The 57,671-nt window shown below is 41.4% G+C and carries 53 protein-coding genes and 1 pseudogene (1 of these 54 running past the window's edge); 29 read left to right on the plus strand and 25 right to left on the minus strand.

Annotated elements, in window-relative coordinates; genetic code table 11:
• Positions 1-298 precede the first annotated feature (298 nt).
• The 3 genes from V7K67_RS03325 (at position 299) to V7K67_RS03335 (ending at position 1,687) form a co-directional block, all read left to right on the plus strand.
• Positions 299-898 carry a hypothetical protein gene (locus V7K67_RS03325; RefSeq protein WP_335165237.1) on the plus strand — a complete coding sequence of 200 codons (600 nt, stop codon included), beginning with the start codon at positions 299-301 and terminating at the stop codon, positions 896-898.
• A 109-nt stretch (positions 899-1,007) separates the two neighbouring features.
• The gene (locus V7K67_RS03330) at positions 1,008-1,325 is read left to right on the plus strand and encodes a hypothetical protein (protein WP_109012791.1); all 318 of its coding nucleotides are present in this window, start codon (positions 1,008-1,010) and stop codon (positions 1,323-1,325) included.
• Complete coding sequence (locus V7K67_RS03335) at positions 1,322-1,687, plus strand: retroviral-like aspartic protease family protein (RefSeq protein WP_109012790.1); 366 nt, start codon at positions 1,322-1,324, stop codon at positions 1,685-1,687. The genes V7K67_RS03330 and V7K67_RS03335 overlap by 4 nt, the downstream gene beginning before the upstream one ends.
• A gap of 421 nt (positions 1,688-2,108) precedes the next feature.
• On the opposite strand, the gene V7K67_RS03340 is transcribed toward V7K67_RS03335, so the two are convergent.
• The 4 genes from V7K67_RS03340 to V7K67_RS34285 all read right to left on the minus strand — a co-directional run bounded on the left by V7K67_RS03340 (position 2,109) and on the right by V7K67_RS34285 (position 5,445).
• A complete protein-coding gene (locus V7K67_RS03340; RefSeq protein WP_335165241.1) occupies positions 2,109-3,725 on the minus strand; it encodes a hybrid sensor histidine kinase/response regulator in 1,617 nt (538 codons plus the stop codon).
• Between the two features lie 42 nt (positions 3,726-3,767).
• Positions 3,768-4,373: a chemotaxis protein CheX gene (locus tag V7K67_RS03345; RefSeq protein ID WP_335165243.1), complete on the minus strand. Its 606-nt coding sequence runs from the start codon at positions 4,371-4,373 to the stop codon at positions 3,768-3,770.
• Positions 4,374-4,379: 6 nt separating this feature from the next.
• A complete protein-coding gene (locus V7K67_RS03350; protein ID WP_335055229.1) occupies positions 4,380-4,745 on the minus strand; it encodes a response regulator in 366 nt (121 codons plus the stop codon).
• Positions 4,746-5,307: 562 nt separating this feature from the next.
• Positions 5,308-5,445 carry an IS1/IS1595 family N-terminal zinc-binding domain-containing protein gene (locus tag V7K67_RS34285; RefSeq protein ID WP_442943741.1) on the minus strand — a complete coding sequence of 46 codons (138 nt, stop codon included), beginning with the start codon at positions 5,443-5,445 and terminating at the stop codon, positions 5,308-5,310.
• A gap of 134 nt (positions 5,446-5,579) precedes the next feature.
• Here V7K67_RS34285 and V7K67_RS03355 point away from each other — a divergent pair, with 134 nt between their 5' ends.
• From V7K67_RS03355 to V7K67_RS03395, 9 genes are all read left to right on the plus strand, one after another.
• A complete protein-coding gene (locus V7K67_RS03355; RefSeq protein WP_335165245.1) occupies positions 5,580-7,766 on the plus strand; it encodes a chemotaxis protein CheA in 2,187 nt (728 codons plus the stop codon).
• Complete coding sequence (locus tag V7K67_RS03360; protein WP_335165247.1) at positions 7,759-8,211, plus strand: chemotaxis protein CheW; 453 nt, start codon at positions 7,759-7,761, stop codon at positions 8,209-8,211. The genes V7K67_RS03355 and V7K67_RS03360 overlap by 8 nt, the downstream gene beginning before the upstream one ends.
• Before the next feature lie 34 nt (positions 8,212-8,245).
• Entirely contained in the window at positions 8,246-9,547 is a 1,302-nt protein-coding gene (locus V7K67_RS03365) for a methyl-accepting chemotaxis protein (RefSeq protein WP_335165249.1), read from the plus strand.
• 31 nt (positions 9,548-9,578) lie between these two features.
• Complete coding sequence (locus V7K67_RS03370) at positions 9,579-10,652, plus strand: protein-glutamate methylesterase/protein-glutamine glutaminase (RefSeq protein ID WP_335165251.1); 1,074 nt, start codon at positions 9,579-9,581, stop codon at positions 10,650-10,652.
• Positions 10,652-11,488 carry a CheR family methyltransferase gene (locus V7K67_RS03375; protein ID WP_335165253.1) on the plus strand — a complete coding sequence of 279 codons (837 nt, stop codon included), beginning with the start codon at positions 10,652-10,654 and terminating at the stop codon, positions 11,486-11,488. Before V7K67_RS03370 ends, V7K67_RS03375 begins: the two co-directional genes overlap by 1 nt.
• Before the next feature lie 71 nt (positions 11,489-11,559).
• Positions 11,560-12,108: a transposase gene (locus V7K67_RS03380; protein WP_335165255.1), complete on the plus strand. Its 549-nt coding sequence runs from the start codon at positions 11,560-11,562 to the stop codon at positions 12,106-12,108.
• Between the two features lie 775 nt (positions 12,109-12,883).
• Positions 12,884-13,396 carry a transposase gene (locus tag V7K67_RS03385; protein WP_335165257.1) on the plus strand — a complete coding sequence of 171 codons (513 nt, stop codon included), beginning with the start codon at positions 12,884-12,886 and terminating at the stop codon, positions 13,394-13,396.
• Positions 13,371-13,991: a hypothetical protein gene (locus V7K67_RS03390; RefSeq protein WP_335165259.1), complete on the plus strand. Its 621-nt coding sequence runs from the start codon at positions 13,371-13,373 to the stop codon at positions 13,989-13,991. Before V7K67_RS03385 ends, V7K67_RS03390 begins: the two co-directional genes overlap by 26 nt.
• Before the next feature lie 330 nt (positions 13,992-14,321).
• Positions 14,322-14,615 carry an antibiotic biosynthesis monooxygenase family protein gene (locus V7K67_RS03395; RefSeq protein WP_334730402.1) on the plus strand — a complete coding sequence of 98 codons (294 nt, stop codon included), beginning with the start codon at positions 14,322-14,324 and terminating at the stop codon, positions 14,613-14,615.
• Between the two features lie 49 nt (positions 14,616-14,664).
• Here the strand turns inward: V7K67_RS03395 and pcrA are convergent, their stop codons facing one another.
• From pcrA to V7K67_RS03410, 3 genes are all read right to left on the minus strand, one after another.
• On the minus strand, positions 14,665-16,989 hold the full coding sequence (pcrA, locus tag V7K67_RS03400) for a DNA helicase PcrA (RefSeq protein WP_334730448.1): 2,325 nt from the start codon (positions 16,987-16,989) through the stop codon (positions 14,665-14,667).
• 102 nt (positions 16,990-17,091) lie between these two features.
• Complete coding sequence (locus tag V7K67_RS03405; protein WP_334730403.1) at positions 17,092-17,442, minus strand: acyl carrier protein; 351 nt, start codon at positions 17,440-17,442, stop codon at positions 17,092-17,094.
• Entirely contained in the window at positions 17,432-17,641 is a 210-nt protein-coding gene (locus tag V7K67_RS03410; RefSeq protein ID WP_334730404.1) for a hypothetical protein, read from the minus strand. The genes V7K67_RS03405 and V7K67_RS03410 overlap by 11 nt, the downstream gene beginning before the upstream one ends.
• A gap of 445 nt (positions 17,642-18,086) precedes the next feature.
• Between V7K67_RS03410 and V7K67_RS03415 the strand changes: the two genes are divergently transcribed.
• Genes V7K67_RS03415 through V7K67_RS03425 form a run of 3 tightly spaced genes read left to right on the plus strand, consistent with a single transcriptional unit; the run spans position 18,087 to position 20,101 of the window.
• The gene (locus tag V7K67_RS03415; RefSeq protein WP_334802868.1) at positions 18,087-19,055 is read left to right on the plus strand and encodes a sodium-dependent bicarbonate transport family permease; all 969 of its coding nucleotides are present in this window, start codon (positions 18,087-18,089) and stop codon (positions 19,053-19,055) included.
• Positions 19,056-19,059: 4 nt separating this feature from the next.
• Positions 19,060-19,371: a P-II family nitrogen regulator gene (locus V7K67_RS03420; protein WP_292743274.1), complete on the plus strand. Its 312-nt coding sequence runs from the start codon at positions 19,060-19,062 to the stop codon at positions 19,369-19,371.
• 28 nt (positions 19,372-19,399) lie between these two features.
• The gene (locus tag V7K67_RS03425) at positions 19,400-20,101 is read left to right on the plus strand and encodes a carbonic anhydrase (RefSeq protein ID WP_335165302.1); all 702 of its coding nucleotides are present in this window, start codon (positions 19,400-19,402) and stop codon (positions 20,099-20,101) included.
• 443 nt (positions 20,102-20,544) lie between these two features.
• Here the strand turns inward: V7K67_RS03425 and V7K67_RS03430 are convergent, their stop codons facing one another.
• Positions 20,545-22,269 (minus strand): sensor histidine kinase, encoded by a 1,725-nt coding sequence (locus V7K67_RS03430; RefSeq protein WP_334730411.1) that lies wholly within the window; start codon positions 22,267-22,269, stop codon positions 20,545-20,547.
• Between the two features lie 1,028 nt (positions 22,270-23,297).
• On the opposite strand from V7K67_RS03430, the gene V7K67_RS03435 reads away from it, so the two are divergent.
• Positions 23,298-23,735 (plus strand): CAAD domain-containing protein, encoded by a 438-nt coding sequence (locus V7K67_RS03435; protein ID WP_334730412.1) that lies wholly within the window; start codon positions 23,298-23,300, stop codon positions 23,733-23,735.
• 440 nt (positions 23,736-24,175) lie between these two features.
• On the opposite strand, the gene V7K67_RS03440 is transcribed toward V7K67_RS03435, so the two are convergent.
• Positions 24,176-25,345: an S-layer homology domain-containing protein gene (locus tag V7K67_RS03440; RefSeq protein WP_334730413.1), complete on the minus strand. Its 1,170-nt coding sequence runs from the start codon at positions 25,343-25,345 to the stop codon at positions 24,176-24,178.
• A 264-nt stretch (positions 25,346-25,609) separates the two neighbouring features.
• Positions 25,610-26,380 carry a Uma2 family endonuclease gene (locus V7K67_RS03445; RefSeq protein ID WP_334730414.1) on the minus strand — a complete coding sequence of 257 codons (771 nt, stop codon included), beginning with the start codon at positions 26,378-26,380 and terminating at the stop codon, positions 25,610-25,612.
• Between the two features lie 262 nt (positions 26,381-26,642).
• On the opposite strand from V7K67_RS03445, the gene V7K67_RS03450 reads away from it, so the two are divergent.
• The gene (locus V7K67_RS03450) at positions 26,643-28,001 is read left to right on the plus strand and encodes a sensor histidine kinase (RefSeq protein ID WP_334730415.1); all 1,359 of its coding nucleotides are present in this window, start codon (positions 26,643-26,645) and stop codon (positions 27,999-28,001) included.
• Between the two features lie 184 nt (positions 28,002-28,185).
• Here the strand turns inward: V7K67_RS03450 and V7K67_RS03455 are convergent, their stop codons facing one another.
• The 3 genes from V7K67_RS03455 to V7K67_RS03465 all read right to left on the minus strand — a co-directional run bounded on the left by V7K67_RS03455 (position 28,186) and on the right by V7K67_RS03465 (position 32,099).
• Complete coding sequence (locus tag V7K67_RS03455; protein WP_334705814.1) at positions 28,186-29,265, minus strand: sensor histidine kinase; 1,080 nt, start codon at positions 29,263-29,265, stop codon at positions 28,186-28,188.
• A 7-nt stretch (positions 29,266-29,272) separates the two neighbouring features.
• Positions 29,273-30,430, minus strand: a complete 1,158-nt coding sequence (locus V7K67_RS03460) for an FIST signal transduction protein (protein WP_334730416.1) — start codon at positions 30,428-30,430, stop codon at positions 29,273-29,275.
• Between the two features lie 172 nt (positions 30,431-30,602).
• On the minus strand, positions 30,603-32,099 hold the full coding sequence (locus V7K67_RS03465; protein ID WP_334730417.1) for a glycosyl hydrolase family 57: 1,497 nt from the start codon (positions 32,097-32,099) through the stop codon (positions 30,603-30,605).
• 673 nt (positions 32,100-32,772) lie between these two features.
• Between V7K67_RS03465 and V7K67_RS03470 the strand changes: the two genes are divergently transcribed.
• On the plus strand, positions 32,773-34,374 hold the full coding sequence (locus tag V7K67_RS03470) for a S8 family serine peptidase (RefSeq protein WP_334730418.1): 1,602 nt from the start codon (positions 32,773-32,775) through the stop codon (positions 34,372-34,374).
• 194 nt (positions 34,375-34,568) lie between these two features.
• Here the strand turns inward: V7K67_RS03470 and V7K67_RS03475 are convergent, their stop codons facing one another.
• Positions 34,569-35,441, minus strand: a complete 873-nt coding sequence (locus tag V7K67_RS03475) for an SDR family NAD(P)-dependent oxidoreductase (RefSeq protein ID WP_334730419.1) — start codon at positions 35,439-35,441, stop codon at positions 34,569-34,571.
• A 969-nt stretch (positions 35,442-36,410) separates the two neighbouring features.
• Between V7K67_RS03475 and V7K67_RS03480 the strand changes: the two are divergent.
• Together V7K67_RS03480 and V7K67_RS03485 are read left to right on the plus strand one after the other, a co-directional pair.
• Positions 36,411-36,752, plus strand: a pseudogene (locus V7K67_RS03480) (TetR/AcrR family transcriptional regulator); the annotation flags it as partial.
• A 226-nt stretch (positions 36,753-36,978) separates the two neighbouring features.
• On the plus strand, positions 36,979-37,254 hold the full coding sequence (locus V7K67_RS03485; protein ID WP_334730420.1) for a tautomerase family protein: 276 nt from the start codon (positions 36,979-36,981) through the stop codon (positions 37,252-37,254).
• Between the two features lie 8 nt (positions 37,255-37,262).
• On the opposite strand, the gene V7K67_RS03490 is transcribed toward V7K67_RS03485, so the two are convergent.
• Positions 37,263-38,144, minus strand: coding sequence for a 4-hydroxybenzoate solanesyltransferase (locus V7K67_RS03490; protein WP_334730450.1), 882 nt, complete (start codon positions 38,142-38,144; stop codon positions 37,263-37,265).
• 355 nt (positions 38,145-38,499) lie between these two features.
• Between V7K67_RS03490 and V7K67_RS03495 the strand changes: the two genes are divergently transcribed.
• Positions 38,500-40,152, plus strand: a complete 1,653-nt coding sequence (locus tag V7K67_RS03495) for a Ppx/GppA phosphatase family protein (RefSeq protein WP_334730421.1) — start codon at positions 38,500-38,502, stop codon at positions 40,150-40,152.
• Positions 40,153-40,741: 589 nt separating this feature from the next.
• Positions 40,742-41,809, plus strand: a complete 1,068-nt coding sequence (locus tag V7K67_RS03500) for a DMT family transporter (RefSeq protein WP_334705824.1) — start codon at positions 40,742-40,744, stop codon at positions 41,807-41,809.
• A 66-nt stretch (positions 41,810-41,875) separates the two neighbouring features.
• Here V7K67_RS03500 and V7K67_RS03505 read toward each other — a convergent pair whose 3' ends face one another.
• Entirely contained in the window at positions 41,876-42,010 is a 135-nt protein-coding gene (locus V7K67_RS03505; protein ID WP_334730422.1) for a hypothetical protein, read from the minus strand.
• A 66-nt stretch (positions 42,011-42,076) separates the two neighbouring features.
• On the opposite strand from V7K67_RS03505, the gene V7K67_RS03510 reads away from it, so the two are divergent.
• Together V7K67_RS03510 and V7K67_RS03515 are read left to right on the plus strand one after the other, a co-directional pair.
• Complete coding sequence (locus V7K67_RS03510) at positions 42,077-43,225, plus strand: peptidoglycan-binding protein (protein WP_334730423.1); 1,149 nt, start codon at positions 42,077-42,079, stop codon at positions 43,223-43,225.
• A 57-nt stretch (positions 43,226-43,282) separates the two neighbouring features.
• Complete coding sequence (locus V7K67_RS03515; protein ID WP_335165266.1) at positions 43,283-43,969, plus strand: group II intron maturase-specific domain-containing protein; 687 nt, start codon at positions 43,283-43,285, stop codon at positions 43,967-43,969.
• Positions 43,970-44,238: 269 nt separating this feature from the next.
• On the opposite strand, the gene V7K67_RS03520 is transcribed toward V7K67_RS03515, so the two are convergent.
• Complete coding sequence (locus tag V7K67_RS03520) at positions 44,239-45,936, minus strand: alpha/beta hydrolase (protein WP_334730425.1); 1,698 nt, start codon at positions 45,934-45,936, stop codon at positions 44,239-44,241.
• A 460-nt stretch (positions 45,937-46,396) separates the two neighbouring features.
• Between V7K67_RS03520 and V7K67_RS03525 the strand changes: the two genes are divergently transcribed.
• Positions 46,397-46,591, plus strand: a complete 195-nt coding sequence (locus V7K67_RS03525) for a hypothetical protein (RefSeq protein WP_334705833.1) — start codon at positions 46,397-46,399, stop codon at positions 46,589-46,591.
• Between the two features lie 3 nt (positions 46,592-46,594).
• Here the strand turns inward: V7K67_RS03525 and V7K67_RS03530 are convergent, their stop codons facing one another.
• Positions 46,595-47,518 (minus strand): ion channel, encoded by a 924-nt coding sequence (locus tag V7K67_RS03530; protein ID WP_334730426.1) that lies wholly within the window; start codon positions 47,516-47,518, stop codon positions 46,595-46,597.
• Between the two features lie 265 nt (positions 47,519-47,783).
• Positions 47,784-48,674, minus strand: a complete 891-nt coding sequence (locus tag V7K67_RS03535; RefSeq protein WP_334730427.1) for a YsnF/AvaK domain-containing protein — start codon at positions 48,672-48,674, stop codon at positions 47,784-47,786.
• 49 nt (positions 48,675-48,723) lie between these two features.
• Here V7K67_RS03535 and V7K67_RS03540 point away from each other — a divergent pair, with 49 nt between their 5' ends.
• Entirely contained in the window at positions 48,724-48,867 is a 144-nt protein-coding gene (locus V7K67_RS03540; protein ID WP_335165270.1) for a hypothetical protein, read from the plus strand.
• 24 nt (positions 48,868-48,891) lie between these two features.
• On the opposite strand, the gene V7K67_RS03545 is transcribed toward V7K67_RS03540, so the two are convergent.
• Both V7K67_RS03545 and V7K67_RS03550 read right to left on the minus strand, forming a co-directional pair.
• A complete protein-coding gene (locus tag V7K67_RS03545; protein ID WP_335165272.1) occupies positions 48,892-49,803 on the minus strand; it encodes a DUF2382 domain-containing protein in 912 nt (303 codons plus the stop codon).
• 453 nt (positions 49,804-50,256) lie between these two features.
• A complete protein-coding gene (locus V7K67_RS03550) occupies positions 50,257-51,099 on the minus strand; it encodes a DUF2382 domain-containing protein (protein WP_334730430.1) in 843 nt (280 codons plus the stop codon).
• A 373-nt stretch (positions 51,100-51,472) separates the two neighbouring features.
• On the opposite strand from V7K67_RS03550, the gene V7K67_RS03555 reads away from it, so the two are divergent.
• A complete protein-coding gene (locus tag V7K67_RS03555) occupies positions 51,473-52,207 on the plus strand; it encodes a DUF1995 family protein (RefSeq protein WP_334730432.1) in 735 nt (244 codons plus the stop codon).
• Here the strand turns inward: V7K67_RS03555 and V7K67_RS03560 are convergent.
• The 4 genes from V7K67_RS03560 to V7K67_RS03575 all read right to left on the minus strand — a co-directional run bounded on the left by V7K67_RS03560 (position 52,187) and on the right by V7K67_RS03575 (position 56,548).
• Positions 52,187-52,381, minus strand: a complete 195-nt coding sequence (locus tag V7K67_RS03560; protein ID WP_334730433.1) for a hypothetical protein — start codon at positions 52,379-52,381, stop codon at positions 52,187-52,189. The two genes, V7K67_RS03555 and V7K67_RS03560, sit on opposite strands and share 21 nt — an antisense overlap.
• Positions 52,382-52,679: 298 nt before the next feature.
• On the minus strand, positions 52,680-53,015 hold the full coding sequence (locus tag V7K67_RS03565; RefSeq protein ID WP_334711181.1) for a XisI protein: 336 nt from the start codon (positions 53,013-53,015) through the stop codon (positions 52,680-52,682).
• Positions 53,003-53,422: a XisH family protein gene (locus tag V7K67_RS03570; protein WP_334730434.1), complete on the minus strand. Its 420-nt coding sequence runs from the start codon at positions 53,420-53,422 to the stop codon at positions 53,003-53,005. Before V7K67_RS03570 ends, V7K67_RS03565 begins: the two co-directional genes overlap by 13 nt.
• A gap of 108 nt (positions 53,423-53,530) precedes the next feature.
• Entirely contained in the window at positions 53,531-56,548 is a 3,018-nt protein-coding gene (locus tag V7K67_RS03575; RefSeq protein ID WP_334730435.1) for a zinc-dependent metalloprotease, read from the minus strand.
• 522 nt (positions 56,549-57,070) lie between these two features.
• Here V7K67_RS03575 and V7K67_RS03580 point away from each other — a divergent pair.
• Both V7K67_RS03580 and V7K67_RS03585 read left to right on the plus strand, forming a co-directional pair.
• The gene (locus tag V7K67_RS03580; protein WP_334730437.1) at positions 57,071-57,202 is read left to right on the plus strand and encodes a hypothetical protein; all 132 of its coding nucleotides are present in this window, start codon (positions 57,071-57,073) and stop codon (positions 57,200-57,202) included.
• Positions 57,203-57,324: 122 nt separating this feature from the next.
• Positions 57,325-57,671: the start of a pentapeptide repeat-containing protein gene (locus tag V7K67_RS03585; protein WP_335165275.1), read on the plus strand. Its footprint extends 1,423 nt past the window's final position; only the first 347 of its 1,770 coding nucleotides appear in the window; it begins with the start codon at positions 57,325-57,327; the stop codon falls past the right edge of the window.

Genomic DNA, 57,671 nt, shown 5'->3' on the forward strand with positions numbered 1-57,671 from the left:
GCTGTTTAATATTCAAGATTATTCATAGTTTCACTACGTCTCTGATTAACTCAGCCCTGCTGAGTCGTTTTGCATGGCTTAGTCTAAACTCCAGTCATTAATCCGCAGTCGTTATGATTTGGACTTTAATTGTTTTAAAGTGCTGTAAGTCACTTGGTACGAATGCAATTCTCTCGCGCCTTGCTCTGCATTAAAAATGGTCGAGCGAACAATGCTTTCTCGATCCAATTCCTGATATGTTGATAGCATTGCTATCTACTTGATATCGATAGCTGTTGCTATCAATTGCGATATCACTATGTCTGACGAGAACAAACCCAGCGAGATGATCCGCGTACCCACTCCCCTGATTCCAGCAGTTAGGGAGTTATCCCGGCTGCACCGACAAGGACTTACTTTCGAGGTGCTTCACTATGCAGATGATTTGATAGCAGCGTTAGATAATGGCAGGGGTAGTCCCCACAATCACCTCTCCCAAAACATATCGACGATTTGCTCTCGTCTGGATAATCTAGAATTACGTTTGTCGGGTGATATTAGTAGCGATGCATCCAGTAACCAGCATCTCGCCGATTTAGAACAAAAAATCGACTCTATAAATAATCGGCTAGCACAATTTGCCGAGGTAATTATGCAGCTTCAAAGTAATATTAATAATCAACCAAGGCGGGGTAAGTCATACTACGGCAATTCTTATAATCAAGGGCAACCTGTTAAGTTTCAGCCAATTACAGAAGAAAGTTTGGCTTCAAGGTTAGGGGTAACTCCAGAAACTATTCGTAAGGAAAGAGAAAGTCAACCCGCGCCGCTTTTTTTCGCATGGTCTAAGCGCAAGGATACTTCTGGTATTGGCTGGGAATTTAATCAAAAAACGGGATTGTATCATCCAATTACTTGAACCCGACAGCGATGATTATTTTAATAAACGCAGCTGAGGCGGAAATCCAGGTTCACTCTTTGATAGCTTTACCGTTAAAATAAGAGATATTGGTTTATAGGTAAAAAGCATGACAGAAACCAAGTCTACCCGTGTTGTCCGTAGGGGGAGAATATTTCCCGAAATCCAATGGAATGAGGAACAATTTGCACGACGTGAAGCCGAACGCGAGGCTTTTTACCAACGTTGTCAACCTATTTTTGAGCGAGTAAAATCAGAATTAATTGAAACTCACTACAACTGGTTTGTTGCAGTTGAACCGGATAGTGGAGAATATTTTGTTGATAAAGATTTAGAAGTAGTCTCATTACAGTGTCGCCAACAGCATCCAGGCAAAATCCACTATACTTTTCGGATTAATGAGTCTGGGGCTTGCGGCACGATATGACGATTTCCGGTTTTTTTGGTGATGAGGATGCACTACTTTTTGAAATTAATTTAATAACATCAGATGGATTAGAATTACCTGTTGAGGCGATGTTTGATACAGGTTTTTCGTATTGGTTAGCGATTAATGACCAAGATATAGATGCACTTGGTTGGGAGCGTTTACGAGAGCAAACAATGCGAACTGCACGGGGAGATGTAAAATTTGACATCTATGTTGGTCAAGTACTATTTGATGGTCAAGAGTTTGACATCCCTGTACATGTTGGCAAAGATTTAACAGAAGTTTTACTCGGTCGTCAATGGTTAACAAATCGTCGGTTAGTCGTTGATATACAGTCGGGTGAATTGACGTTGGGATAACTACGACCGATAAAAAGAGAGAAAAATCCCTCAAGATTTTTAAAAATTTATCAATTGTCTATTTGTTGGCAGATTTGTTATTAGTGTCTGGTAGACACACAATGGACACGTCACAGACATCTGGTGTCAAAACGTGTCCGCTGTGTGTCTGCTCTAATGTCTGAACGTGTCCATACTGTATAAGGCTTTTAGGGTTTAGTGTCTGTGGTATCTGGTGTCCGATGTCCGCGAAAAAAGGGGGTTTTTGGGAGGAGACACGCTGACACCAAAGCGGCTAAATTTGATTGAGCTTGATGATTCCTTCACCAATCCAATCGGCTAAACCAGCCCCAACAATCTCGTACATCCAGCCCTTGATTAGCTCAACAGAGAATCTTTCACCATTAACTTTAAAGTTGCCCTTAAACTTTTGATTAAGCAGTTAGTCCTCAACAAGTGCTGCAATTGCAGCTACTAATTTTGAGGGGTCGGCTGGTTTAGTGATATGAAGTTGAAATCCAGCGGTTAAAACCTGTTTTTGTGTAGTTTCTGCGGCGTAAGCAGTTAGAGCGATCGCGGGAATCTGTCCACCTTTATTAGCAGGCATTGCCCGTAATTTTTTGATCAAAGCGTAGCCATCAACTTCTGGCATACCCAGATCGCTCAACAACAGGTCTGGTTTTGACTGTGCTATTATAGCGAGTGCAACGCTAGCGGATGCTGCGCTCGTCACGATCGCTCCGTGCTGTTCCAATAGGAAAACAAGAAACTCGCGCGTATCAGCATCATCATCCACAACTAATAACTTTACCCCTTCTAGTGGAGCATGGAGCATAGAGAATAGATAGGAATCGTCAGATATATTCTTATCTTCCCTTTTTAATTCCCGACTCTGTTGAACCACTGGTAAGCAAACTGTAAATGTCGCGCCTTGCCCTTCGCCTGGGCTTTGGGCCCAAACTCTACCACCATGCAACTCGACAAGTTGGCGCACAATCGCTAAACCAAGTCCTAATCCGCCAGAACTTCGGCTTGTGCTACTATCTGCCTGACGAAAATACTCGAATACGTGTGGCAGAAAATCAGGATTAATACCTTTACCCGTATCACAGATTCTTAGTTGTATCTGAGAATCAATCTGTTCTAAGTAGACTTTGACTTTTCCACCGGATGGAGTGAATTTAATGGCGTTAGAGAGTAAATTCCAAACAACTTGTTGAAGACGACTACCATCACCCTTAACTTGTCCAATTTCTATATCGAGATAAAGATTAATTTGAATAGACTTTGCTTCTGCTGCCAAATGCACTGTCTCTAAAGCAGCTTCAATAATAAAAGCAAGATCAACAGTTTCTAAATTAAGTGCTAGCTGGCCTCGAAGAATGCGGGAGATATCTAATAGGTCTTCAATCAACTGAGCCTGTAGTACAGCATTGCGTTCGATTGTCTCAAGGGCACGCACAGTAGTAGCTTCGTTTAATGAGCGGTTTTTCAGTAGCTTTGCCCAACCCAAAATTGGATTAAGAGGGGAACGAAGTTCATGAGAAACAATTGCCAGAAATTCATCTTTGATGCGGTTTGCTGCCTCAGCTGCTTGTTGCGCTTTCTGGCGTTCTTCCGCTACTGCTAGTGCTTGATCTCGTAAGTTTTTATATTCCTGAACTCGAAAAGTTAAATCTGTAAAATCTTCAATTGAGAAAAGGGCATAAAACCTATTTCCATCCGTTGCAGGCACAGCAGTTACAGTTGTCTGCTGAATGCGATATTTATTTTCAGATAACGGTATAGGAATAACATATTTATGCAATTGAGAAGAAAAGATTGCGGGAGGCCCGCCTTGAAAAATTTGATCTAAGCGACTAGTATAACGAGGTTGATTCAAATGAGGGAAATATTCATGAATAGAAGTTCCTAAAATTTTATTTCTAGAAATTTTTGTCCATTCCTCTAAGCAGCAGTTCCAGAATAAAACAATGTAATCTGACTGTAGAACAAAAGCTCCTAAAGGGATTTTATCTAAAAGGCTAAATCTTTCGTTAGCTTGTTCTATAATATTCATTGTTTGTTCAAAAATCTTCAGTGTTTTATCATATTTTATCTATCATATTACTGCAATTTCATCATTAATCGCATTGAGCAGCGCATCAAATGTACCTACGTGAAAGATTAAAATAATATCCCCAATAATTTCTAACTCTTCAATGATGAACCGAGCTTGTGCTAGCAATATTTTGGAGTCACTTTCATAAGTAGATAATAATAAGTTTTCAATTGTATCTTCTAAGTAAATAGGTAATGTATAGTTCACATGCTGCTTTAGCACATTACTAAGGGAACCCATTACCCCGTTGATCACAATGTTACCAATTTCGCTCAGAGTGCCAATTTTCACCGCATCTAGATCGGGCGAACCTGGTTCTTCACCTGTAAGCACTGCAACTAGTGATGATGCACTGTCAGTAGGAAAAATCAAGCCCGCAGCACCAGAAAAAGAACCTGTAAAGCCTAGCCTTACAGATGCCAAGCTGTCATCATGGAATCGTGTTGCTAATTCCTGATAAGTTTCAGTAGCACTTAATACCTTTACATACGGAATTTTGAGGCCAATGTGAGAGTCTACCATCTCATTCAGCAGACTTGCGGCTCGACCAACTCCAATATTAATCAATTCTTGTAGTGCATCTAGTTCTTCTGCTGTTACATTCATCAAAACTCATTCCTTAGTATTAATAACTTGCTGGACTGCCTTTCGCAGCTCATTTTCTTTTGCTGGTTTATTAATAAAGTTAATCGCCCCAAGACTATAACTTTGATTGCGCGCCCCTTCTTGGATATCAGCTGAGATGATAATTGTGGGAATTTTTAATTTTTCATCTTGTAGAGCTTGCAGAAATTCAAACCCATTCATGTCTGGCATGAGTAGATCCGCTAATACGCAATTTGGTTTGCGTTGGTGAACTAATTCTAATCCCTCACGCCCATTAGTTGCTTCTATAATTTCGTAACCATCAACTTGTAGAAACTTACGGATCATTCTGCGAGAAAAGGCTGCATCATCAATAATCAAAACTAATGTCATTATCTCTACCCTTTTAGATTTTCCCTCAATAAGTGTTGATTTATCTCAATTAACTGATATCATTAATTAAATAAAATCTTGAGCATCAAATAAATAATTTAAACCTAGCTTATCCACTTAAAAATAGTTCCTAAATAATTCATCGCCTGATAAATTAATGATATACGGTGTAACTAAGTAACTAAACTTTAGTTAAGTTTTTAAAATTTCATCGGAGCCAAGCCTGGACCATTTGTGAGAGGTTAAGGTCAGATACAATTTGTCAATAAGCAATAGTACTTAAAATATTGCTGAAATCGGGGTTAGAAACAGAATTTTTGATTGGGCGATGCCTAGGTTGGGCTTTGCCTACGCGTCATCTTGATACGCATCATTTATTCTTAACCCATAATTTCAGTACAACAGTTAACTTCATACCTCGGCTCTTTCCAAATTTTAAGCATAATTTCTAATTGACAAAAGTAAGATTATCTTAACCTCTCACCGATGAGCCTGGACTTACAAAGTCAATGCAAAATTTTCGTGTGGTGAATATCAGTTGTCCGCTCGATTTTTCGCCGGCTCATATAGTTGGACTAGCAGCATCAAATTGGTAAGATTCGATAAACTGACGACCACATTGTTTACATTTGTAACATTGTCTACCTTTACGAAAACCATTTTTGAAAGTTTGAGTTGAATAGCAACCAGGACATTGCATATTTATTACTTTACCATTAAGATAACACTATTCAGCATTAAAAATCTAAACATAATCTCAAAGCGGTAGATTGCTGAGATTTAAAATTAAATTAGAATGAATACAAAAGATATAAATTTTTAATTTAGAAGGCAATGGAGTTAACTGAAATTAACGATGATATAGAAGCATTCCTCATTGAGAGCTATGAAAATCTAAATCAAATTGAACAAGATATTATTTCTCTAGAGAAAACATTAGAACAAGGAGAAGCCCTAGCTCGCATTTATCGCTCACTCCACACAATTAAAGGAAACTGCGGGTTTTTACCTTTTCCCAAATTGGAATCACTTGCTCATGCTGGAGAAAATTTGCTCTCATCTTTACGCGATCGCCAGATAGTAATTACCCCCACGATCATCAATACGTTATTGCAAATATTTGACAGCATTCGGCAAATTCTGTCCCAAATTGAAGCAACAAGGCATGAGGGCGATCGCGATTATTCAGCACTCATTACGACTTTAACTCAATTACAGTCAACTGAGCAGGCGACGATCGCATCTGCTGTTAATCCGCAAGAATTACAGGTAGATATTGATACTACGTATCTCAATAATGAATTCCCTGAAGTCTCAACCTTGACAGCATCAGAATCTTCTCAGATCCGAGTCAATGTTAACCTGCTAGATCAGGTGATGAACCTCGTAGGTGAACTCGTTTTAACCCGTAATCAGGTGATCGGATTTAGTACAAAGTTTAAGGATAGTAGCTTTGCTGCTACTTGCCAACACCTGAGTCTTCTGACATCCCAGTTGCAGGAAGAGATCATGAAAACTCGACTGCAATCAATTAGTACCATTTGTCAAAAGTTTCCTCGCGTCACCCGCGATTTAGCGATCGCTTCCGGTAAACAAGTTAAGGTTGACATGGAGGGGATAGATACTGAACTGGATAAAAGCATTATTGAAGCGATTAAAGACCCCTTGACTCACTTAGTACGCAACTGTATAGATCATGGCATTGAGTTCCCATCTGAGCGGACTGCTTCTGGAAAGTCATCTGTGGGACGGCTATTTTTAAGAGCTTTTCATGAAAGCGGCAAAGTCAATATTGAAATTGGCGATGATGGCCGTGGGATCGATGTAGAAAAACTCAAAAGGCGATCGCAGCTACTTGGCTTAGTGAGCGCCGTCGAAGCCGCGTCCATGAGTGAGTCGGAAGCGATAAACTTAATTTTCTTACCCGGCTTCTCTTCTTCAGAACAGGTGACAAACCTTTCTGGGCGTGGAGTTGGGATGGATATTGTCAAAAATAATATTGATAAAATTAACGGGACGATTGAAATTCATAGCCAGAAAGGACAAGGAACGACATTCAAAATTAAGATTCCCCTGACCTTAGCAATTATTCCCGCATTAATTGTCAGCAGTGGTGGCGATCGCTATGTCATTCCCCAAGCAAGTATACAAGAGCTAATACGCCTAGAAACACAGGCAGTTAATCAGATTGAGATGTTTTACGATGTTCCTGTATATCGCTTGCGGGACACTCTTGTGCCATTAGTTTATTTTAATCAAGTATTACAAATCCCCAATAGTGATACCAACTTGGAAATGTTCAGTCTGGTAATTGTGCAAGTTGATAACTATCAATTTGGATTGGTTGTGGACACAATTGAAGACATCCAAGACATTATGTTTAAACCTCTAGGAAAACAGTTAAAGGCGCTATCTTTATTTGCCGGAGCCACTATTCTAGGGGATGGCACAGTGACATTAATTATTGATGTTGTTGGTTTGGCCAACCGATTTGGTGTAACCGCAACACAAAAGCAGCAGTTATTGATTGAAAACGCCAGAAAAGACCAAGACCAAGTTAGCGATCGCCAAACAATATTATTGTTTGAGGGGCCAGAAGGCGCTCGTATGGGCATTCCCCTGGCCATTGCCTTTCGGCTCGAAGAGATTCTTTGTTCTGCGGTAGAGAAAGTGGGTAATCAGTATGTCGTGCAGTCTTACGGTAAAATTTTGCCGCTAATTGACCTGCACAAAGTATTTTCCCATAATTATGAGAATGACCTCCGCGATCGGACTAAGGCAACTGTTGCAGAAACTCTCCAGATAGTGATTGTCTCCCCCTCCGCAGAACTCAGCGTGGCGCTAGTAGTTGAGCGGATTCTTGACATTGTAGAAGAACCACTGACAATTACAGGTGTCTCTAGTAGACCAGGTGTGCTTTTGTACGCTGTATTTCAGGGTAAAATTACAGAAATCCTTGACATTGAGGCTGTAATTCGTATTGCTAACCCTCATTTGTTGCAATTGATTTCTAATGGCTGAACAACAAATTTGTACATTTTTTCTCAAAGGAGTTTATTTTGGTATTAACGTCCTACACGTTCAAGAAGTGATTCGCCCACAAGCAATAACTCGTATACCTTTAGCCCCACCAGATATCTGTGGCTTAATTAATTTACGTGGACAAATTATTACTGTAATAGATTTGCAACGCCGATTAGAGATGAGTGAGCCGCAGACACAATCAAATATAAAACTTGTAGATGAAGCCCAGGGATTTAATATTATTGTAAGTTTTGAGGATGAAGTAGTCAGTTTACTCGTCGATAATGTTGGTGATGTCTTAGAGTTTCCACAGAACACGTTTCAACTCCCACCTACAACCTTAAAAGGTAAAATGCGTTGGATGCTAGCAGGGGCTTACCCTCTCCCAGATGGATTTCTGCTAGTTTTAGATGCCGAAAAAATTCTAAATGTTAATTTATAAATCACGTTAACGAGTAATTGAGGAGCGCTTTGCAATGACTACGAATCGGGCTGCAAAAACAGCCAACTCTAAATCTTCTTCAGAAGATAGTGTGGCTTCGCCGACTGATGACGGTGTAACAAAAGAGCAACTGCAAGCGTTACTATTAGCACTGAAATCTGTAAAAAATGGTGATTTTAGCGTCCGTTTACCTGTTGAGGATAATGAACTAGGTGAAATTGTCTTGGTTTTTAATGAATTGGTAAGTTTCAACCAGAACTTTGCCCAAGAAGTTTCTAGCTTGGCAGCCGAAATTGGTACTGAAGGGAAGCTCGGCTCTCAAGCCGTTGTCAAAGGAGCAGAGGGGAGTTGGCAAGGATTGCTTGATAACTTCAACCAAATGTCTACAAATTTAAAAGAGCAGATCAAAAGTATTAATGAAGTAACCCTTGTCGTTGCCCAAGGAAATTTAGCCAAACAAATTGAAGAACGCAATGCGGGAGATTTTAAGCAACTCACAGATAATGCCAATCAGATGATTAGCAGCTTGAGGTCTTCAATCAGACAGATGGCAGAGGTGGCAACGGCAGTTGCCTCTTCATCAGAAGAATTGACCGCAGTTAGTACAGAAATGACCCAAAACGCCGAACAAACTTCTGAACAGGCAACCTCGGCATCTAGCTCCGCCGAACAGGTGAGCCAGAATAGCAGTACAATTTTGACTGCGGTAGAGCAGATGAATGCCAGCATTCAAGAAATTGCTAAGACCGTCATGGAAGGGGCAAAAGTCACGACTCAAGCAGTTAAAACTGCTGACCGCACCAATGAAACAATTAATAAACTGGGTCAAAGCAGCATCGAAATTGGCAAAGTAATTAAAGTTATTACTGCGATCGCTGGGCAAACAAACTTGCTGGCGCTCAATGCTACAATTGAAGCCGCAAGAGCCGGAGATGCCGGGAGAGGATTTGCTGTAGTGGCAAACGAGGTGAAAGAATTAGCCAAACAAACAGCAAATGCGACAGAAGATATTAGCCAGCGCATTGAAGCGATTCAGACAGATACAAAAGCTGCCGTTCAAGCCATCACTCAGATTACTGATATTATCAATCAAATCAACGACTTTCAAAGCACGATCGCTAGCGCTATTGAAGAACAAACAGCAACTACAAATGAAATTAGCCGCAATATTGCTGAGGCAGCCAAAGGAACATCTGATATTGCCAAAAATATCGCAATTGTGGCATTGAATACTCAAAGTACTACGATTGGCACGAGTAATACATTACAGGCAGCCACAGAATTATCGCGCATGGCAGTAGATTTGCAGAAAGTTGTTAGCCAGTTCATATATTAGTTTTTTCACTGTCCCCAATCCCCAATCCCCAATGCCCAAAATCCGAATACTAGTTGTTGATGACGCGGTAGTAGTTCGGAGTCGAATCAGTAAGATTTTGTCCATCGATCCAGAACTAGAAGTGGTAGGAGTCGCTGCTAACGGTCGCATCGCCCTTGCCAAAATTCCCCAGGTCAATCCTGATATTGTGATCCTGGATATCGAAATGCCAGAAATGGATGGTTTACAAACTCTCTCCGCGATTCGACAAATCTATCCCCACCTACCAGTGATTATGTTCAGTACCTCTACACGGGCTGGAGCGATCGCCACACTCGAAGCTCTCTCTTTAGGGGCATCAGATTATGCCACAAAACCTAGTAACTTAGGAAATGTAGAGGCGATAAATCAACATATTCAAGCGGATTTAATTCCCAAAATCAAAGTATTTGGTGCAAAAAAGACTCCATTGACAACACCAAGCACGGTTGCTCATCCAGTTGTTTTTCCCCTTTACACCAATCCCAAGCGGGTAGAGGTTGTAGCAATTGGGGTTTCTACTGGAGGGCCTAATGCCCTGACTGTATTGCTTAGAGAACTTCCAGCCGATTTATCAGTTCCCATTTTGATTGTGCAACACATGCCCCCCATGTTTACGAAACTATTAGCTGAACGATTATCTTCTAAATGTCAAATCCCAGTCAATGAAGCGGTTCCTGGAGTAGTATTAGAAGCTGGACAAGCTTGGATTGCACCGGGAGATTTTCATTTAGTTGTGCAACGCGACAAAGGTGTGGTTCGACTTGCTACTCATCAAGCACCAAGCGAAAATTCCTGTCGTCCTTCAGTAGATGTACTCTTGCGCTCGGTAGCAGAGGTTTATGGTGCCGGAGCGATCGCAGTCATCCTTACAGGTATGGGGCAAGATGGGTTACATGGCTGTAAGTGTATCCGCGAGGCGGGTGGACAAGTGCTAGCACAAGACAAAGCTAGTAGCGTAGTGTGGGGGATGCCTAGTTTTGTGGTTAATGCTGGACTTGCCGATCAAGTTGTCACCCTTGACCAAATGGCAACTGAAATTATGCGGCGAATTCGTGACCATAAAATTTCTATTTCAGGTCTGTAATGCAACAGACTAAGAGCGTAAGCACCGATGATTTTGAGTATCTTCGTCAATTAGTTCGCGATCATTCAGCAGTTGTGTTGTCTGCTAATAAAATTTACCTAGCGGAGCTACATTTACAGCCAATTGCAGAATCAGCAGGATTCACTTTCATTTCTGAACTGGTGGGATATTTAAAGACTCAACCCTTTAACAATCTTCACATCCAGACAATCGAGGCGTTAGTCACTAACGAAACCTCATTCTTTCGAGATCATCATCCTTTTGAAGCACTGAGACAATACATACTACCAGAGTTAATCAAAAAACGAGCCATTGAGCGATCGCTAAACATTTGGTGTGCTGCTTGCTCTAATGGACAAGAACCCTACAGCATCGCTATGCTAATTCGTGAACATTTTCCCTTACTTACCAATTGGTCTATCAGGCTAATTGCTAGTGATTTTTCTACCAAAGTTTTAACGCGTGCCGAAAAAGGGCATTATAACCAACTTGAAATTAACCGTGGACTATCTAAAAATCTCCGTGACAAGTACTTTCAGAGGCTAGATAGTGACTGGCAAATCAAGTCCGAAATTCGCCAGATGCCAGAGTTTCGTCAGATCAACCTGATGGAATCTTGGTCATCCCTTCCCGAAATCGACGTGATCTTTTTACGCAATGTTTTAATCTACTATGATATGGCGACCAAGAAGGCCTTGCTGAAAAAGGTAAAACAGCAATTAAGAACAGATGGCTACCTGTTTCTCGGCAGCGCTGAGACGATTATCAACCTGGATGACTCATTCAAGCAGGTTTCATTTAACAAAGGTATCTGCTATCAATTACACAATGCTTAACCCGGATTTATCGAAACAGAATTCAGGAGTCAGGAGCCAGAATTCAGCAATATTTTCTATACATTAGGCAGTTGCCAGCAATCGCCATTACTTGGGGTAAATATAGCGAAGACACTGTTGGCGAAATATTGCTTAACAATTTTGGCAACGTAAATATTGAAATTATTGGCCCGGTGCGGTCAGATCCCAGTTGGCAAACCAAGGCTCAACAAGGATTTGATAGCTCTAACTTTCAAATAGACTGGGATAACGAGAAAGTTACCTGTCCCCAAGGACACCAAAATACTAAATGGTTACTAGGGCTAGACGTTAGTGGGAAACCTGTTATTCGTGTGAGGTTTAATGGCGTAATATGCAGAAATTGTCCGGTTCGTTCATCTTGCACTAAGTCAAAAACCGAACCACGGGAGTTGACTCTTCTTCCACAGGTGCAACATATAGCACTCCAAACTCGACGACAAACTCAAAAAACACCTGAATGGAAAGCTACTTACAACCAACGCGCAGGCATTGAATCAACACATTCACTTATGTTTACGGCGCTCGGCACTACGTCAATCTCGCTACATCGGTTTAAAGAAAACTCACTTGATGCAGGTTTTCATTGCTTGTGCGCTTAATTTAGTACGGTTGGATGCTTGGCTAAATGGTATACCTCTTGCTAAAACTCGCTCATCTCGTTTCAAACAATTGCAACCTCAAGGTGATTAAAGAATAAGTCAAAGCAACTCTACCATGTAATACACGGTTGACAACTACTAAAAAGATTTTTAAAATTACCGTGTAATACATGGTAAGCATATCCTATGAAAAAGATGAAAAGGGATATTCAAGGGAAGTTTGCGATTAAAAGCTCGGATTACCGCGAGGTGCGTCTTTACGACTAACAGATGATACCTGGAAGGCGTTAGGTATCGCCTCTGAATGCTTGGGATTAACTAGGGCTGACTATCTAGAGGAAATAGTTAGAAGTAACGTCAACCCATGTATTACACGGAAAAATTCAAATATTTCTACTTCTGATTCACAGGATTTTTTTGAACCATTGCCGAGTATTACACGGTACGACCAGGAAATGGAGAGGCTCATTGCCCAAGTACAGAATCTTCAAAAAGAAAATTTAGAGCTTAAGGAACGGTCGCCATTAACTTTGTGCATGACGTTGTAGATTTTGAGGCGATACGCGTTAGCGGAGCGGCGCGTTAGCGCTTCGCATTTTATTTGAATTGAAGTTGGGACGGCAAGCTTCAGCTTACAAAGCAGCACAGAAAGCACTTAATCGATTTATTCAAGAAATAAAACATCTGGTTGACAGTTTCTGATTGCTGCCAAAACTGCTGCAAGAAGTCACGATTTCTCCAAATTGCCAAATTGATTGGTTTTTATCACTTTTTAATGTTAAGCAATATTTCGCCAACAGTGTCTTCGCTATATTTACCCCAAGATAGCAGACCACAGAGACAGAAATTGATGCAGCTATATATCAAACAGATCCCAGCAGAGGGACGACCATTGTTAGCAGGAGATCATACAAACTGGTCGCGCCCAGATGCAGTAACGTTACAAGAGAGGACTTATGAGCATAGTGGCGCATCCATAGCAGGAAATAAACCGATTACCATTGGTCAAGGATATAGCACAATTGCCTGGATACCTGAAAAATCAGGTAGTTGGGCACTACCTTTGAGACATGAACGGATCACAAGTGGGGAAAGTCCAATCTCAAAAGCGATTTGGCAACTAAAACAGGTGTGTAAATATTTACCTGTTAGACCGATTTCAGTTTGGGATAGTGAATATGGGTGTGCGCCTTTTGTCTTAAAAACTGGCAGTATTCCCGCAGATATTTTGGTACGATTGCGCTCAAATCTTTGTTTATGGGGTGAACAGTCAAGCTTATTCGGGTAAGGGACGTCCCAAGAAACACGGGTCTAAATTCAAACTTAATGAATCCACGACATGGAGTGATGCAGAATCTGTTTTAGAATTGGATGATCCGAAACTACAACGAGTAAGGGTTAGCCTCTGGAAGAATTTACATTTTCGTAAAGCGGCAGCGCGTCCGATGTTACTCCTGCGGGTTGAACGTCTCGACGCACAAGGCAATGAACGAGTGTCCAAACCTTTGTGGTTAGCTTGGGTTGGAGAAGAAATGCCACCACTAGAGGAAGTTTGGTGTCTTTACTTGCGTCGCTTTACTGTTGACCACTGGTATCGTTTTTTGAAACAACGCTTACATTGGACTGCGCCCAAGTTAAGTACTCCTAAGCAGTGTGAGCGCTGGAGTGACCTAATGCCTCTGATGACTTGGGAATTGTGGTTAGCCCGTGATATCGTTACTGATAATCCTTTACCTTGGCAAAAGTCTCAGGGGAATTTGACTCGCTCGTTGAGTTGCTCAAGCTATGGGAGGAGTTTTCGCCGCCATTGGTACTCCAGCCCTTCCACCCAAACCTCGCGGAAAGTCCCCTGGTTGGGAACCCGGAAAAAAGCGTCCCCGTAAAAACCGATGCCCGATTGTTAAAAAAACCGTAACACGACCACGTAAAGAGCCATCAGTTGCGGTTTAATACTAAAGATTATTCATAATTTCGCTAAGTCTCTGATTAACTCAGCCCTGCTGGGTCGTTTTGCATAGCTTAGTCTAAACTCCAGTTGGCAACCAAGTTGGGAGAACTTCAGCAAACCACAAAAAACCGATGTACATAATTCCTTGTTGCAAGAGCAAGGTTTTATTTGCTGTTACTGTGGAAGACGGATTAATACTGCGTAGCCCGTTGTAGACATCACATTATACTAAATAACATTAGCTTAATACTCACTGTAAAACTATATGATTCTTGAGGCAGTTATTCTTCATGTCAAACCCGGTTTAGAATCCGACTTTGAAGCTACTTTCAAAAAAGCTTCTAAAATTATTTCCTCAATGGACGGATATCTATCACATGAATTGCATAAATGTATAGAAGTCAAAGGTAAATATTTATTACTTGTCAGATGGAAAACTTTAGAATCTCATACTGTCGGATTTAGAAGTTCTGCCGAGTTTCAAGAGTGGAAAAAACTTCTACATCATTTTTATGATCCATCTCCCATTGTTGAACACTTTGAAGAAATTGAAATATGAAAAACAAGATCCCCGACTTCGTAAAGGTTGTCGGGGTTCTGCGACCATATCACTCTACCCTTTGTAACTGCGCTACTCTTGGGTCAACAATTTTTTGTCCTAAGCTGGCAAATTTAATTGCTACAGACATCTTACTACCCGTTCCGAAAACATGAGTAATTTCACCCAGACCAAAGGTTTTATGTAATACCCTATCGCCTACTTGCCAATTCTGCTTTGTGTTTTGTTTTCCATTGGGAGTAGAAGCACTTTTGGTATAACTTTGACGACTCGCGCGTTTGGTAGATAATAATTCTTCTGGTAATTCGTCGAGAAATTGCGATCGCATGGCGGGTTCACGAGAACCATACAAACGACGTTCCCGTGCGTGTGATAAAAATAACCTCTCTTGGGCGCGAGTAATCCCCACATAACACAAGCGGCGTTCTTCTTCCAAAGATGCGGGATCACTTAGCGAACGGTAGCCGGGGAATAGCCCTTGTTCCAATCCCACCAAAAACACTACGGGAAATTCCAAACCTTTGGAAGCGTGCAAAGTCATCAAAGAAACGGCTGTCTGTCCTTCTTTTAAGTTATCTAAATCGGAACTGAGGGCAGCACTACTCAGAAAGTCTCGCAGGGAAACCTCTTCGTTCTCTTCTTGAAATTGCAGTGCAGCATTATAAAGTTCCTGGACGTTTTGTACCCGATCTGTGGCTTCATCTGTGCCTTGACTCATCAAGTCTTGAACGTAACCAGAATCTTCTAATATTCCTTGCAAAACCTCAGTTACGGGAAGTGTGCCGATTTGTGCTTGCCAACGGCTAATCATGGCGGCAAAGTTATTTACAGCTTTTGTCGCCCGTCCGGCTAATGTATTAACTGATGTTTCGTCGCTGAGTATTTCCCACAGAGTTGTCCCTAATTGTTGGGAGGCGTTCATCAAAGCATCAATAGTGGTTTTGCCAACTCCTCGGCGGGGAGTATTGATCACTCGTAATAAACTGACTGTATCAGAGGGGTTAGCGATCGCTCTTAAATATGCAATGACATCTTTAATTTCTTTGCGATCGTAAAACCTCATTCCCCCTACAACTGTATAAGGAATTTGATATTTCACCAACAATTCTTCAAAGGGGCGAGATTGGGCATTTGTCCGATAAAGTATGGCAAAACTACCCCAATTTAACTCTGGATTTTGGTTTTCTAAAGTGCTAATTTGATGAATCACAAATGCCGCTTCTGCAAGTTCTTCATCGGCTTTATGACAAGTAATCTGTTCACCCGGCCCCCGCGTCGCTTTCAAGATTTTATCAATTCGTTGGGTGTTATTTTCAATCAGTTCATTAGCCGCTTGCAGAATGTTTTCACAAGAACGATAGTTTTCTTCTAGCTTAACCATCGTTCGGGTATCATCATCTACCAAACCATCGCCAAAGTCTTCCTGAAATCCTAGCAAGATGGTGAAATCTGCCATCCGAAAGCTGTAAATTGATTGGTCTGCATCACCGACAACAAAAACTGAGCGATTTTCCCATTCCCATTCGCTCTTTTTGGTTTCGCCATTAGTAACTAATAAATTAATGAGTTGATACTGAGTGCGGTTAGTATCTTGATATTCATCTACGAGGATATGACGAAACTTGCGATGCCAGTAACCCAATACCTGCTCGTTTTGTTGAAATAACCTAGTTGGTACAAGAATTAGATCGTCAAAGTCGAGAGCGTTATTTTCTGCTAACTTATCTTGATATAAATTGTAAACTTGGGCAATTATCCGTCCGCGATAGTTGGGTTGTTCTTGCTCAAATTCTTGAGGTGATAAACCTTGGTTTTTAGCGTTACTAATAGCGTAGCGAACAGACCGAGCGTCAAATTTCTTATCGTCTAAGTTTAGTTGTTTATTAACGATTTCTTTGATCAGAGTCATCACATCCGACTCATCAAAGATAGAGAAATTGCGATTCCACTTGCGTCCTTTTTCGTCTACATATTTTTCAATATCAAAACGGAGAATGCGAGAGAATAGGCTGTGGAAAGTGCCACACCATAAGTCTTTGATCGTGTTTTTATAAACTTGCGATCGCAGTAGCGTTTGTTGGTATTCTGTCAACAAATCATATCGCTGTTCGTGTTGCTTCATCGCCAGTTGTTCGGCAAACAGCCGTTGAATCCGTTCTTTCATCTCCCGCGCGGCTTTGTTGGTAAAAGTAACCGCTAGGATATTTTCTGGATCAACGCGGTGTTTCAGAATCAGATTTGCAATGCGATAAGTCAGCGCTCGTGTTTTACCGGAACCTGCGCCAGCAACAACTAGCAACGGACCGCAGTAATGTTCGACAGCTTGACGTTGACTAGGGTTAAGGTGACTGAGAAAGTCGAGGGTTGTTGTCATGGATGTGAAAAAGCGATGTCTCCGACGGGCTACGCCTACGCCTGGTGTCACATCAATAAAGAGTTGCTATTGCCCAGGTTACAATATCCTAACGAAACTTGGTCAATAAAGATTGGCAATATTCTTAACCAGAACAGCAGGTATTTTGGCGCTACTAATGCCACGAGGTGATGTAATAGCATCAGCAGGTTCAATTACCTCAGCTAAGGCATCTAGTTGTTCTCCAAGATAATCAGAATTTTGCAAGATTTCTGGATTGACAAAATCATGTCTGAGCAGAGCATAAACACAAACCCTACCATCTGGGGATTGCCGATATCGCAAAGACGGGTTGTAGCCCATATCTTCCAATAACTTCAGGGTTTGTGCAAGAGTCATATTTTGCACAGCAGTCAGTTCTACTGCTAAAAATACTTCTCCAGGTTTCGGAATGACTGGAAGCTCAAGCGTCATAAATCTCTCCCTCAAATTGGCATTCGTAACGTTTTACTTTACCTACTTTCTTGGGTTGACCAATTAACTTCACGAGTGCTTTCCCTTCCACAGTCGCTTCTTGTGCTTTTATTTGACATTTTTGCATAGCTTCTACTTCAGTGTCAGCCCAAACATAATCAGTCCAGATTTCCTTTGGTTTTTCCGGGTCTTCCAGCATTTTATCAGTTTAAACTGTTCTAGCTCCGTTTTGCACTCGGCTGCTCCGGCTCATGTCCCGACAATACGTTAACTTTTCTACGTAGAAAAGTTAGCCGCTAGTTATTCCTGCGCGTTGTGTCGTAAAATCAGCGACGGGGAATCAAACATCAAAACATGGTAGGCAAGCTCTAACTTGTTCTGTTGTCAACAGTAGGGGCAATTAATAAATTGCCCCTAAAGATTTTCGTGGGGATACGGCAATGTTCCCTAGCCCGTCATTTATTTGCTTGCAAAACGCTGTACATACCTAACTGAGAGTATAGTCACCAATCGGACTATTCACTCCTTGAGTACCCAATTGACATTAGGTGGCAATACACGATACATCATCATTGAACCGTTAAATTTTTAAAGATGAAAAATTTCTTTAATTGCAGGTTTTACCAGTATAAAGAGGGGTGGATATGGATTTTAGCTTAATTGTATCCAACATTTTGAATCCGCCAATCTTGTTTTTCTTTTTAGGCATGACTGCTGTTTTTGTCAAGTCTGATTTGGAAATTCCCCCACCAGTACCCAAACTCCTTTCGTTGTATTTGCTGTTTGCTATTGGTTTTAAAGGAGGGGTAGAACTAATCAAAAGCGGACTGAATCAGGAGGTAATTCTAACACTCCTGGCAGCAATGTTGATGGCTTGTTTTGTTCCAATTTACACCTTTTTTATCCTGAAGTGGAAACTGGATACTTACGATGCCGCGGCGATCGCAGCAACCTACGGTTCTATCAGTGCCGTCACTTTCATCACTGCCGGCGCTTTTCTCACTGAGCTTGGTATTCAGTATGATGGTTACATGGTAGCAGCTCTTGCCCTGATGGAATCTCCAGCGATCATTGTTGGTCTGATTTTGGTGAGTATATTCACCGCCGATGAAAAGCGAGAGTTTGCTTGGTCGGAAGTTTTGCAAGAAGCATTTCTTAATAGTTCAGTTTTTCTACTAGTCGGTAGCCTCTTAATCGGCGTCTTGACAGGAGAACGTGGTTGGCACGTATTAGAACCCTTTGCTCAAGGGTTGTTTTATGGCATTCTCACCTTCTTTTTATTGGATATGGGACTGGTGGCTGCCAGAAGAATTAAAGACTTGCAAAAAACCGGAGTTTTCCTGATTTTATTTGCCATACTAATTCCAATACTCAATGCAGGCATTGGGTTAGTGATTGCCAAATTCATCGGTATGCCTCCGGGAAATTCGCTATTATTCGCTGTATTGTGTGCCAGCGCTTCTTACATTGCTGTGCCTGCGGCGATGCGGATGACTGTTCCCGAAGCAAATCCCAGCCTATATGTTTCTACCGCTCTAGCAGTCACATTTCCGTTCAATATTATTGTGGGAATTCCGCTATATCTCTACGGAATTAACCTATTCTGGAGGTAATAATATGCACGTAGTTAAAAAGATAGAAATTATCGCCAACTCCTTTGAACTTGCCAAAATTTTAGATAGTTTAGACAAGTCAGGTGTACATAGCCATGCCGTCATTAGGAATGTTGTTGGTAAAGGATTACGAGGAACGACAGAAGATTTAGACATGACCATGCTTGATAATGTTTACATCCTCGCATTTTGTATGCCAGAAGAACTCAAGCGTGTTGTCGAAAATATCAGACCACTCCTGAATAAATTCGGAGGTACTTGTTACGTTTCCGATGTGATGGAAATTCGCTCTGTCAGATGTATCGCGTCTCTGTAAGAGAGTTATAAATTCAATGAAACATTTCATGGAACGTCGTGACTTTTTGAAGTTGGGAATGACCGGAGCATTTGGAATGATGCTAACTGCCAGCGATTTACTCTGGCGGGTAGAGCAGGCGAAAGCTGCCGAAATCCCCTCAACTTCCCCTGAATCCCTCAGTCCCGATGCAGCCTTACAAAAGCTGATAGAGGGAAATCAGCGATTTGTCGATCATCATCCTCAATACCCCGATCAATCTGCGCTGCGGTTGCAGGAAGTTGCTCAAGCTCAACATCCATTTGCAACCATTCTCAGTTGTGCGGATTCACGAGTACCCGCAGAAATTGTTTTTGATCAAGGCATTGGGGACATCTTTGATGTGCGGATTGCCGGAAATATTGCCACACATGAAGCGATCGGCAGTATTGAATATGCGGTTGTCTTATTAGGCTCTCCGCTGCTGATGGTGATGGGCCATGAGCGTTGTGGGGCTGTTACCGCCGCTGTCCAAAACGAATCATTACTCGGTGATATTAGTACTTTTGTTAAGGCAATTAAGCCAGCCGTGAAAAAGGTCGAAAATCAGCCTGGTGATGCGGTTGAAAACGCTGTGGTGGCAAATGTGCAATATCAAATTGAACGGTTGAAGCACTCAAAGCTTTTAACTGAGCAGGTGCAGTCCGGCAAATTGAAAATTGTCGGGGGTCGTTACGATTTGGATACAGGGAGGGTAAATATTATTACTTAATCAGGCAAACCTCAAATTTCAGACAGTGGCGATCGCTTTTAGTTTACCGTGAGAAATAATGGCGATCGCTGTAGACATGAATGAATCTAGAGGACTTTGAGGCATCGATTCAACGTTTGACTAATTACGTGTATGTTTTCTTATATACTTGAGATTTTGAATACTCAGAATTCCCTCTAATCTCTCACTAAAACAAAAGTACCCTCTGTGACACTATCATAATAAAGAAAGTTGAGTTGCTGGTTTATTGACTATATAAGCGACTGGTCTGTTAATTTTTCTGACCTTCCCTTCACTCACAGCCTTGTTTAACCAATCCTGCATTTGAGATGGTCTGACATCCAGACATTCCGCCAGAGATTTTGCATCTTTCGGTAATACATAAAATTTGGTGTGTTACCGAAACCGTAACACACCCGAGAATTTTTACACTTAGGATAGTGTTAATCCTGCACAGTCATTGGCAGACGAATGGTGAAAGTAGAGCCAATTCCCGGCTGACTTTTGACAATAATCTCACCACCCATCATCTGGCAAAAGTGGCGGCTAATTGCTAAACCCAGTCCCGTACCTCCATACTTTTTCGTAGTCGAGGTATCACCTTGGGTAAAAGGTTGAAATAACTGCTGCTGTTGACGGTGAGACATACCTATACCTGTGTCGGTAACGGTAAAAGTAATGCTACCCAAAGGAGCCTCCGGTCGAAATTCATCCTTTTCTCTGTTGATTGTCAGCGTCACCTTGCCGTTTGTAGTGAATTTACTGGCGTTGCTGAGTAAGTTTAACAATACCTGCCGCATTCTAGTTTGATCGGCGTACATTGTGCCAAGTTGCTCATCAAAATCCACTTCTAAAATATTGGCATTTTTTTCGATAGCTGGTTTGACTGTGAGGACAACGTTATGAATCAGCGTCGCAATCTCGAATGTCTCAGGATAAAGGGTCATTTTCCCCGCTTCAATTTTTGATAAGTCGAGGATTTCGTTAATCAGGTGCAGTAGATGCTTACCAGCAGCGTTAATTGTTTCTAAGTCTGTGATAAAGTCTGCCGATAAACCAAGATCGGTAGCGTCGTCTTCTAGTAGTTGGCTTAAGCCAATGACAGCATTTAATGGTGTGCGTAATTCGTGGCTGACATTAGCTAAAAATACGCTTTTTGCTTTGCTAGCAGCTTCGGCTAGTTCTTTAGCTTGTTGTAGTTCTTTTGTTCGCTCAGATACTCGCTCAATCAGACGATTTAGAGATTTGGCAAGTAGGCCAATTTCATCTTCAGTGGTAACGGGCGCTCGTAAATCGAAATTATGTTTCCTGGCAACTTGTTCAGCTACTTGGGTTACAGTGATGACTGGTTCTGCGATCGCTCGACTGGTACGCCAAGCGACAATAGCTGCGATCGCTACCGAAACCAGCATACTCACGATCACGATGAATCGCTCAACTATTCTCGCTTGCTCAACGGCTTTTTGCCTTTCTTGCTCTTGATCTTCAGCAGTTTGCAGGATGTTAGTTAAGTTCTGCGAAAGCTGCTCTAGCCGCATGGCGGTTTCACCACGCATAATTGACAATAACTGCGATCGGGCAGAGTCAATCTGCTGAGGCTGCACTTTTTTAGAGTCAATTTTCTGTAATACAACTTCTATTTGGTCAACGTAGGCTTTTAAATTATTCTTGTAATCCAGCAATAACGTCTGTAAAGTCGAACTTGTTGCTGCTAGTCTTTTAGGCTTACTATCGATAAATCCGCCAATTTTTGACTCTAGTTGCTTGGCTTTTTCAACATTCTTCAGAAAATCAGCTTTTTTGCTTTGCAGTTGTTGCGAATTTTCTAATACAGCAACTAGGTTAGAACTATTTAACTGTGCCCCGACTACTGCATCTTTATAATTACTCAGTAATTGTCCTTGTTCATAAGCTTGATTGAATTGTCTAACTTCCCTTCCCCGGTAGTAATTAGCAATCACTAACCCAGTCAGTGAGCCAAAAAAGCCAATTCCGATAGCTACAAAGTACCCATAGCCAATTTTTTGATGGATGCGCCAAGAACTAGCTTTGAGTTTCCCTCGTGAGGGAAATTCTATAGTTGGGAGTTCGTCTATCGATGACTCTTCGGCTGACACTTTTTTGCTTTCTGAACTGCTGTCAATAGGGGTTGGCTTTTGAGTTGGCATGTCTCAAACCTCCTTGCCTTCCCGCAAAAATAATCAAATTAGCCTAGCTTGTGCAAACACTTCAATTAGTCATTAACATCTACATTATCTTCTTTTATCGCAATAGAAAATCATTGCTTACTAGATAATTAGCATAACCTTATACTAAAAAGTAATTTTTATATCAAAACTACTAAGTATACTTACTACATCAAACAGAATTTACTTTTTTCAACAGCAACGATGTAGTTTCCTGCACTAAAGACCCACCTGAGAGCATCTTCTCCTTACCACACTACTTTCCTCAATATGCGATTGATAGCAATGAGTTCTTGCCATCACTTACGCCATTACTCTACCTTACTGCTTCCTTATAAAATTAATACAATCAGGAAAAAAACAAAAGGTTTGACACTTGTTGTGTATGGGGCATTGGGCATTGGGCACACAAGACAGAGGGGCGGAGGGGAAAAACTTACTGCAACTTCTCCCTTGCTCCCTCATCCCCCTCATCCCCCTCATCCTCCCAATCCCCAGTCCCAGCCACACATATCATAAAACAGGTCAAATGTCTAGTCTGTGTGAACACATAAAAACTTTTATTACGTATTAATATCAATACAAATGGGTTAATTGACGAACGCGGCTTAAGATAGCTTTAATATCAGATAAAATCGGCTTCTAGGCTTATATAAATGAGAGGTGAACTTATTTTTGCATGATTTGTACTTATATTTAGTACGATTATGAGCAAATGACACGGAATGGGATAATCACAAATTGAGGATTCCAGTTGATTCCAAAAATAGAACTCAGGAAGTTGATTATAATACATCCTTCTGCCTTCTGAGTTCTATCCTCTTACTGACTATCTACCTTGTAGTTGATGCAGTAGATATTAAGGGTTAATTATGGTTATAGGACACTAAAACCCTTTTGTGTCCTTCACCCAATTGTACTGATGCACTTGTGCATTACTTAATCAACAGCCTTTTGGTTGTAATTATCCAGATTAGAAAAACTCAACTGTCAAATTAATAGGAGTGAAAATGCCAGAACAAGAATTTACTGAAACCGCATCCAAAGAGAATACAGTGGCAGAGATCAACACCCAAGCGGGAACCATCACCAAACTTCAGCCTTCTGCACAGTCTCAAGACGAATGGCTAAAATACGGGGAGCAAATTTCTACCTTTTTAGCAACATTACCAGAATATCTGGGAAGCTTCTTTAATCAATATAAGCAACCCCTGGTAACAGTTGGTTTAATTGTGGGATCAATTGTTGGGGTTAAAGTACTCTTGGCAATATTAGATGCTTTGAATGATATCCCTTTGGTAGCACCTACTTTTGAGTTGATTGGTATTGGTTACTCTGCCTGGTTTGTTTACCGCTATTTACTCAAAGCTTCAACCAGGAAAGAGTTAACTAGTGAAATAACCACTCTTAAATCACAAGTTGTCGGTAAACAAATTCCAGAAGCTTAATATCTAATTATCGCTTCTCTATGAGACTCCACGCGTAGCTTGCTTCTGTGTAAGAGTACGCCCTAATTCCAAATTAGCGAAGCCTGAACGCCAGAAGTCGGCGTTCAGGCTTCTCTCAAAATGCCCTACTAAGTTCATTAACAATTCGTATAGAACTCACTCTTTCTGACCGAACAAGGCAAAAGTAAAAAGTTAAAAGGCACTCATAAAGAAAAATCAAAATGGTAACAAGCAACTAAATTTATTTATGGAACGAAATAAAAACATTTATTTCGAGACCCATAGCGCAAGAAATAATACTGACTTAATCATTTCCCCTGAATTTATTTATGGGGATTATCTTTTTACTTTTTACTTCTTAACCTTGCTTTAATTACGAATTATGTAGCTTGCTTCTCGCCGGAGGCGAGTATTACGAATTACGAATTACGAATTACGAATTATTGTTGAGACAAACCTCCAGTGGGCAATTTACCCTTTGGGTTCGCTTTTGGATTCTGGGAAAGTTCTGGAGATATTTTGGGCGATGCCTGCGGCGGGCTAGGCCTACGCACTATATTAGGAGATGTAATTGCCTCCAATTTGCCCCGTTTTACTAAAGCTTGATGAATCATCGCTGCCACTTCCGCCCGACTAGCTACTTTGTTGGGATCGAGGACTTGGGGATTTGGATAGTTAACTACCAGACCATTGGTTGTAGCAGTGGCTATTTTAGCTATAGCATAAGGTGGAATATCTTTAGCATCTTTATAGAGACTAATAATCTGATTTGGGGAAGTGGGGGCTTTCAAATTTAACCCACTAACAAGGGCAACTAAAACTTGTACTCGTGAAATATTTTGTTGTGGTTTGAAGGTTTTTTTCGGATAGCCTTTGAGAAATCCGGCGCTGATGGCTTGGTCAATTGCTGGAGTTGCCCAGAATTTTGTTGGTACATCTTGAAATGCGATCGCAGTCTTAGACGGTTCTTGGTCAAAGGCTTTTTCTAGTATGGCAGCAAATTCAGCGCGGTTTACAGGCTGATTTGGTCTAAAAGAATAATCAGGAAACCCTTTGAGAATTCCACGGGCAGAAAGAACGTCTATAAAACGCCGACTCCAAAAGTTATCGGGCACATCGTTAAATGCAATTGGCGGCGGAATGATTGATTTTGGTTTTGCTGGAGTGACTAAAGGCAACGCCGATAATTTAATTGATGACTCAAGTTCTGTTGAAGGAGATACAGGTGTCTGTGCTTGTGAAGATTGAGTCGGGATTACCTGAACAGATGGTAATGCTGTGCCCCAAGGAGTTGCACTGTTCTTTGGAAATGAAGGTGTGGTGGGTTCAACAACAGCCTCAGGTGGAGAATAGGGAAGGTTGCGGGGGACTACATTAGGTTCTACTTTGGCAGTAGGAGAGGGCAATACTTGATTTGGTTGAACACTAGAAGATGGTGTGGCAGAAGGCAGGAGTAGCCCGTTTAAGTTCCAGCTAGAATCTCTGCGGGACAATGACCAAAAAAGAATCGCTCCAACAGTGCTGAAGGCAATCAGAATGGCTATAAATTCATCAAAGCCAAGGGCAGTTTTTTGAGATGACTCCGGTTCGGAAGGAGGTCTATTTGTCATCGTGATTACCCTGGTAGCAGTAAAATTTGTGTCTAAACAAATTAAGCCACAGATGACTCTTTTACACCAGCCCTTTTTTAATTCGTAATTTGTAATCATGCTCTCTACGAGATGCTAAAAGCGTAGCTTGCTTCTCTGTAAGAGTACGAATACTCGCTCTAAGCGTTGGCGCAGCCTCTCTAAGAGTTGCTATACTGTTCGCGTTAGCATCTCTGAAAGAGAAGGCTTTACGCTACGCTAACGTAATTCGTAGTAGGTAGTATATCAAGTTTCTGGTTCAATGCCGAGCGATCGCAATTGGGCAGCTAGGCGATCGGCTCTTTCGCGTTCCTGTTCTGCTCTTTGGGATTCCTGTTCGGCTTTTTGGGATTCCTGTTCGGCTCTTTCATCGCCACTCAACAACAAATTACCTTCTAAATCCCACCAACGCAGCCAGGGTAATTCCACATTCTGATATTCTCCCTGCCATAAACCTAATTCAACACCCAAAGCAACTATAGGATAATGTCCTCGTTCATTTGCTGGTAATATCTGATACCGTCCTTCAATCAGATGATAAACTTCTAAGTTGGCTTTACTCGCTTCATAAATGCCGTAGAAGGGAGGACGAATGACTTGCTCATAAATCCAAAATTTACCCTTCAAAGGAGTTTGATCCCGTTCTTCACTACCATCCCCAGAGACAAATTCTAAGACAATCAACGGGGCAATAAACTCTCGCCACAATACATAAGAACGTCGCGTTTGCCCATTGAGCAAAAATGGTACATTCGGTACATAAAACCAATCTGGTGCTTCTGCGCCTTTTTCTGGGGGATCGGTTAAGCGCCAGTAAATACCTAAGTCTTGCCCTATACAGTATTCACCTTCAGGATTTAATTGTTTGAGGATGGGTGTAATAGAGTCAGTTAGTAGAATGCTTTGGGGATGCTCTTGCCAATTTTTCACAAAAGTGCCATCGGACTCAGGAAGTTGAGTATGATCCGGGAAGGGGAAAGGAGTGAGAGCGTTGGGTGGATTGGTTACAGAGGTCATAACGCTACCTTTGCACTCTTCGTAAAGATTATTTTTAGTTTAGCTTGCGTAGGCGTAGCCCGTCGTAGACATCGCTTTCTAAATATTCTCCACCCAGATTATTAAATCACACGCCAATGACTTCCAGTTGCCTGAGAACGATTTTCGGCTTGATAGACAACTAGTATTATTAGATACCTAAACTGAAACCGAATTTTGAGGGTGGCAGAATGTAAAATATTAACTTAATGTTTACCTGTCTTTGAAAAAATTAGGGTGTCTAGTGCCAGAAGAATTCAGTTGCCAAATTTCACCGCCATTTTTGTCTCTTGGTAGCGATCGCGATCTTGATTTAGATTCAAGCCTCCAAGAACTACCAATGTACAACTTCTCCGTGGAAATTAACCACACTGCGATGGAAGTGGCTAGTTTTTTGGAAAAATATCCCCTGCTACCAGGAGTAATTTTGGTAGAACAGGGAGAGTTCATTGGGATGATTTCGCGGCGGCGATTGCTCGAATTTTTGATTCGCCCATTCGGACAAGAGTTATTTGTTCAGCAATCATTAGCTGTTCTCTACAGCTATGCGCGGACACCGATTTTGCTAGTTGCTGATACAACATCGATTTTAACAACAATGCAACTTAGCCTAAAGCGATCGCCAGAATTATTAGCAGAACCAATTGTAGTACAGACGGAATCTGGTGCTTATAGATTGTTAGATGTCCAAGAATTGAATATTATTTCTTGGCAAATTCGAGGAATCGACAATCTGATCCGCTATGAACGCAGTCAAGCCCAAATGATTCAAAATGATAAAATGGCAAATCTGGGGCGTTTGGTAGATGGGGTAGCGCACGAGATTTTAGACCCAGTGGGTTTTATTTGGGGTAACATAATTTATGTTTCAAACTACAGCCAAGATTTACTCAAACTGATAGCCGCTTACGATCGAGAGTTACCATTAGTTCCTCAGGCAATTAATCAAATTAAAGAAGAAATTGAATTTGATTTTCTAGAACAAGATTTGTCGCGATCGCTTGCTAGTATTCGCACAGGAGCGGAGAGATTAAAAAAACTTGTTACTAGCTTGCAAAACTTCTGTCATATAGATGAACTTTTTCCAAAGCCAGTAGATTTACACGCCTGTATAGATAGTATCATTTTATTAATTAATAGCCGTCTTCAAGGAGAAATTGAAATCGTTAAATACTATGGTCAATTACCCCCAGTCTATTGTTTTATAGGGCAGTTAAACCAGGTTTTGATGAATATTTTAAGCGAGGTTGTAGATACTTTACTCAATGAAGCAGTGAGACAGCAGTTACATCTAGAGGAGACAAAGACTGTTCAGAAATCCAGAATTGAGATTACCACAGAAGTTATTTCACAAGAAGCAACCAACCCAGATGCACCAGATTCTCGCTGGGTTTTAATTCGCATTGCTGATAATGGCTCTGGAATGTCTGAAGAATTACAACAGCAAATTATGGAGTCTTTTTCTCTGGAAACTAAGAATGGTAAGAATACTAGTTTAGCAGTAAGTTATCGAATTATTACCGCAAGACATGGTGGTAAATTGAATTTTCATTCACAGACTGGTCTAGGTACAAAATTTGAAATTTTGTTGCCTTTAGTTTGATTGAAGCAGGGATTGGGGACTGGGGACTCCTGGGCACGACCTGTTGATTCTAAATTACGGATTACTTTAGCGTAGCGGTAGCGACTCTACATACCCTTACAGGGAAGCAAGCTACGCTTTTCGCATCTCGTAGAGAGCATCATTACGAATTACGAATTATTTGAATATCCATCATAAGGTTGTATTAGATTACTTTCCGAACTTGCTGATGGATAGGAATTTGAACTATAAACTCCGTTCCCTTTCCAGGTGTTGAGAAAAATTCTAACTTGCCACTATGTTTTTCGCTAATAATTTGATAGCTGATAGCCATTCCCATTCCTGTTCCCTTACCGACAGGTTTGGTTGTAAAGAAAGGATTGAAAATCTGTTTTTGAATCGATTCGGGAATTCCAGAGCCGTTATCTGCGATCGCAATTTTTACCCATTGCGAATCAACGACAGAGGTACGAATCGTTATGCAGCTGGGATTATCCTGGATTTCCTGATAAGTCCGTTTGGCATTAAATTCTTCCAGAGCATCGAGCGCATTTACTAAAATGTTCATAAACACTTGGTTAATTTGTCCGGCGTAGCATTCTACATGGGATAAATTGCCGTAGTCTCTGATGATCTGAACTTCTGGGCTTTTATCAGTAGCTTTGAGGCGGTGCTGCAAAATCATCAAAGTATTGTCTATACCTTCATGAATATCTACAGCTTTAAATTCACTTTCATCTAGGCGGGAGAAGTTACGCAGTGAAAGCACAATCTCTCGAATACGTTCTGTACCGATATTCATTGAGTGCAATACCATAATTGCGTCTTTTTCTAGAAATTCTAAATCGATGGTTTCGCGTTCGGTTTGAATTTCAGCCGGTGGGTTAGGGAAGTAACGGTGATAAAGCTGCACTAGTCGCAGTAAGTCATGGGTGTATTGCCTGATGTAGCCGAGATTTCCGTAAATAAAGCTAACGGGATTGTTGATTTCGTGAGCAATCCCAGCCACCATTTGACCAAGGGCAGACATCTTTTCGCCTTGAATCATTTGAGCTTGCATTTTATGCAAACTATCTAACGTATTTTCTAACTCTTGACCTCTCTGCTGCAAATCTATCTGAGAGTCTTCTAACTCACAAATAACTTTCTTTAGTAAAAACTCCTTTGTTGCAATGTCAGTTTCTAGCTGGCGGCGTTCATTTTCGCTGCGTTCTAGCTTTTTGTGCAAAATGCGGTTTGTCTTTTCCAACTCTTGCATCTGTATGGAATTGTCTTGATTATCCATACGCTACTCATTTTGTTCCCATTAACAGTGTTACAAATGTTTTATTATGAAATTGCGTTTGACCTCCACCCACTATAGGAGCAATTTCACCATAAGCATAGAAGCCACAACAAAGTAATGCCTTTGGTAAATGAGTTTTGACAAGCTGATACTCAAGTCTTGCCATAGTGCCAAGAATTCGCCGTCGGGCTGCACAGGAAATAAGTAATGCTGCTGTTGGTTCCACACCAGGATAATCGGCAAGAGCATTCTTTAAAGATGTCTCAGAAGCCGACAGAATATTCTCACGAGTTGTATCGGTGATTTGCACAACTGCCTGTTCAGGAATATCTAAGAAGAACTTCACGCTACCAGACTGTTGATCGTAGCCATTGGGTACCCGCAAATAAAAATGATCTTGATCCTCAAAAACTGCCAGGGCATGGATGGCATAGTTGGACGCAAATTTTTCTTCACCGAGATAATGCTGATAGAAATCTAAGGCACGCTGTCCATCAATTTCATAGACTACGTTGCCATCCACTTTAGTGACACGCCTACGTTGACTGATGGGAGTCCAACCACTAGCAATCCCGTGGGAAAAGAGTAATTGTCCAGAAAACAGCAGCACGGGAACTGAATCACTCAATACTTCACCTTGGAAGAATTGATAGGTTTTTTCAAAGATATAGTCATCGGCAGTCATTCCGCCAATGATGGGAATATGCTCTCCCAGGCTTTGTTTTAAACCTTGTAAAATTAGAACCTCATTGCTTGTGAGACTATCGGGAAAGGTGAGGCACAATTTTGGTAAAGATGCACCCTTTGCCTTGGCTTGGGCGATCGCTTCTTGGGCTGCAAGGGCTGGATTTTTGGATACTCCTCGTCCAATACCTGCCCGAATTTCCATTTCGTCTGTAGCAAACAGCATTAAGGTCAAAGAATCTTGCTGAAACTCCAGAACTGAAGAGATTTCTCCATTTGTAGTTCCACCAATCAACTCAATTCCGGGAAAAGCATCCTGGATGCGTTGCAAAATTAACGCATGGTCAAAATCTATAGCAGTGAATAAAAGTCCAGCTTGAGGAAGCGAGCCGACAAGAGAACGGCTACATTCTTGAAGAACTTCTGCGATCGCATTTTCAGAATCAGGATCGTCGCTATGGCCAACAACAACTCGAAACACAACTACCTCATCGTAAGTTTAAATACTAAGTAGCTCATCCAATTCGGATATCAGCACCCAGCAACCTACAATTAGGCTTCCCACTTCCTTGCACTAAATCTCAATTCACCTGACTTTTAATCTCCCCAATCCCCAGTCCCCAATCCCCAGTCCCCAATCCCCAGTCCCTTCTTCAATTCATCTGCAATAAATTTTCGCCACGTTGATAAATTTCCCGCGCGTAATCAGTCCAAGCGCCTTGTCCCCAATAACGAAAACAACTAGTTTGCAGCAAAAGGTTATGTAGAAGAAGGTTACGGTATTGAGATTGTCTAGCGATCGGTTCTGCTGAGTCAGTTTCTAGTAAGGGATCAATTTTTTGATGAAATAAACTGCTTAATTGATACATGGGAGACAACACATTTTCATATCCTTTTACCCAACTGATATGATTTGTCCAAGAGGCTCCATCCAAATGAAAATTAGAGTTTGTTTGCTTTAATTCTTGAATGGCATTCTCTACAGCTTCCGGTTGATTATTTTCTGGTGAAACTCGCTCCCAAATCTGATATTGTCCCACTGGCTGACAAGTTGGATAATCTTCAGATTTGCATCCTGCTGCTTCGATTAATTCTAAATATTCTGTACCACACATCCCAACAACACCTGATTTTCCTCCCCCATTATTTACCATATCCCACCAAGCTTGTTTAAAAGCGCTAGGAAATTCGTTCATCATCACGCCGCCATTTTCACCATCGCCAATTTGGCTAACTATTGGTGGTATAAATACACTGCCAATTTGTTGTTTGGATAATGTTTTAGCTTCATAATAAGGCTGCATTTGTGCAACTAATTTAGTATCAGAACCTTGGGTTTTAATTAAAGCTGTGATACTAATTGTTTCGCCTTGAGAATTACGGGCAATTAGACGATGTGGTAAATGTTTATGAGTGAGAGATAGACCAGTAAGAGTTTCTACAGAATGTTCTTGAACAAGTAGCCAGCGATATCCACATTCTTTCAGCGCTTTCACAAATTCAAAGAGAGCATCAGGGTGATTTGGTAGATGCATTTCCGGGGGCGAAAATCCTTTGACTCGGGCTAGTGCTTCCCAGCCAAAAATTGCTGCAAAGTGATGTTGCCATGCAACAATCTGCAATTTAATATCTGCTATGGGTGTAGATGGAATAACTGCATGGCTCCACGTTGTACCCAACCACTCTACATAAGGTTGATAGGTGCGATCCCCAGTAATCCGTTTAAGATTATCGAGAACATCACCGCGTCCCATTTGCCGCAGTCCCCACAGAAGATTACCAGAGTAATCCAACATCACACGGGGATTGCAACCTTGATTTACCAGTTCGGGGATCAAGTCTGCCATGCGGCTGTAACAATGGGCAAAAGGATCTGCATTGTGGTTATCCCCTTCATGGGGATGTTCAAACATATATTGCAGATTGCTGATGAGTGTACCGCCACTCCCAGCAGGTATAGTTGGCTGGTGCATGTGTAAAGCGATCGCAAACACAGCGTTTACGTCTTCTAAGCGGATATTTGTTGTTGGTAAAAATACTGGTTGATCGTGGTTAACTACAGACAGAACCTCTGTTTCCCAACCAGAAATATTCGGTAAGCCATCAATGATTTCGGTTAAAGGAGTCAGAGTTGTGGGTAAGGAAAGCATTTTTGGTTGCTCCGAAATAATTTGTATTTATAAGAATTGCACGAGTATCTAATAGTACCTGATACCGTTTATTTGTGAAGCTGCATATATTTACCCCCGCCTCCGGCGTCCCCCCGATGCCTTGCTGCGGTGTACACACATCTTGGTAATGAAGCCCAAACCCTGGATTTACCCCCCTTAATCCCCCCTTGCCAAGGGGAGAAATATCCGGTTCTTCCCCTTGCTAAGGGGGAGTTAGAGGGGGTGAAAAGGACTTGTGTGTAACCGTAGCCCTTATCAAGGGGGGACTACAGGGGGGTCTTATTATGTGCATCTTCATGCAGAATTGGTACGACTCAGTACAGATACAATAAATGCCCTGAGCCATAACATTTCTAATGTGGGGATTTTCAGTAACTACAGACTCAGGTAAGTCTAGTAATTATCGGTGCAGTCTACCCAGATACTCGCATCTTTGGGTTCTATTTATTGATAAAGTTTGTTTACCGTCTGCTAATACGCTAGATTTAATCAGAAATTTATGATTGAGCAGAATCAGCAATTTTGGAAAAATCGCGATTTTACCATTTGTGTATAAAGATACGCTAAATTATTGATCGCCCTATCCTTGTTGATAGTAGTTCTCACTTGCTTATACAGTTCCACGCACAAAACCTTTGAGGAGTACATACAAATGGGCAAAAAGCTGATCTGTTGGGTGATTTTGGGAATGAGTGCTTCCTGTTTAAGTTTGTCAGTACTTGCCTCAGCATTAGAAGAAGGTTCCTTAGGAAAAAACGGGATTGATGCTCTTGTATTGCATCGATCGCCGTACAATTTAATCGGTCGCAAGATTGCCATCGGTCAGGTGGAAATTGGTCGTCCAGGAATGTTTGGCTGGGATAAAGTCGTATCTAAAAACCGGGCTATATCACCAGCCGGAGTCTTTTTACGTGATGGACGAGCTAAATCAAATAAAGATATAGATCCCCATGCCTACAATGTGGCAGCAATAATGGTGAGTACAGATAAAGCCTTGCCAGGAGTAGCCCCAGGAGCGCGACTGTACTCAGATGCCGTAGGTAATACCAAAAGAATGGGGCAGCCAGAAGAGTGCTTATCGGCACAATACATCGCTTTGCAAAACGGCCGTGATGTTCGCGCGATCAATTTCAGCTTTGGTGAACCCCTGGAACGTGACCCCCGACCAGGAGCTATTTTAGATGGTAATGCTTTACTAACATTATGTGTTGACTGGTCTAGTCGCGTTCATGATTCTTTATATGTAATTGCGGGGAACCAAGGCAAAGGAGGCATTTCAATTCCGACCGACAACTATAATGCAGTGAACGTAGCTTTTTCATCCCAAAGGGAAGAGATTTATAACAAAGTAGCTGTTGACAATTTGGCTGGTGATGGCAAAGGTGTAAGCAGTCGCCTAATTGGGAAAGAGTTTGATATTGCAGGGCGACACTCTATCAGTTTAGTAGCGCCAGGCAGTAATATTAATTTAATAAATCCAGATGGCAAGGTAAATGCGTCTTCGGGGACAAGTTTTGCTGCACCTCATGTTACGGGCACTGTTGCTTTGTTACAAGAATTTGGCGATCAACAACTGCGAAAAAAACAACCCCATTGGAGCGTTACTTCTCGGCATCACCAAGTCATGAAAGCTGTATTGATTAATTCAGCAGACAAAATCCAAGATCGGGGTGATGGCTTACGCTTGGGAATGACGAAAACACTAATTGATAAACAGAATCAAAACTGGTTGGCAACTGATGCATATAAAGATCCAAAAATTTCTTTAGATGCTCAGATGGGGGCGGGTCATTTAAACGCATTTCGAGCCTATCAACAATTTAGTCCCGGTCAATGGCAGCCGTCTGATGCTGTGCCTGCTATTGGCTGGGATTATCGCACAGTCAACGCTGGAACATCTGTAGAATATACATTAGCAAAACCATTAAAGCCCAATAGTTTTATTGCGATTACTCTAGCTTGGGATCGCTTAGTAGAGTTAAACGATCTCAATCACAACCAGCAGTATGATATTGGAGAGAATTTTCGCGATCGCGGCTTGAATAATCTCGACCTTTACTTGCTAAAAGCTAATGCTAAGAGTTCCGATATGGGTGTAGTTTGTTCCTCAATTAGCCAAGTTGACAGCGTACAACATATCTTCTGCCCTGTCCCGGCTCAAGGGAATTATAAAATCCGGGTTCACTTTCGCCATCAGGTAAATGAAGCAACTCAACCTTATGCTTTAGCTTGGTGGAGTGTACCGATTAATTGAATAATTTAGGACTTAGGCATCGACAATAAATTAAAATGCTGATTTAGTTGGGTTGGGTAAGGACTGCTGATTGCGGTCAATCTTGTTAATTTGGTCGTATACTCCTGTTTTTAGCCAAAAGGTAAAGGTAATTGACCGCAGAAGAGGAGGCGATCGCCTCTAAAATTTAGGATTTATCTGCTGATGGGTAAAAATCATGTTCTTGACAAGAACAAATCACCGAAACGATGGATTCTCGTGAAAAAATTCAATTTCGGGATCAGCTTCTTCAGTTTTTCACCAGGCTGTTGTTTGCTTGGTGCTGGCGGTGTTGCTATTCGTAAAATTAGCTCTAACAACCAAGGGGCAAGGCGTTGACACAACACGGCTAAATGACTTTGCCATCCGACTAAAATTTCTGCTGAATCATTCTGCATTCCGGTGACGAGTGCTTTAGCAACTTGCTGAGGAGTCATGGGGATCACCCAGCGAAATAATTTTAAGTCGCGCACCATGTCTGTGTCTGTCAAGGAAGGCAGTAATGCAATGACGCGAATATTGTGTTCAGCTAGTTCTTGGCGCAAGGCTTGGGTAAATCCTAAGATGGCAAACTTGGTTGCTGAGTATGTCGCCATCGTTGGTGCAGCCACTTTCCCCATCAGGCTCGATACATTGACAATTGTCCCTTGCCTTTGGCTGGCCATGCGTCGAGCAATCAGACTAGTGAGGTTGTACATTCCTAACAAGTTCACAGACAGTTCTTCTTGAACTTGGGGCATTTTAGATTGCAAAAATGAGCTTTGGTATGCGACACCCGCACAATTAACCAGCAGGTGAATCTGTCCGTAATTGCGCCATAGTTGGGCAACGGCGATATTTACTTCAATTGTTTGAGTCAAATCTAAGGCCACGATCGCAGCTTCCGTACCCATCGCCTCAATTTCCTTGGCTACTTCCACTAGCTTGCGGCGATCGCGTGCTACCAATATCATCCGCTTGATGCCTTGTTGCGCTAGTTCGAGAGCGATCGCTCGTCCAATCCCACGCGAAGCCCCTGTAATTAGGGCAACTTTACCTTGAATCTCCATTGGTTTTATCCTCTAAAATTTAAGTCTTACCAAACTCTTCGTTATTGCCGATACACACAAGCAAGAGCTACTTGCTTGTCAGCACAAAGTAAGACAAATAATCAATCACAATTGAAATCAAACTGAAACTAAGCCTTTCGCAACGAGATATTTCTTGGTTAATCTGCAATCCCTCATAATTGTCTATACGAGGCAGAAATCTCTCGTTTTTAACCCGTCAAAGCCTAACACAATTGGCTGAATGGGTATAGCTCATAGATTTTATTTCTCCTAGATCCGAGCGTTCATCAGCATCGTTGTCATACACACGTTAGCAATTAAATCAAGGTATTGCAATATTCTTTAATAAGGATTTCTTAATACTTCTTAACGACAAGCATATATATACAAAAGATTTTATTAAATAAGTTTTTATAAATCCCTCAGTACAAATATCTCTCTTTCCTGACAAATAGCCCTATTTTGGGAAATTGTGATATCTAATTCTCGCTTAGAAACAAAAAAGACATATAGTGTTTTGGCTTATGGTTGCAATACCTAAGTATTTCAGCTAGCTTGCAGACTTGCAGCAGTATATTTACTGATTTATTTGAACTCAAGGTTTCTGATTTCTATCTTTGCAGATTAAGGTTTTTATGGCTAACACCAAGCATATTGTTTGATTGCAAACTTAAATCATTCGAGAACAATACGATCCCCGACTTATTAGATAAGTCGGGGATCTTAACGTGGATTAAATAAGATGCAAAACTTCATCCTGTCTCTAGTTTCCCTCTCCAATATATCGGAGAGGGATTGAGGGTGGGGTGTTAGGGACTTTTGCAAGAGGTCTATTGACTTAGCGCTGAAAAATGCTTGACTTAAAAGCAAATCTCATGGTATTTAAAACAAACCGTTCGGTCGGTAATGTTTTATTTACAGTAATTGTTAATTCAATAAACCCCAGTCCCCAATCCCCAAATTGTTGTAATGTCCAAAGGCGAAGAAACAAAAAGCAGAATTCTCCAGCAAGCAGCCGAACTGTTTAACCAACAGGGGTATGCAGGGTCATCGATGTCTGACATTATGCGTGTTACTGGATTGCAAAAAGGAGGAATTTACAATCACTTTCAAAGCAAAGATGATCTCGCGCTACAGGCTTTTGACTTTGCGATCGCTCACATCAAACAGCATACTAGATTTGCATTACGAAGCAAACGCCACGCCGTAGAACGTCTGCAAGCAATCATTGGGGTATTTAGTAGCTTCGCAGAAAATCCACCGATCAAGGGAGGGTGTCCATTGCTGAATACTGCTGTAGAGAGTGATGATTGCTGTTAGCGGATAGCTAAGGTTTAGCCCGTGCTGAGTAACTCGGCTTAGTACAGCTTTGCATAAGTTCGTAACTTTTTTAAACGCATAGGTACGCAGAGTTTTGCCAAAGTTAATTCGCTATGAATTAATGAAATGTTGTACTTAGAGTAAAAAAAGTAATAATCGCACTGACTTAACCCCCCGCTACCGCTAACAGTACTCAGTACTCCTGAACTTTAAAGGTATGGCACAAATCAAGGTATATGGTTTAGCAGACAAATTAAATCCTGTGAAAACAGAGCTATCAAATATAATCCATACCTCTGTTATTGAGGTTTTACAGCTTACCCCTGAAAAAAGATTTCACCGATTTTTTCCATTGGATAAATCAGATTTCTACTATCCAAGTGATAGATCATCCAATTATCTGATTATTGAAATTAGTATGTTTGAGGGGCGGTCAGTAGAGACAAAAAAACAGTTGATTTGCCTGCTGATTAAAAATATTAATAAAAATTGATATTTTTTTTAAAAAGATCCAGCAATCATCCCAGCAAGTAAAATAAAACCAATCCACACGTTTTGCCGGAACATCTGACCATAAATAGGGTTAGGTAAGTCTTGCTTTCTTAATCGTAGAGACTGCCAAACCCAGCCGATAGTAGCAACAGCAAGGCTAATCCAGAAAGCTAAGTGCAGATGTATGACTACACCTAACCAAGCCAATAACAAAATTGTGCCGGCAAAGAAAATTCCAATAGCTACAGAGGCATAATTCCCAAAAAATAAGGCGCTAGAATTAACACCAATGCGGCGATCGTCTTCCTTATCGCTCATAGCATAAACAGTATCAAATCCCAATGTCCATAGTACAGTCGCGCCCCAAAGTAACCAAGTTGCTTGGGAGATGCTTTGTGTTACTGCACTCCAGCTAATCAATACTCCAAAACCCCAAGCGATAGAAAGTACCAATTGCGGTACAGGAAATACCCGTTTTGCGCCTGGATAAAGCAGAATTACAGGCACTGCTGCCACACATAACCAGAAACTCAGGGGGTTAAGATAAAAAGCTAGAACTGCTGCACATGCTAGCGATGCGATCGCAACTACAATCCCAACTTTCACAGACAAAGCACGAGAAGCGAGGGGGCGATCGCGTGTTCTCTCCACTTCTGGATCAATATTCCGATCCCACAAATCATTGACAACACACCCGGCCGCACTTGTGGCCAAAGTACCCAATATAATTACACCAACCAGAGGTAAAGGCGGTTTCCCGGAAGCTGCTAAAAACACAGCCCAAAGGGCAGGAATCATTAAAATTAACCGTCCTTCTGGTTTATGCCAGCGCAAAAGCCGGATAATTGTAAGCCAAGTTGGTGATTGGGGGCGTTCTGGCGTCGTTAACATAGGATTGGGGATTGGGGATTGGGGATTGGGAACTCGGAAAAGAGGAACTGTTTTGCCCAATGCCCTATTCCTTAATTCACATATCTTTACATCTATAGAATAACGTTATTTGTTATTTGTAAAAACATAAGCCAAAGTGGCAACTTTAAATACCTTTAAATAGTCACTAGGTTAGAAGCAGTAGGGTGAATATACTTAGCTCAGTCGTCCTTGAGCAAATTGAGTTTCGATTACTAAAGTATTTTTTAATTTACTCAGTAATCAGCTTGAGCAAGTGTGTTGCAATAAATATCAGTGCCAGCTACCCCGACATACCACCGTTTGCCATCATTTCTTAATAAAGAGAGAAAACTAGATGCTGAATTTAGTTTCGGCTAGCTGGGAGAGTGTTCTAACTCAACCACCTAAGCAACATCGGATTATTGCTGCCATTGACTTGGGAACAAATTCTCTACACATGGTAGTAGTCAAGATTGACCCCACACTACCAGCTTTCAGTATTATTGCTAGAGAAAAAGAAACTGTCAGACTTGGCGATCGCGATCTAACTACTGGGGAACTCAAACCAGAGATAATTAAAAAGGCGATCGCTGCTTTAGGACGCTTCCAAGAAGTTGCCAAAACTATCAACGCTGAAACTATCATCGCTGTGGCAACTAGTGCTGTGCGAGAAGCCCCCAATGGTAAAGATTTTTTGCACAAAATAGAAACGGAGTTAGGTTTAAGCGTTGACTTGATTTCTGGTCAAGAAGAAGCGCGACGAATCTATCTTGGCGTACTATCGGGCATGGAATTTCACAACCAGCCCCATACCATTGTTGACATTGGTGGTGGTTCCACAGAATTAATTTTGGGTGATAGTCAACAATCGCGTACTCTCACCAGTACCAAAGTTGGTGCAGTGCGACTCACTGGCGAGTTAATTACCACTGACCCCATCAGTAACACCGAGTTTCAGTATCTCCAAGCTTATGCACGCGGGATGTTGGAACGTTCTGTAGAAGAAGTGTTAGCAAACCTAGAATTTGGAGAATCTCCGCGTTTGGTGGGTACTGCGGGCACAATTGAAACCCTGGCAATAATTCATGCACGAGAAAAGTCGGGTGTTATTCCTTCTACTCTCAATGGCTACCAGTTTAGTCTTAAAGACTTGCGAGAGTTGGTAAATCGCTTACGGAAACTGAGTAATTCCGAAAGGGCTGCCATTCCCGGTATGCCAGATAAGCGGGCTGAAGTTATACTCGCTGGTGCAGTAATATTACAGGAAGCAATGACCCTTTTGGGTAGTGAATCGGTAACAGTTTGTGAGCGTTCTCTGAGAGAAGGCGTCATCGTAGACTGGATGTTAACCCACGGTTTAATTGAAGACAAACTGCGCTACCAAAGTTCAGTTCGGGAACGGAATGTTCTCAAACTCGCTAACAAATACCACATCAATTTAGAATACAGCGATCGCGTGGCAAAATTTGCCGAGAGTTTATTTGACCAAACTCAAGGTACTCTACACCACTGGGGAGCCGATGAGCGACAACTGCTGTGGTCAGCTGCAATATTACATAATTGTGGTCACTATATCAGCCATTCGTCTCACCACAAACACTCTTACTATCTAATTCGCAATGGAGAATTACTCGGTTATACAGAAACCGAGATTGAAATCATTGCCAATTTAGCGCGTTATCATCGCAAATCGCCGCCCAAGAAAAAACATGAAAATTACCAGAGTTTGCTGACTAAACACCAGCGACAAATGGTCAGTCAATTGAGTGCAATTTTAAGATTGGCAGTGGCATTAGATAGACGGCAAATTGGTGCGATCGCTCAAGTGCAATGTGAGTATTATCCACATTTTCGCCAGGTAAACCTGCTAATTTTTCCCTCTAAACCTGATGATGACTGCGCTTTAGAACTCTGGAGCTTAGATTATAAAAAAGGAGTATTTGAGGAAGAATTTGGAGTGAAATTAGTAGCGACTTTAGAAAGGTCTAGCATTGCTAACTTGTCTTAGAAAGTAGGATGTATTAATGTCTAGATACCCGACTTCTTCAAGAAGTCGGGTATCTCAATTTTCACGAATTAAATTTATCTAGTAACAGTTTAAAGTGGTATAGTTAGCAAACAACACCCAATAGAATAAGACTTTTTATGTAAAACATCTATCTAATTTTGACATCCTACTTAAGGATGAATTTATAATTTACCTAAGAAGCATTTAAAAACCAAAAATAGTAATTATAATATAGTTAACAATCTATTTTATATAGGTTATGTTGCTATCGGATATCTAAGCCGGGAAAACTTAGATATCCTTATATAAAATTTCAATAAAGTAGGCTCAATTGCTCAGTTCTATGCAATAGAGAACACTCATAACGTTTCACTTTACTCAATGTATCTATTTCATGACAATCTTCAGCCTCATGTAACCTTAGCTACACCTGAGTATTAATTCCTTGTCTTGCAGACGTTACGCGACTGTGCAAAGCAACTGCCAGAAGCGATGTCTACAACCGGCTATGCCTACGCAAAACTACATAATTCGGTAAGATTGGGTAAAGCAATTTTTGCGCTTGTTAAACAAAGGCATCAGCAAACCCATGCAACTGAAACTCAGTGCATCTCGACTTCCCTTCGCCCCACTCCTGTTAATCGCCCCCTTTTTTCTATGGGGAACGGCAATGGTAGCCATGAAAGGAGTAATACCCCATACCACACCGCTATTCATGGCGGGAGTGCGTTTGATACCAGCAGGGGTGTTAATTCTGATTGCAGCAACATTCATGGGTAAACCCCAGCCGAAGGGTTGGGCTGCATGGTTGTGGATTGCCTTATTTGCCTTAGTCGATGGGATGCTGTTTCAAGGCTTTTTGGCAGAGGGATTAGTTAGAACCAGTGCCGGGTTAGGGTCTGTAATGATTGACTCACAACCCTTAGCTGTTGCTTTATTGTCGTTGTGGTTATTCCAAGAACATATTGGTTTTTGGGGATGGCTGGGGCTAGGCTTGGGAGTCACAGGTATTAGTTTAATTGGTTTACCTGATGAGTGGATTTTACATTTTCTCGACTCAGGCGCAAATATTACAATTGGCAACTGGCAAGACTTGTTTGCTAGTGGTGAATGGTTAATGCTGTTAGCAGCGCTATCAATGGCAGTCGGAACAGTGTTGATTCGATTTGTGTGCCGACATGCTGACCCAGTAAGCGCTACGGGATGGCACATGATTTTGGGTGGATTGCCACTATGGGGAATTTCATCAGTTGTTGAATCCCACCAATGGGAGAATCTGGGAGGATCTGATTTAGCGGCTTTGAGTTATGCTACCGTGTTTGGCAGTGCGATCGCCTACGGTTTATTCTTCTACTTTGCCTCTAGTGGCAGTCTCACTAGTCTTAGTTCCCTCACCTTCCTCACACCCGTTTTTGCGCTACTATTCGGAAATATTTTCCTCTCAGAAGTCCTCAGTCCGTTGCAGTGGGTAGGAGTATCTCTCACTTTAGTTAGCATCTATCTCATTAACCAACGTGATGCTTTAGCAAGACACAACGACACAATTACCGTCGGCGAAATAGCTAACATACAGCAACCAGTTTTAGAAACATCGGCTAAAAAATTGAACCCCATAAGTATAGTAGTCAGAGAATCTGAACCAGAAATTTTACCCTAACTCGTTAATTCGTAATTCGTAATGACGCTCGTTCCTCGCTACCGCTACGCTAACGTAATTCGTAATTCAGTAGGGGGATGAGGGAGATGAGGGAGTAGGGGAGAAGTTGCAGTAAGTTTTTCCCTCCGCACCTCTGCCTTTTATGCCCAATCCCCAGTCCCCAGTCCCCAGTCCCCAATCCCCAAAAATAACAGTTAACATTTAGTCATCAAGAAGGTATTGTGGTATCGAAGACTTCAAAAGCACGTTCAGGCTGAAACTTGCAATATGAGGCTATGCCGTTCCTCAATTCTGATCATTACCTGTTTTTCTTGCGTGGGCTTTTACCCGAATCGCTCAAGTACAGCTACACCTAAACTAGCACCTGAAATTTTAGAACTTGCACAAGCGAGTTCAACAGTTACTACTAGTCCGGCTGTTTTGAGATATGGTAGTCGAAAATCAGATGTGCAGAGACTACAAACCCAATTAAAGCAGTTGGGATACTACAGTGGCTTGGTAGATGGACAGTACAGCGCCAGTACGGAAATCGCTGTAGCTAAATTCCAGAAAGCAAAGGGTTTAACAGTAGATGGTCTTACGGGTCTAGAGACTAGGAGAAAACTGCAAGCCGCTTTAGCTTTAGCTACCAAAACGCCGATTGTCACCTCTCCAATATTTACCTCTCCTATTGCAACTTCTAAACCAACTGCAAAACCCAAGCCAACTGAGAGAGGCTTTGCCTGGTGGTTAATATTTGCCATCGGAGTTATGGGATGTATAGGCACACTTTTTTACCTGCTGAGGTGGTTTCGTCAGGTTAAACAAGTTCAAAAGTCCGAAATATCAAATACTAAAAGTTTGAATGAAGCTAACAAAAAAACGATGACACCATCCTCACCAGAGACTATAACTAATCCACTAACAACTACGCCGCCACTTTCCCCACAATTGCTGCTACCAGAAAAAACTTCCCGTCTTACTAAACTCAATATCGTTGACGAATTAATTCAAGACTTATGTAGTTCTGACCCAACGAAGCGGCGCAAGGCTATTTGGGATTTGGGTCAGCAGGGAGATTCACGGGCAATTCAGCATCTTGTTGACCTGATGATTGATGCTGATTCTCAAGAAAGCAGTTTAATTTTGGCAGCTTTGGCAGAAATTGGTACTCGCATACTCAAACCGATGAATCGTGCTTTAGCAATTTCAATCCAAGACGAAAGTCCACAAGTGCGGCAAAATGCGATCCGTGACTTGACGCGCGTTTATGACATGATGGGTCAAATGAGTCAGATGTTGCGCCATGCACTGGAAGACCCAGATGCCGATGTGCAAGCAACAGCACGATATGCTTTAACTCAAATGAATCGAATGCGTGGCTTACCGGAACAACAAAGTCTACCGGAAGATTCAGACAACGATTCACCAGAATAGAGTCACGTCGCAACTCTTGGAGACGCTGCGCGTAGTAAGATCCCCAGACAGTGGAAAGTGGGTAAATACCACTCAAAACAAGGCTTCAAGACAATCATCACCCCAAGCTCATATAAGCAAAAGATACATTACGACCGAGTAGCAAGTATCATCGACGACCATAAAGCAGCGCCACAAATGGCGTTAATCAGCCGACTAAATCCGGTAATAACAGGATGGTCTAACTACTACTCAGCAACTGTAAGTAAGGTTGTCTTCTCCAACTTAGATAGCCTCATGTATACAAAGCTAAAGGCTTGGGCGCAACACCGCCACCCCCAAAAGTATGGGGGATGGGTATCAAAGAAATATTGGCAAACCATAGGCGATGATAATTGGGTATTCGCAACCAGGCAGGAGGGTAAAAACCCGATGCGATTACAGTCACACGCGGAAACAAAGATTATCCGTCATGTGAAAGTCAAAGGCGATGCCAGTCCCTACGATGGCAACCTAATTTACTGGAGTTCAAGAATGGGAACACACCCCGAAGCAACAATAAGGATGTCTACACTTCTTAAAAAGCAAAAAGGGAAATGTACTCACTGCGAAATGTACTTCCGAGAGGATGATGTACTGGAGATTGACCACATAACCCCCAAAAGTTTGGGAGGCAAAGATGATTACAAAAATCTCCAGATATTACATCGACACTGCCACGACGAAAAGACAACTGAGGATGGTTCAGTTGTGAAGTACACATGACAATGTGCCGATTCATTGAGGAGCCGTGTAATGGGAAACTATTAAGCACGGTTTTGAAGACCAACGGGGTTGGTGACAACCTCGTTGAGTTTACTAGATGTGAAAAAGCAGAGGAGCAGAGGAGCAGAGGAGAAAAACCACGCCACTTGCGGGTGGGGCTTCAACCAAGGAAGCTAGGGAGCAAGGGAGCTATCGCGCCACTTGCGGGCGAAAGCGCGTAGCGGGACGAAGTACGGCTTTGAACCTTATCTTTTTCGTCAACACTATAACTAACGGGGTGTAGGAGTAGGTTGAGGATTTGATGGTTTGCTTTCCTGGGGAGTTGGCCCACTCCAAATTTGATTGAATTGATCTGCTGATAACGACTGTAAAAGACTGAGATTCAGAGTCTCTTTACTGATAAATGTGGCGTAGGCAGGCTGCAAATAGGAGCGGTATTCGGGTCGGTTGAGGAGATGGGTTTCTAAAAAAGCGACGCTGAGGGCGTCGAGATAAGAATAAACAGCAGCACTATCTGGGCCCAGTAAGGCAGATGGCACAGGTAAGACATCATTTCCAGAAGTCGGTTTAGCGATCGCTGAAAAGTGGGTGGCGTTTTCGATCAAAGCCAGGTACTTATTAGAATCAGAAAGCCAGGTGAAGGGGCGAATTTGCTCAAATACAGGTGGGGCGAAAATATCTTGACTACCTGCTACCAACATTACCGGAATTTTAATTTGACTGACTCCTCCCTGACCCAAAACTGAGCTGTCAATGGGATTAATCGCGATGATGGCCTTGATGCGATCGTCTTTGAGTTCATAATTCTTTGGAGGTAACTCAGTTGCTTGACACTGCAAAAACAGCGATAAATTAAAGGATGAATTATCGGGATTACAATCTTGCCTCAGTTGGCTAAAGTTAATATTGGCTCCTGCTAAAGTCAAAACAGTATAACCACCAAAAGACTGACCGATCGCCCCAACTTGCTGAAAATTGAGTTTTCCCTGGAGAGTGGGATCAGATTTATCTAGCCGCTGGAGTTCATTGAGTAGATATTTGATATCCAAAGGTCGGTTGATAAATTCTGCTGCATCTGGCGGCCCTGCCAAACCCGCAAAATATTGCTGAAAGCGTTTGGCATTACTACCAGGGTGTTCCAGTACAGCAACGGCAAAACCATAGGATGCTAGATGTTCAGCTAGGTAGACAAAGGTAGAGCGGTCTGAGGCCAGTCCATGAGAAATTACAATCAGGGGAAAGGGAGGCGAGGAAAGTTCTTTAGTGCTTTGTGAATCTGCTGACGGCAGATAGATATCCACAGGTAGACGGCGTGAGCGAGAAATGTCATTTAACTCGAAGGTTTTTTTCTGCCAACGAAATTTTCCTGGCGATCGCAAATCTGGTTGTTTAGAGAAATCAATTTTGGAAGTGGCTGCTTCTGCGATCGCTTCTTTTTGAAGAGAGGCAAAAACTTCATCCTTTTTTTTGATCAATTGCGACAATTGATCGACTATCCTTAATCCCTCTGTGAAATTCACCCGTATAGTATTGCTGGGAAATTTCCGCAGTAAATTCACAACTGTTAAACCCTCGCGATCGGTAGCAGCCAAAATCAAAGAGGCACGTATAGCGTAAAAGCCATTCTTTCGAGACTCAGTGAGAAGTAATCTTCCCAGTTGTTTCACCAACTGTTCACCTATAGGTGAGTAAGTAACTTGAGATATTAGTGTAGGAGTGACATTAAAGCGTTGCTGGAGTAGATCCCGCAGTTGAGCGAGTTGTTCAGGAGTAGCACGATTAGCATAAAATGAAAAATCTTGATCGATTTTGCCTTCTTTAGCAAAGGTTTCCAGCGAGTCCACGGATAAGGAAAAGTCACCGAAGGGAGGGTAATAAAAGCTAATGCGTTCAGCTCCCAATCCGGGAGTGGCAGTCAAAAACGTAGATAGCAAACCTAAACCCAGATATCTCAAAAATTTTTTCATTAAAATAACCCACTGTCTAACCCTGCCAAACAAGTTTGGACAGAGAGGAAAGCGGGGCGGGATCTATAACCGCTTTCCTGTTTACACAGGTTACAAGTACAAGAAAGCAAGTACTTGCATCCATAGTTTCGCACATACGCAATAATTGGCACTCAAATAAATTTTGAGTAAGGGTACACAGATCCGATCCCCTACTGATTGTCTTGAATATCAAAACATATCAGTAACAAATTTTTCCGCCAAATAGCATCAGTAGGGCGATAATAGATATACAGATCAAAATATTTTATGAAAAAAGTGAAGGTTTAAAACCGTACTTCGTCCCGCTACGCGCTTTCGCCCGCAAGTGGCGCGTTCGCAGTAGCGTCTCGTAGAGAAAGAATCCTTGTTTCCCAAGGTAGGTAGAAACCCCACCCCTTGTAGGTGGCTGAATTGAATTTTGAATTTTGAATTGATTCATATGTCCTTCGCCTCCTGTGCTTGTTGTGTTGTCGTCCTCAACCAACAACAAAAGCAAAATATCTCCCACCAAAACCAGTGCCAGGATGTGCCAGTTAACCACAGCAAGAGCATGGTTAAAACTTGTACTGTTGTTGAAAATGGTCGGGTAGTTGTTAAACCGTTAGAATCTCAACTCAATCAAACTTCCGAGTAAATTTCACCCATCTAAATCTAAAGGTAAAACATCGTGGAAGCGGTTGTAATCAATGTAACGATGTCCATCGGGTGTGTGGTGAAAGATATCGACAAATTGATTGTTCCACAAAATCTCATTAGCACTATAGCTATGACGGGCATGGACAACCTGGGCAACCGTTTCATCAATGCCACTCAAAGAGACAATCAGTATAGTATTTGTCTGGGTTAACGATTCTGGTGTCATCCCATATAAAGGACTAAACTCATCAATGACATGCATCACTGACCAGCTTAACGTGAAGCTAGGTGTTTGGTTCCTCAGCAGTTTGAGATCGTGGAACCGCCGCATGAACTGTCCTTCTAGGGTTACTTCGTCGCGCATCAAGTAGACTCGCATCTGCGCCTCCAGAATCGTATTGCGACGCTGATTAGCGCTGCGAAATATGAGAGTCGGCATCGCATCATGAGCCGTAATGACAGCAACACGACTAAAGAGTACACGGGCTGTAGGCCGAGAGAATCGAGCAAAGGCTAGTCCCGTCATCACAGCAATTCCCACCAAACCGACCATTGCTTCAATGGTGACAATAATGTTGGCGTAAATTGTTTTCGGATACATTGCCCCATAGCCAATGGATGCTAGGGTTTGGACGCTAAAGAAAAAGACATCTAAAAAAGAGCCAGGTTGAGCATTAGCAATACAATCTCCTCCTATCAAGTAAGCTAGGGCAAATAGAGCATTAATAGTTATATAGAAAGTACAAATCAGGAGCAGAAAGCCAGTCCAGGGAATCGTTAGCAGCAGATGATAGGGATCGCGCCAGTAGGAATGCCATGCACCCATACCCATAATCTCAAATTTTCCATCTTGAACATGAATCTGAATAGGTGGGATCAAACGCTGTCGTTTCTTAGGTGAAAGTCTCTTGAGTCGAAATTTCATTGCAAGTAGCCAAAAGAACGGCAACTGCTTAGTATTGTAAATTAAGTTGCTTTAGAGACATTCACTCTAGATAATTAGGGAGTGGGGACTGGGTACTGGGAAAGAAATTATTTTAAGATTTGCTTGGGATTTCAATCCCCAATTCCCAATTCCCAGTTAAACTTACCCGCAAGGGAATGGAAACTTCACCTTTGTTTTCTTAAATCAGCAAAAAAATAGGGTGGACATTGCCCACCCTACTAATTTATCTGCTAGAAACTTATTGTTATGGCTTTAGGGATTGACCTTTAGAACAGCGGTCAAACCACTCTTGGTATTTTTTCTGGTGTGACTCATCTTCAACAGCAATGGTAATACGCACCTGTTTACAGCCGTGATTTCGCTCTAGTGCGATCGCATTCAGCAATAAATTAGCAATTTTAGGCGAGCTAAATTCGCCGCTTACCGTTAAACCGTTGTCAAAATGTGTAACCTCAAGTCTTTCTACTTCGGTCAAATCAACGCCAGTAATTTCTCCTTGTCCTAAATCAATTTCTGCAAGTTGTTTGTGTTCTGGGCTAATTTGTTCCACAATCAGCATTTCACGCCGGACAGGAACTTGTACCATCCGGGTTTCAATTACTTTGCGAACAATTACCTCACCGACTTTACGCTTACTGCTTTCAACAACTAGCCGTTCTTCTAGTAGACGAATAATCTGTTCTTCAGTAACCTGTTCTAAATTTACTGGTTCAACTGGGCTATTGATAATTTGATTATTAGCTACTTGCTCAGTTGAGTTACTATCGCCTGGTGTTTGTGTTTCTAAATATTCAGGCATATACTCAATTTCTGATTTGTTTAAGTCTATGAAAACAGATTTAGTTGGCTTGTCGATTTGTTTTATTCTCTGGCTCTGCAACCGAAATAAAGAAGGATGTTTATCAGCTAACTGCTGACCATATTCTACAGTTTGTTGATTTGCCTGCTTAGATATAACTAAGTTGAGCCGACGATGAGCATCCACAATTAAATCATGAACTACTCCTACTAGCTGACCTTGCTTATCAAACACAGCAAAATTATTCACCCTCTGTTTTAAATCTGCCAGAGAGGAGCTAATGCGAGAGTTACCGTTTACCTGTACAATATTTCTTGCCATCTGTTGGCTATTCATCTGCAAAGTTTACGAACTGCTTTCTAATTAGCTAAATTAAAATCTATTAATGCTCTGGATACTATTTAGAAAATGTTTGCGATCGCTGCATTTATCTAACCCATATCTAGAGCAATATTTGCTATTGCAAGCACAGGTAAAGCTAATTCAACAGCCTCACCTGCACTGTGTAGAATTAATTACTAGTCATTAGTTATTGACTAATGACTATATTTAGTTAGCGCTCTTCAACTGGAAGATTACCAGAATTGACATCTAACTCTTCACGACGCACGGTTTCTTGAGTTTCAACTGTGTCTTGATCGACCACTTTTCTAACTCTGACTTCTTCACGTAAAAATGCTTCTTTGCGAACATCAGCAGTTTCTTCGTGGATTTCTATGCGAGCAACTTCGCCTTCACGGAAGTCTGCTTCACGCCCAGAAACAGCCGTACCCGCATCTGCTGGAGTTACACGTTCAATCACAACTCGTTCTCTTTCTACTGGCACTGCAACTCGTGCAGTATCAGTCTCAACATGTTTGCCAATAGTTACTTCTCCAGTTTTTTGGCGTCGTTTACTGGCAATCAGCCGCTCTTCATACAATCTTAGAGTTTGATGATCTTGCTCATTTAACCCGTACAAAGAAGGCTCATTTTCGTAAGTGTAGCTATCACGAGCGTAAGTGGGAGTTGTAGCCAATGGTGCTACAGGTGGTGCTAAAGGGTCTAATGCTGCTGGTGTTGCTAAAGGGTCTAATGCTGCTGAAGCACCTACAGGACTATAGTCTGTGGGTTGGCGATATACCCCACGTACCCGTTCTTCATAGTCGTAATCAAGGGTTTGACGTTCATTAAACTCAGGTAAATCTTCAGCTTGTTCTCTAGTCAAACCAACTGTGTATACGCGATCAACGTTATAGTCGATACGGGCGCGGCCAAGTGGTAGTAATACTTTCTTACCAAAAATCCAGAAGCCTAAGTCAACTACTAGATAGCGAAAATGACCTTCTTCATCAACTAAAACATCGCTGACAGTACCAATTTTTTCATCAGTCCCTTGTGTATAGACACCCAGACCTTTAATGTCATGACCATCAAAATTATCTTGATAGTTAGGCTCAAAATCTTCTAGCTTGTAAAGAACCATTATCTTTAACCTCAAATATTTTTTCTCATCTCTTAATAAGATAGACATTTATTGATTTTTGTACCTCTTTCTGGCGAATGAATTATTTTCAGACTTCAATAATCAAAAGTTATAGATATTTTTTCTTAGCATAGCTAACTAGTACCGCAAGGCGGAATTCAAAATTCAAAATTCAAACAGCGTAAGCGTTTCATTGATTTTGAATGGGTGGTTTATTTACGCCGTGTTGTACTAGATCGGGAAACGCTATAAGTCAGGAATTTTATTAAGTAGTAAGACAAAATTAATTACATAAATTTCGACCTGAAACCCTTATTTAGCGTAAAACCTAATGTGTAAATATTTCTGTTCGATGACTTATTTCATAAGAAATACACAGGCATAATTAAAAATTAACTTTGCCTGTATGATTATTTCAGGTAAACCTACTAAACAAATTTATGAACTAGCTAATTAAATAGCTTCATGTGCATTGATACCATTTTCTTGCACATGTAAATCACCCACCGTATCAACATCTAACTCTTCTCGACGAATAGTATCTTGTGTTTCTACAATATCCCGTTCTACTACTTTCTTGATCCGAACTTCTTCACGCACAAAAGCTTCTTTATGTATCTCAGGCGTTTCTTCGTATACTTCTATGCGTGCTACTTCCCCTTCTTGAAACCTAAGTTCATTGGGATCTACAACTTTACCTGCTTCTGTTGGCACAACTCGCTCAATCAGAACTCGTTCTTTTTGAATAGGTACTGTAAGGTGTGCAATGTCTGTTTCAATGTGCTTCCCAACTGTTACTTCTCCGGTTTTGATGCGGTGTTTATTGGCAATTAATCGTTCTTCATAAAGTCTAAAAGTTTGATCGGAGTTATCTTTTAAACTGTATAAAGCTGGTTCTTTTTGGTAATTATAGGTATCACGATCAGAAGTTAAACTGCTGCTTGGAGAACGAAATACACTACGTACCTTTTCTTCGTAATCATCATTAACGATCGTGTCTTCTTTGTGATCGGGTAAATCATCTATTTCCTGTCTACTTAACCCATCAACATAGACGCGTCTTTCTGGATAATTGATCCGGGTAAGACCAATTGGTAGTAATATTTTCTTGCTAACCAAATCTAAGCTGATATCAATAATTAAATACCGGAAATGACCATCATCATCAACTAAAACATCAGCTACCGATCCAACTTTATCTCCTCCCTCAGTATAAAGATCCAGCGCTTTAATATCGTCTCCGCCAAAGGTTTCTCGATAACTTGGGTCAAAATGTTCAAGTTTGTGAATAGGCATAAGCTGCTCCTAATTTGTGTATAGGGTCTATTTGTTAGTGTAAAAAATATTGTGCTAAGTCTCATCCTGCTGGCGACTGATTTTAATCGAATTATTTGATGATTTATATTAGGGGAATACTTCAGCTAAACACTATTAACAATCAATAGAGATATAACTAAAGTTATAAAAACCAGCCAATATACTGGTATCAAATATTTTCTCAACTAGTCGAGGCGATCGCACAATGGCGACAAGCAAATTTCTCACCTGCGCTGTTGATAAAATCCTTCCTACATTTTCAGGGGATTGGACGATATCGCCTGCGTAAGTCCTGCTAATTAAGAGCCAATACTGAAACAATGGGAGTAGACACTAGAGAACCATGCAGATTATGAGTGAACTTCCAAATAGTCTTGAAGATGCGATCGCCCAATCTCGTGTAGCCGTCCAAACTGCCCTTGCAGATGGCTGTACTCGCCTGCAAGTTGAGTTTTTGTTCCCAGAACTGAAGTATATGCCGGTGGCGGAACAGTTTTTGCCTGTGTTTACAGATTATGATTCCCGTTTGAAGATTTTCTTTGCTGACGCTGGCGCAGCGGCCCTAGCCCGTCGTGATTGGGCAGATGCACCATTTCAAATTTTGGATATTGGTACGGGTAGGGCTGCTTCCTTGCAAACAAAAATTCAGCCAGAGGATGAAATTTTCTTATTCATTGCCCCCACTGCCGTAGAAGTGCCGCAGTTGGAAAAGTTGTGTGAAGTAATAGGCGATCGCCCTTTAGTTTTGTTAAATCCCCGTTTAGAAGATTCTGGGGTTGTGGGCATTGGTTATGCAGCCAGAAAAACTCGTGAGCGTTTCACCAATACTATTGAACCCTGTTATTATCTACGCCCCATAGACGATCAAAGTGCTTTATATCGCTGCTACCCAGGACAGTGGGAAGTTTGGCTAGAAACCGGTGGCGAATATCAAAGAATTGCCGAGTTACCCACAAAACCATCGGGTGATGATTTGGATCTGATTCTTTTAAAAGGACAACCGCAAATAATAACAGACGCGACACCTGTGAGAAAGCCCAGTGTGTTTAAGAGTTTACAACGGTTTTTAAAGGCGTTGAGTAGTTAGGATAATATAGCAATCTTTGCAGGAGTTATGAACAAAAAGATCCCCGACTTCTTGAAGAAGTCGGGGATCTGAGCCTTCGGGTGTTTGCAGTGCTGATTCTGCAATTTTGTCAAATTTATCTACTTTATGAATCGGAGCATTTGCTTGGCTAGGATGGATGAGTTTATTGGACATCTCCACAAATTAAATATGCGTTACCCAGAACCCTTGTAGAGACGTAGCAGTGCTACGTCTCTACATTATTTTTTGGAGATGTCTATTTAGTAGTAGTTGTATATTTGAACTAGTTGAGTAAAGAGCTTGATGTTCATGAATATAAGTACCCTACATGATATTGAGTGTGCTGTCAGTCAACTACAAGCGTAAACCACAATACTGGGTTGATCGAGAGTAGTTAACAGTGGACTAAACAGCGCTTGCACTCAGAATGGAGGACGATTCAAGGGGGTTTTTGGAGTCTGTGAGTTTGTCGTTATCCCACCGCATAATCTGTATACTGCCGAATGTAAGGCGGGTGAAATCCAACTACAATATCGTTTTTTGGTATTCCCATCGCCATAAGTTGCTCACCCACATCCGCTTCTGTGCCATTCCACTGAATCCAAATCTTGCCGTTTTTAATATCAAAATGCATCACAGGGCCAAAAACCCTACGTCTATTTTGCCAACCAATATATATCAGTTGGTAATGGTCTTGTTCTACATCAAAAATTGTTTGAGCTTCAATTTCATTATTAGATGAAGCAAGTTGAGCATATTCTGTAATTAATTTCCGAATGCACTCCCGATATTTCTCTAAATCTGCCATCGGGTAATTTCCTCCGTTTCCACATCATAAACTATCAGATTGATTTGACTTCGCTGGATAATGGTTTTAATAAATGGTTTATTTAAAAAATCGTTATAAGTGTTTAAGGGTACTGCTAAATATAAAACTCGCTCAGAATCTATCTCTTCCAATGCATATCGATAATTAATAAATTGTCCCACCGCAGTATGAAACTCAGAAATAGTTGAAGTACCGATAAAACTTTTAACTTCAACCGCTATTATTTGTCCCTCTCTTTCTGCCGCAATAATTCTCTCTGCTCCCAAGTCGATGTACATATCGGTAATATTTTCTATGCGAATTAGCAAAGGGTCATGAGTAATTCGCCACCCGTCTTTTTGTAATGCCAATTTCACAACATTGTGAAATTTATCTCTAGCTGACATAAACTGTTTTTTCAGCCTGTATGAGTATTCTAAATATATTTTGCCAGAATTAGGGAAAAAGAAGAGGAGTAAGGAATTTTACTGTTACAGGACTTACTCCTAACTTTTTTAATTCCCTTGCAACGGTGCATTTAAAACTTTCTCGATGCGATCGCGCGTTTCTAGTAAGTGCGCTTTGGTATACTCATCCTCGGAATTAACCCCTTTAAGTTTCTCATCAAGCTGTTTGAGTTTATACCAAGCTAAAGTCCGAGCATCTTCTGGAACACTTTCTTTCCGCAATACCATAGCCGTTAAAATGTCCAGATATTGGCGCTGCAAGCCTCGCCGCAAACTGGTAATTTTCATCAGTTTACCTTTTGGTTTGATGACTTCCGTCCAAATACCTGACTGCAAAGTGTCAAATAGTTCTGGTAGAGTCAGTGCTTTTCCTTCGGGAGTTTTGAGTTCAATATCCTTGAGACGAGAAAGGCGATCGCCTGAGAGTAAATCTCGTAACACAGAACCCTGCATAAATAGCACTAAGTCATGAATTGGAAAATCTAAACGGCCAACTTGCACAGAAGTGCCCCAATGTCGCCAACGGGAAGGCGCTAATTTATTCAGTAGTTCTGGTGAAAAGTTCAGGGCATCTTCGGCAAACACATACTTTTGTAGTGTATCTAAAGCTTGGCGCTGTTCTTCAACTGGCACTGCTTCAAATGGTAATCGGTGTTGGGTAACTCCAGAGGGTATCTCACTAGGGTGAATGCGATAGAAAGACTGTCCCCCGATGTATTTTGTGGTGTAATATATTTGCTGAAAATAGTTACCTAATACGGTGCTAAAACGTTCGCTCACATCGCTGTAACTATCACCAGCTATAGGGAAACGTTTATCGAGACGTTCCCACATCACCCGCGCATTATTCAACTGCCACTGAGAATAAAGCAGCACATTGCTACTGTTATCCCAAGCATCAGCAGTTGGGTCAAGGTCATACACATCTTCATCTGTGGAATAACTCAACTCTGGCTTGTAGGATTGTGCAGCAATTTCTTCTAAAATAGGCTTTTCCGCTATGGGAGTTGATGTCTGAATTGGTGTATAGCCGTACTTAATTGCCCATTCATCATAAGGCCCTACCATACTAGGAAAATAATCTCCTTGTTTTGTACCTTGAGGGGCAATATTTGGGGGAATATAGTCCATTACGGAACTTGTCAGACCTTTAGTTTTAGTAATTTCCGTATTATTCATCTCCTGGGGTGGTAGCAGTGTACTACCACGGAAGTTATGACGTAAACCAAGAGTATGTCCAACTTCGTGAGCGATGATTAAACGCAAATATTGATGGATATATTCTTTCACCTGGTCGGGAGTAGCTATGGTATCTGGCAGTAGTGACATTGCCAGTGAACCAAAGGCAAACTGGTTAGCAGCTTCCATGCCATAGCATAAATCGTACTCGCCTGCCATTTTTGATAAACGACTCAACAACCCCTGTTGTCCTGGCATCTTTTGGGCAGCACCATTGTTTTTCGCATCTAAACCATTGGCGCAAAGTAGACGATTTTGCATCAAAGCTGATAGGGTAGTGCGATTTTCTGTTTGACTGGGTTGGACAATTTTACGATACTCATTTTTGAGTGCCCGTACAAAGCTAGCATCTACGAGAATGTCTGCATCTAAAATTTCCCCTGTCAATGGATTAACACGGGATGGCCCCATTGCAAAATAACCATCTACTGTGTTAATCCAGCGAATTGTGTTGTAACGAATATCTGCCGGGTCCCAGGTAGCATCATCGGGCATTTGGCGGACTTCAATTGCATCCTTGAATCCAGCTTTGAGAAAAGCTTTATTCCACATGAGAACGCCTTCTTTCATCGCATCGCGGTACTCTAAGGGCACAGCGTTATCAATCCAGAAAACAATTGGTTTTTTGGGACGAGAAATGACTGCTTTCGGATCTTCTTTTTCCAAATGCCAGCGATTTATATAGCGGACAAAAGAATCGCCGCGATCGTCGTCTTTGGATAAATCTTGGTAGGCGGTGATGAAATAGCCGACGCGATCATCAGCAAGGCGCGGTCGATAATCTTGATCGGGTAGTTGGGAGAGACTGTAGTGGACGCGTAGGGTAAAACCACGGTTGTCAGCTAGGGATGCAAAGCTTGCCACTTCACTATTGTGGTCAACACTACCAGAGAAATTCAAAACTGATTCAACTTCTAAGTTTTGGGGAAAGGCTTTCGCATTACCAAAATAGGATTGGTCTGTGCTTCCTGGGACTCCTAAACTTACAGATAATCCAGCTAAGTCTGTGAGTAACAAATCTCCCAAGTCAATGAGAATAGTTTTGCGTTCTGGATGAATGCTTTTAATGGAAACGGTGTAGAGAACAGAGTCACTAAAAGATCGCATCAGCGACCGCACCTGGGGATCTCCCTCACGAGTACGAAAATTCACATTGCGGATCACAAAATGTAGTTTATCATCCACCCGTTGGAAATAAAACAAAAAATCTTGCAGAGGCATACCACTATAAATACCCCGTTCGCCAATGCCTGATTCCAAGGTTGCTGTAGCTAGGTAATTTTTATTAAGTTGCTCTGGCTTAATTTCTAAATAGATCTTATTCTTTTCTTTATTACGATAAAGGGTGAACAATCCCACTGACTTTTGGGTATTTTTAGTTACTTCGTTGAATGGCTCTAAATCATCCTTTGCTGCTGGTTTAGCACTAGAATTAGGCTTTGCATTCGGTTTTTCTGGGGGTTTTGCAACTTGCAAAAATGGTTGCTGTGCTGCTTTTTTCGGATCTTTTACCACCCAAATAAATGGTTGGGTCTGTACGTGTTTATTTTGATTGACTACCCAAACTTGCCCTGGCGGTAGCTTCTGTTTCTGAGAAATATCGATATTATTTAGTGATAAAGCTGAGATTTTAGTTGAAGAAGTTTCTATCGTTAACTGACTATTAGATTTTTCTTCACCTTTGACTTTAATCACGCCTTTTACAACCTTATGGTTAGCTGATAACTCTGTATCCACTCTGTTAATATAGGGTGACTTAGCGCTAGCCGTTGCTACTCCTAAAAACAAACCATGTAACAAAATTATATAAAAAGTTAGTTTGTTCATCCCATTCATTCCCTAATAACTATCCCGCAGTTAATTTTTAACTTTTGCAAACTATGCAGCCTGCACTCTACCGATTCTCTTAGCTGCTTTATATTAAGCAGCTAACTTTTGACTATGCCAATTTTGGATTTTGGATTAAAAAAGTTTTTTGGTACTGCTTCGATCCTTGTAGTCAGGGTCAATCAAAAAGGCCTTCGTGACCCTCGATAGTATTCGTGCAACCTCTCCCAGAGAAGGATTAGCAACTGTGCATAACATCCGACTCGCTAATGCAAAGCTATCGTCAATCCAAAATCATCAACCCCTGTATCCTTGTGGTCAGGGTAAATCCAAAATCGTTTGACTGAAATTTTAGTTGCCATTTTTCAGCTTTGTTGTGCTGTTTTAGTGTAGGATTTTTCCTAACAATTGTGTCTCCAATAAACAGTAAGTATTATTTTTACATCAGACTAGTAAATTTCTTGAGAAGAAAGTATAACAAATTAACCAAAGCATGGAAATTACTTGATTTTTGAAAGGATTTTGAAGCTAACACTTTATTTACATCAGGAGAAGCATCTGAAAGCGACTACAGGTAAGCGAGAAACTGTCCTCCAGAAAGTCCGTTGGCAAATTCACAAGAAGTTATCCGCTGTAGACATCGCCAACTTATGATTTTTTTACTATAGTATTTATTTATACTATTAATTTTTGGCAATGAAAAGCAAACTAGCATAGAAAAATTTTTAATTCAGGATTATCAAAACAGTAATTTAAATGTAACAACGGACACAGAAATGTCAACATATTTATCTCAAGTCTGGCAATTGCTGAGAAATTATGTGAGAAGTACAAGGTTGCAAGAAATGCCAAAGACCACATCGCCAGAAACCGAAGCAGTTTTACCTCTAGGAAAAAGTATTAAAGAACCAGACAAAAGCGTTAAGTTTACTCAAGATAATTTACAGGAATATTTATACTCTTCAAGACTACAAGAAAGCTTAGAAAAATGGACAATACCAGACAGCGGTTTGACTTCTCAGATCGACGATCGCACATTGGGCACTTTACCCTCTGGATTTTGTTTTAGAGTGTGCGATCGCCAGATGCATAAAGAGATTTATGATTTATTGGGCAATAGTGC

The organism is Nostoc sp., assembly GCF_036917155.1.
In the GTDB taxonomy this organism is placed as follows: domain Bacteria; phylum Cyanobacteriota; class Cyanobacteriia; order Cyanobacteriales; family Nostocaceae; genus Nostoc.

Excerpts from the sequence above, each read along its gene's own strand:
- V7K67_RS03325 (WP_335165237.1), top strand. The coding sequence starts at position 299 with ATGTCTGACGAGAACAAACCCAGCGAGATGATCCGCGTACCCACTCCC.
- V7K67_RS03330 (WP_109012791.1), top strand. The coding sequence starts at position 1,008 with ATGACAGAAACCAAGTCTACCCGTGTTGTCCGTAGGGGGAGAATATTT.
- V7K67_RS03335 (WP_109012790.1), top strand. The coding sequence starts at position 1,322 with ATGACGATTTCCGGTTTTTTTGGTGATGAGGATGCACTACTTTTTGAA.
- V7K67_RS03340 (WP_335165241.1), bottom strand. The coding sequence starts at position 3,725 with ATGAATATTATAGAACAAGCTAACGAAAGATTTAGCCTTTTAGATAAA.
- V7K67_RS03345 (WP_335165243.1), bottom strand. The coding sequence starts at position 4,373 with ATGAATGTAACAGCAGAAGAACTAGATGCACTACAAGAATTGATTAAT.
- V7K67_RS03350 (WP_335055229.1), bottom strand. The coding sequence starts at position 4,745 with ATGACATTAGTTTTGATTATTGATGATGCAGCCTTTTCTCGCAGAATG.
- V7K67_RS34285 (WP_442943741.1), bottom strand. The coding sequence starts at position 5,445 with ATGCAATGTCCTGGTTGCTATTCAACTCAAACTTTCAAAAATGGTTTT.
- V7K67_RS03355 (WP_335165245.1), top strand. The coding sequence starts at position 5,580 with ATGGAGTTAACTGAAATTAACGATGATATAGAAGCATTCCTCATTGAG.
- V7K67_RS03360 (WP_335165247.1), top strand. The coding sequence starts at position 7,759 with ATGGCTGAACAACAAATTTGTACATTTTTTCTCAAAGGAGTTTATTTT.
- V7K67_RS03365 (WP_335165249.1), top strand. The coding sequence starts at position 8,246 with ATGACTACGAATCGGGCTGCAAAAACAGCCAACTCTAAATCTTCTTCA.
- V7K67_RS03370 (WP_335165251.1), top strand. The coding sequence starts at position 9,579 with ATGCCCAAAATCCGAATACTAGTTGTTGATGACGCGGTAGTAGTTCGG.
- V7K67_RS03375 (WP_335165253.1), top strand. The coding sequence starts at position 10,652 with ATGCAACAGACTAAGAGCGTAAGCACCGATGATTTTGAGTATCTTCGT.
- V7K67_RS03385 (WP_335165257.1), top strand. The coding sequence starts at position 12,884 with ATGTTAAGCAATATTTCGCCAACAGTGTCTTCGCTATATTTACCCCAA.
- V7K67_RS03395 (WP_334730402.1), top strand. The coding sequence starts at position 14,322 with ATGATTCTTGAGGCAGTTATTCTTCATGTCAAACCCGGTTTAGAATCC.
- pcrA (WP_334730448.1), bottom strand. The coding sequence starts at position 16,989 with ATGACAACAACCCTCGACTTTCTCAGTCACCTTAACCCTAGTCAACGT.
- V7K67_RS03405 (WP_334730403.1), bottom strand. The coding sequence starts at position 17,442 with ATGACGCTTGAGCTTCCAGTCATTCCGAAACCTGGAGAAGTATTTTTA.
- V7K67_RS03410 (WP_334730404.1), bottom strand. The coding sequence starts at position 17,641 with ATGCTGGAAGACCCGGAAAAACCAAAGGAAATCTGGACTGATTATGTT.
- V7K67_RS03415 (WP_334802868.1), top strand. The coding sequence starts at position 18,087 with ATGGATTTTAGCTTAATTGTATCCAACATTTTGAATCCGCCAATCTTG.
- V7K67_RS03420 (WP_292743274.1), top strand. The coding sequence starts at position 19,060 with ATGCACGTAGTTAAAAAGATAGAAATTATCGCCAACTCCTTTGAACTT.
- V7K67_RS03425 (WP_335165302.1), top strand. The coding sequence starts at position 19,400 with ATGGAACGTCGTGACTTTTTGAAGTTGGGAATGACCGGAGCATTTGGA.
- V7K67_RS03430 (WP_334730411.1), bottom strand. The coding sequence starts at position 22,269 with ATGCCAACTCAAAAGCCAACCCCTATTGACAGCAGTTCAGAAAGCAAA.
- V7K67_RS03435 (WP_334730412.1), top strand. The coding sequence starts at position 23,298 with ATGCCAGAACAAGAATTTACTGAAACCGCATCCAAAGAGAATACAGTG.
- V7K67_RS03440 (WP_334730413.1), bottom strand. The coding sequence starts at position 25,345 with ATGACAAATAGACCTCCTTCCGAACCGGAGTCATCTCAAAAAACTGCC.
- V7K67_RS03445 (WP_334730414.1), bottom strand. The coding sequence starts at position 26,380 with ATGACCTCTGTAACCAATCCACCCAACGCTCTCACTCCTTTCCCCTTC.
- V7K67_RS03455 (WP_334705814.1), bottom strand. The coding sequence starts at position 29,265 with ATGGATAATCAAGACAATTCCATACAGATGCAAGAGTTGGAAAAGACA.
- V7K67_RS03465 (WP_334730417.1), bottom strand. The coding sequence starts at position 32,099 with ATGCTTTCCTTACCCACAACTCTGACTCCTTTAACCGAAATCATTGAT.
- V7K67_RS03470 (WP_334730418.1), top strand. The coding sequence starts at position 32,773 with ATGGGCAAAAAGCTGATCTGTTGGGTGATTTTGGGAATGAGTGCTTCC.
- V7K67_RS03475 (WP_334730419.1), bottom strand. The coding sequence starts at position 35,441 with ATGGAGATTCAAGGTAAAGTTGCCCTAATTACAGGGGCTTCGCGTGGG.
- V7K67_RS03485 (WP_334730420.1), top strand. The coding sequence starts at position 36,979 with ATGGCACAAATCAAGGTATATGGTTTAGCAGACAAATTAAATCCTGTG.
- V7K67_RS03490 (WP_334730450.1), bottom strand. The coding sequence starts at position 38,144 with ATGTTAACGACGCCAGAACGCCCCCAATCACCAACTTGGCTTACAATT.
- V7K67_RS03495 (WP_334730421.1), top strand. The coding sequence starts at position 38,500 with ATGCTGAATTTAGTTTCGGCTAGCTGGGAGAGTGTTCTAACTCAACCA.
- V7K67_RS03500 (WP_334705824.1), top strand. The coding sequence starts at position 40,742 with ATGCAACTGAAACTCAGTGCATCTCGACTTCCCTTCGCCCCACTCCTG.
- V7K67_RS03505 (WP_334730422.1), bottom strand. The coding sequence starts at position 42,010 with ATGTTAACTGTTATTTTTGGGGATTGGGGACTGGGGACTGGGGACTGG.
- V7K67_RS03510 (WP_334730423.1), top strand. The coding sequence starts at position 42,077 with ATGAGGCTATGCCGTTCCTCAATTCTGATCATTACCTGTTTTTCTTGC.
- V7K67_RS03520 (WP_334730425.1), bottom strand. The coding sequence starts at position 45,936 with ATGAAAAAATTTTTGAGATATCTGGGTTTAGGTTTGCTATCTACGTTT.
- V7K67_RS03525 (WP_334705833.1), top strand. The coding sequence starts at position 46,397 with ATGTCCTTCGCCTCCTGTGCTTGTTGTGTTGTCGTCCTCAACCAACAA.
- V7K67_RS03530 (WP_334730426.1), bottom strand. The coding sequence starts at position 47,518 with ATGAAATTTCGACTCAAGAGACTTTCACCTAAGAAACGACAGCGTTTG.
- V7K67_RS03535 (WP_334730427.1), bottom strand. The coding sequence starts at position 48,674 with ATGAATAGCCAACAGATGGCAAGAAATATTGTACAGGTAAACGGTAAC.
- V7K67_RS03540 (WP_335165270.1), top strand. The coding sequence starts at position 48,724 with ATGCTCTGGATACTATTTAGAAAATGTTTGCGATCGCTGCATTTATCT.
- V7K67_RS03545 (WP_335165272.1), bottom strand. The coding sequence starts at position 49,803 with ATGGTTCTTTACAAGCTAGAAGATTTTGAGCCTAACTATCAAGATAAT.
- V7K67_RS03550 (WP_334730430.1), bottom strand. The coding sequence starts at position 51,099 with ATGCCTATTCACAAACTTGAACATTTTGACCCAAGTTATCGAGAAACC.
- V7K67_RS03555 (WP_334730432.1), top strand. The coding sequence starts at position 51,473 with ATGAGTGAACTTCCAAATAGTCTTGAAGATGCGATCGCCCAATCTCGT.
- V7K67_RS03560 (WP_334730433.1), bottom strand. The coding sequence starts at position 52,381 with ATGTCCAATAAACTCATCCATCCTAGCCAAGCAAATGCTCCGATTCAT.
- V7K67_RS03565 (WP_334711181.1), bottom strand. The coding sequence starts at position 53,015 with ATGGCAGATTTAGAGAAATATCGGGAGTGCATTCGGAAATTAATTACA.
- V7K67_RS03570 (WP_334730434.1), bottom strand. The coding sequence starts at position 53,422 with ATGTCAGCTAGAGATAAATTTCACAATGTTGTGAAATTGGCATTACAA.
- V7K67_RS03575 (WP_334730435.1), bottom strand. The coding sequence starts at position 56,548 with ATGAACAAACTAACTTTTTATATAATTTTGTTACATGGTTTGTTTTTA.